Source organism: Serinicoccus sediminis (assembly GCF_004153545.1).
GTDB classification, from domain to species: Bacteria; Actinomycetota; Actinomycetes; order Actinomycetales; family Dermatophilaceae; genus Ornithinicoccus; species Ornithinicoccus sediminis_A.
In genome coordinates this window covers 1-55675 of sequence record NZ_SDVA01000016.1, presented here as the reverse complement: position 1 = coordinate 55675, position 55675 = coordinate 1, and the positions used below count along the sequence as shown (strand labels likewise).

At 73.9% G+C, this 55675-nt stretch carries 54 protein-coding genes and 2 pseudogenes (1 of these 56 cut by a window edge); 46 read left to right on the top strand and 10 right to left on the bottom strand.

Annotation, left to right across the window (positions count from 1 at the left end):
• Positions 1–1409 carry the 5' portion of an ethanolamine permease gene (gene eat, locus EUS26_RS13875; protein ID WP_130014418.1) on the bottom strand. It extends 25 nt beyond the left edge of the window, so the window shows 1409 of its 1434 coding nt (coding positions 1–1409); the start codon lies at positions 1407–1409; its stop codon lies off the left edge, out of view.
• A 109-nt stretch (positions 1410–1518) separates the two neighbouring features.
• Here eat and EUS26_RS13870 point away from each other — a divergent pair, with 109 nt between their 5' ends.
• Positions 1519–2220, top strand: coding sequence for a FadR/GntR family transcriptional regulator (locus EUS26_RS13870; RefSeq protein ID WP_130014417.1), 702 nt, complete (start codon positions 1519–1521; stop codon positions 2218–2220).
• 60 nt (positions 2221–2280) lie between these two features.
• Here the strand turns inward: EUS26_RS13870 and EUS26_RS13865 are convergent, their stop codons facing one another.
• Positions 2281–3162 (bottom strand): FHA domain-containing protein, encoded by an 882-nt coding sequence (locus EUS26_RS13865; protein ID WP_238148993.1) that lies wholly within the window; start codon positions 3160–3162, stop codon positions 2281–2283.
• Between the two features lie 3 nt (positions 3163–3165).
• On the bottom strand, positions 3166–3399 hold the full coding sequence (locus EUS26_RS13860; protein WP_130014416.1) for a hypothetical protein: 234 nt from the start codon (positions 3397–3399) through the stop codon (positions 3166–3168).
• Positions 3400–3616: 217 nt separating this feature from the next.
• Here EUS26_RS13860 and EUS26_RS13855 point away from each other — a divergent pair, with 217 nt between their 5' ends.
• Genes EUS26_RS13855 through EUS26_RS13830 form a run of 6 tightly spaced genes read left to right on the top strand, consistent with a single transcriptional unit; the run spans position 3617 to position 7839 of the window.
• Complete coding sequence (locus tag EUS26_RS13855) at positions 3617–4429, top strand: DUF4397 domain-containing protein (RefSeq protein ID WP_130014415.1); 813 nt, start codon at positions 3617–3619, stop codon at positions 4427–4429.
• Between the two features lie 3 nt (positions 4430–4432).
• Entirely contained in the window at positions 4433–5194 is a 762-nt protein-coding gene (locus EUS26_RS13850) for a class F sortase (protein ID WP_130014414.1), read from the top strand.
• A gap of 50 nt (positions 5195–5244) precedes the next feature.
• Complete coding sequence (locus EUS26_RS13845) at positions 5245–5781, top strand: RNA polymerase sigma factor (protein WP_130014413.1); 537 nt, start codon at positions 5245–5247, stop codon at positions 5779–5781.
• The gene (locus tag EUS26_RS13840; RefSeq protein WP_130014412.1) at positions 5781–6503 is read left to right on the top strand and encodes an anti-sigma factor; all 723 of its coding nucleotides are present in this window, start codon (positions 5781–5783) and stop codon (positions 6501–6503) included. Before EUS26_RS13845 ends, EUS26_RS13840 begins: the two co-directional genes overlap by 1 nt.
• Positions 6500–7036 carry a pyridoxamine 5'-phosphate oxidase family protein gene (locus tag EUS26_RS13835; RefSeq protein WP_130014411.1) on the top strand — a complete coding sequence of 179 codons (537 nt, stop codon included), beginning with the start codon at positions 6500–6502 and terminating at the stop codon, positions 7034–7036. The genes EUS26_RS13840 and EUS26_RS13835 overlap by 4 nt, the downstream gene beginning before the upstream one ends.
• Positions 7033–7839, top strand: coding sequence for a tryptophan-rich sensory protein (locus EUS26_RS13830; RefSeq protein WP_130014410.1), 807 nt, complete (start codon positions 7033–7035; stop codon positions 7837–7839). Before EUS26_RS13835 ends, EUS26_RS13830 begins: the two co-directional genes overlap by 4 nt.
• 126 nt (positions 7840–7965) lie before the next feature.
• Here the strand turns inward: EUS26_RS13830 and EUS26_RS13825 are convergent, their stop codons facing one another.
• A complete protein-coding gene (locus EUS26_RS13825; RefSeq protein ID WP_130014409.1) occupies positions 7966–8277 on the bottom strand; it encodes a hypothetical protein in 312 nt (103 codons plus the stop codon).
• Between the two features lie 242 nt (positions 8278–8519).
• Here EUS26_RS13825 and EUS26_RS13820 point away from each other — a divergent pair, with 242 nt between their 5' ends.
• From EUS26_RS13820 to EUS26_RS13795, 6 genes are all read left to right on the top strand, one after another.
• Positions 8520–9242, top strand: coding sequence for a CPBP family intramembrane glutamic endopeptidase (locus EUS26_RS13820; RefSeq protein WP_130014408.1), 723 nt, complete (start codon positions 8520–8522; stop codon positions 9240–9242).
• A gap of 4 nt (positions 9243–9246) precedes the next feature.
• Positions 9247–10194 (top strand): NAD(P)H-binding protein, encoded by a 948-nt coding sequence (locus EUS26_RS13815; protein ID WP_130014407.1) that lies wholly within the window; start codon positions 9247–9249, stop codon positions 10192–10194.
• A gap of 75 nt (positions 10195–10269) precedes the next feature.
• A complete protein-coding gene (locus tag EUS26_RS13810; protein ID WP_130014406.1) occupies positions 10270–11346 on the top strand; it encodes an ABC transporter ATP-binding protein in 1077 nt (358 codons plus the stop codon).
• Entirely contained in the window at positions 11343–11984 is a 642-nt protein-coding gene (locus tag EUS26_RS13805; protein ID WP_130014405.1) for an ABC transporter permease, read from the top strand. Before EUS26_RS13810 ends, EUS26_RS13805 begins: the two co-directional genes overlap by 4 nt.
• A complete protein-coding gene (locus tag EUS26_RS13800) occupies positions 11981–12670 on the top strand; it encodes an ABC transporter permease subunit (RefSeq protein ID WP_130014404.1) in 690 nt (229 codons plus the stop codon). The genes EUS26_RS13805 and EUS26_RS13800 overlap by 4 nt, the downstream gene beginning before the upstream one ends.
• A 102-nt stretch (positions 12671–12772) precedes the next feature.
• Positions 12773–13696 carry an ABC transporter substrate-binding protein gene (locus EUS26_RS13795; RefSeq protein ID WP_130014403.1) on the top strand — a complete coding sequence of 308 codons (924 nt, stop codon included), beginning with the start codon at positions 12773–12775 and terminating at the stop codon, positions 13694–13696.
• 8 nt (positions 13697–13704) lie between these two features.
• Here EUS26_RS13795 and EUS26_RS13790 read toward each other — a convergent pair whose 3' ends face one another.
• Positions 13705–14583 (bottom strand): MerR family transcriptional regulator, encoded by an 879-nt coding sequence (locus EUS26_RS13790; protein WP_130014402.1) that lies wholly within the window; start codon positions 14581–14583, stop codon positions 13705–13707.
• Between the two features lie 82 nt (positions 14584–14665).
• Positions 14666–16660 (bottom strand): glycogen debranching N-terminal domain-containing protein, encoded by a 1995-nt coding sequence (locus EUS26_RS13785; RefSeq protein WP_165368631.1) that lies wholly within the window; start codon positions 16658–16660, stop codon positions 14666–14668.
• Between the two features lie 146 nt (positions 16661–16806).
• On the opposite strand from EUS26_RS13785, the gene EUS26_RS13780 reads away from it, so the two are divergent.
• The 4 genes from EUS26_RS13780 to EUS26_RS13765 are packed head-to-tail and all read left to right on the top strand — an operon-like array spanning position 16807 to position 21173.
• A complete protein-coding gene (locus EUS26_RS13780; protein ID WP_165368630.1) occupies positions 16807–17883 on the top strand; it encodes a LacI family DNA-binding transcriptional regulator in 1077 nt (358 codons plus the stop codon).
• A gap of 31 nt (positions 17884–17914) precedes the next feature.
• Entirely contained in the window at positions 17915–19168 is a 1254-nt protein-coding gene (locus tag EUS26_RS13775; RefSeq protein WP_130014399.1) for an extracellular solute-binding protein, read from the top strand.
• Entirely contained in the window at positions 19165–20286 is a 1122-nt protein-coding gene (locus EUS26_RS13770) for a carbohydrate ABC transporter permease (protein WP_238148992.1), read from the top strand. Before EUS26_RS13775 ends, EUS26_RS13770 begins: the two co-directional genes overlap by 4 nt.
• Positions 20283–21173, top strand: coding sequence for a carbohydrate ABC transporter permease (locus EUS26_RS13765; RefSeq protein ID WP_130014398.1), 891 nt, complete (start codon positions 20283–20285; stop codon positions 21171–21173). Before EUS26_RS13770 ends, EUS26_RS13765 begins: the two co-directional genes overlap by 4 nt.
• A 91-nt stretch (positions 21174–21264) precedes the next feature.
• On the opposite strand, the gene EUS26_RS13760 is transcribed toward EUS26_RS13765, so the two are convergent.
• Positions 21265–23967, bottom strand: a complete 2703-nt coding sequence (locus tag EUS26_RS13760) for a cell wall-binding repeat-containing protein (protein ID WP_165368629.1) — start codon at positions 23965–23967, stop codon at positions 21265–21267.
• 410 nt (positions 23968–24377) lie between these two features.
• Here EUS26_RS13760 and EUS26_RS17590 point away from each other — a divergent pair, with 410 nt between their 5' ends.
• The 10 genes from EUS26_RS17590 (at position 24378) to EUS26_RS13710 (ending at position 32965) form a co-directional block, all read left to right on the top strand.
• Positions 24378–26192: a peptidoglycan-binding domain-containing protein gene (locus tag EUS26_RS17590; RefSeq protein WP_130014396.1), complete on the top strand. Its 1815-nt coding sequence runs from the start codon at positions 24378–24380 to the stop codon at positions 26190–26192.
• A 119-nt stretch (positions 26193–26311) separates the two neighbouring features.
• Positions 26312–27835, top strand: a complete 1524-nt coding sequence (locus EUS26_RS13750) for a cell wall-binding repeat-containing protein (RefSeq protein ID WP_130014395.1) — start codon at positions 26312–26314, stop codon at positions 27833–27835.
• Between the two features lie 10 nt (positions 27836–27845).
• On the top strand, positions 27846–28568 hold the full coding sequence (locus EUS26_RS13745; protein ID WP_130014394.1) for a hypothetical protein: 723 nt from the start codon (positions 27846–27848) through the stop codon (positions 28566–28568).
• Positions 28565–29137, top strand: a complete 573-nt coding sequence (locus tag EUS26_RS13740) for a MauE/DoxX family redox-associated membrane protein (protein WP_130014393.1) — start codon at positions 28565–28567, stop codon at positions 29135–29137. The genes EUS26_RS13745 and EUS26_RS13740 overlap by 4 nt, the downstream gene beginning before the upstream one ends.
• Positions 29134–29730 carry a hypothetical protein gene (locus EUS26_RS13735; protein WP_130014392.1) on the top strand — a complete coding sequence of 199 codons (597 nt, stop codon included), beginning with the start codon at positions 29134–29136 and terminating at the stop codon, positions 29728–29730. Before EUS26_RS13740 ends, EUS26_RS13735 begins: the two co-directional genes overlap by 4 nt.
• On the top strand, positions 29727–30236 hold the full coding sequence (locus tag EUS26_RS13730) for a hypothetical protein (protein WP_130014391.1): 510 nt from the start codon (positions 29727–29729) through the stop codon (positions 30234–30236). Before EUS26_RS13735 ends, EUS26_RS13730 begins: the two co-directional genes overlap by 4 nt.
• Entirely contained in the window at positions 30224–30445 is a 222-nt protein-coding gene (locus EUS26_RS13725) for a hypothetical protein (protein WP_130014390.1), read from the top strand. The genes EUS26_RS13730 and EUS26_RS13725 overlap by 13 nt, the downstream gene beginning before the upstream one ends.
• A 24-nt stretch (positions 30446–30469) precedes the next feature.
• Complete coding sequence (locus tag EUS26_RS13720; protein WP_130014389.1) at positions 30470–31030, top strand: hypothetical protein; 561 nt, start codon at positions 30470–30472, stop codon at positions 31028–31030.
• A 10-nt stretch (positions 31031–31040) separates the two neighbouring features.
• Positions 31041–32105, top strand: coding sequence for an App1 family protein (locus EUS26_RS13715; RefSeq protein WP_130014388.1), 1065 nt, complete (start codon positions 31041–31043; stop codon positions 32103–32105).
• Positions 32105–32965, top strand: a complete 861-nt coding sequence (locus EUS26_RS13710; protein WP_130014387.1) for an Fpg/Nei family DNA glycosylase — start codon at positions 32105–32107, stop codon at positions 32963–32965. The genes EUS26_RS13715 and EUS26_RS13710 overlap by 1 nt, the downstream gene beginning before the upstream one ends.
• A 150-nt stretch (positions 32966–33115) precedes the next feature.
• On the opposite strand, the gene EUS26_RS13705 is transcribed toward EUS26_RS13710, so the two are convergent.
• Entirely contained in the window at positions 33116–33940 is an 825-nt protein-coding gene (locus EUS26_RS13705; RefSeq protein ID WP_130014386.1) for an HAD family hydrolase, read from the bottom strand.
• 79 nt (positions 33941–34019) lie between these two features.
• Positions 34020–34352 (bottom strand): rhodanese-like domain-containing protein, encoded by a 333-nt coding sequence (locus EUS26_RS13700; RefSeq protein WP_130014385.1) that lies wholly within the window; start codon positions 34350–34352, stop codon positions 34020–34022.
• A gap of 146 nt (positions 34353–34498) precedes the next feature.
• Here EUS26_RS13700 and EUS26_RS13695 point away from each other — a divergent pair, with 146 nt between their 5' ends.
• From EUS26_RS13695 to EUS26_RS13625, 16 genes and pseudogenes are all read left to right on the top strand, one after another.
• Positions 34499–35176, top strand: coding sequence for an SAF domain-containing protein (locus EUS26_RS13695; protein WP_130014384.1), 678 nt, complete (start codon positions 34499–34501; stop codon positions 35174–35176).
• 7 nt (positions 35177–35183) lie between these two features.
• Positions 35184–36113: a CpaE/TadZ family protein gene (locus tag EUS26_RS13690; RefSeq protein ID WP_130014383.1), complete on the top strand. Its 930-nt coding sequence runs from the start codon at positions 35184–35186 to the stop codon at positions 36111–36113.
• Positions 36110–37468 carry a TadA family conjugal transfer-associated ATPase gene (locus tag EUS26_RS13685; RefSeq protein WP_238148991.1) on the top strand — a complete coding sequence of 453 codons (1359 nt, stop codon included), beginning with the start codon at positions 36110–36112 and terminating at the stop codon, positions 37466–37468. Before EUS26_RS13690 ends, EUS26_RS13685 begins: the two co-directional genes overlap by 4 nt.
• A complete protein-coding gene (locus EUS26_RS13680) occupies positions 37468–38409 on the top strand; it encodes a type II secretion system F family protein (protein WP_130014382.1) in 942 nt (313 codons plus the stop codon). Before EUS26_RS13685 ends, EUS26_RS13680 begins: the two co-directional genes overlap by 1 nt.
• Positions 38410–38414: 5 nt before the next feature.
• A complete protein-coding gene (locus tag EUS26_RS13675) occupies positions 38415–39350 on the top strand; it encodes a type II secretion system F family protein (RefSeq protein WP_130014427.1) in 936 nt (311 codons plus the stop codon).
• 102 nt (positions 39351–39452) lie between these two features.
• A complete protein-coding gene (locus tag EUS26_RS13670; RefSeq protein WP_130014381.1) occupies positions 39453–39662 on the top strand; it encodes a hypothetical protein in 210 nt (69 codons plus the stop codon).
• The gene (locus EUS26_RS13665) at positions 39662–40120 is read left to right on the top strand and encodes a TadE/TadG family type IV pilus assembly protein (RefSeq protein WP_130014380.1); all 459 of its coding nucleotides are present in this window, start codon (positions 39662–39664) and stop codon (positions 40118–40120) included. Before EUS26_RS13670 ends, EUS26_RS13665 begins: the two co-directional genes overlap by 1 nt.
• 73 nt (positions 40121–40193) lie before the next feature.
• Positions 40194–40616, top strand: coding sequence for a TadE/TadG family type IV pilus assembly protein (locus tag EUS26_RS17010; protein ID WP_165368628.1), 423 nt, complete (start codon positions 40194–40196; stop codon positions 40614–40616).
• A complete protein-coding gene (locus EUS26_RS17005) occupies positions 40613–41167 on the top strand; it encodes a Tad domain-containing protein (protein ID WP_165368627.1) in 555 nt (184 codons plus the stop codon). Before EUS26_RS17010 ends, EUS26_RS17005 begins: the two co-directional genes overlap by 4 nt.
• Positions 41168–41175: 8 nt before the next feature.
• Entirely contained in the window at positions 41176–41928 is a 753-nt protein-coding gene (locus tag EUS26_RS13650) for a hypothetical protein (RefSeq protein WP_130014378.1), read from the top strand.
• Positions 41922–42884: a hypothetical protein gene (locus EUS26_RS13645; protein ID WP_130014377.1), complete on the top strand. Its 963-nt coding sequence runs from the start codon at positions 41922–41924 to the stop codon at positions 42882–42884. The genes EUS26_RS13650 and EUS26_RS13645 overlap by 7 nt, the downstream gene beginning before the upstream one ends.
• Before the next feature lie 33 nt (positions 42885–42917).
• Positions 42918–45833: a LysM peptidoglycan-binding domain-containing protein gene (locus EUS26_RS13640; RefSeq protein WP_130014376.1), complete on the top strand. Its 2916-nt coding sequence runs from the start codon at positions 42918–42920 to the stop codon at positions 45831–45833.
• Positions 45834–46176: 343 nt separating this feature from the next.
• Positions 46177–48528 (top strand): annotated as a pseudogene (locus tag EUS26_RS17695) (FtsK/SpoIIIE domain-containing protein); the annotation flags it as partial.
• Positions 48529–49002: 474 nt separating this feature from the next.
• Positions 49003–50538 carry an FtsK/SpoIIIE domain-containing protein gene (locus EUS26_RS17690; RefSeq protein ID WP_420330016.1) on the top strand — a complete coding sequence of 512 codons (1536 nt, stop codon included), beginning with the start codon at positions 49003–49005 and terminating at the stop codon, positions 50536–50538.
• 243 nt (positions 50539–50781) lie between these two features.
• A complete protein-coding gene (locus tag EUS26_RS13630) occupies positions 50782–51057 on the top strand; it encodes a WXG100 family type VII secretion target (RefSeq protein ID WP_130014374.1) in 276 nt (91 codons plus the stop codon).
• A 149-nt stretch (positions 51058–51206) separates the two neighbouring features.
• Positions 51207–52415: an ATP-binding protein gene (locus EUS26_RS13625; RefSeq protein WP_130014373.1), complete on the top strand. Its 1209-nt coding sequence runs from the start codon at positions 51207–51209 to the stop codon at positions 52413–52415.
• 144 nt (positions 52416–52559) lie between these two features.
• On the opposite strand, the gene EUS26_RS13620 is transcribed toward EUS26_RS13625, so the two are convergent.
• On the bottom strand, positions 52560–53492 hold the full coding sequence (locus EUS26_RS13620) for an aldo/keto reductase (RefSeq protein WP_202865154.1): 933 nt from the start codon (positions 53490–53492) through the stop codon (positions 52560–52562).
• A 124-nt stretch (positions 53493–53616) separates the two neighbouring features.
• Between EUS26_RS13620 and EUS26_RS13615 the strand changes: the two are divergent.
• From EUS26_RS13615 to EUS26_RS13605, 3 genes and pseudogenes are all read left to right on the top strand, one after another.
• Positions 53617–54258 (top strand): annotated as a pseudogene (locus EUS26_RS13615) (Type 1 glutamine amidotransferase-like domain-containing protein); the annotation flags it as partial.
• 375 nt (positions 54259–54633) lie between these two features.
• Entirely contained in the window at positions 54634–55056 is a 423-nt protein-coding gene (locus EUS26_RS17685; RefSeq protein ID WP_238148995.1) for a DinB family protein, read from the top strand.
• Positions 55057–55227: 171 nt separating this feature from the next.
• On the top strand, positions 55228–55675 hold a 448-nt coding region (locus EUS26_RS13605; protein ID WP_165368626.1), incomplete at its 3' end, for a transglycosylase family protein.

Below are 55675 nucleotides of genomic sequence, written 5' to 3'. Positions count from 1 at the left end.
GTGAGCTGGTCGAACTCCTCCTCCGGGGCGGAGGAGACCAGGTGGTGCCGGCTGTAGAACCAGAAGTAGGCGAGGAACCCGGCGAAGACGACCGCGGTGATGCCGGCGGCCAGGATGTCGACGACGAAGGTGGCGATGACGGCCACGACGCTGAGGACGAGCGCGATGCCGGTCGTGACCGTGCCGCCGGGGGTCCGGTAGCCGCGCTCGAGGTCGGGCTCGCGGCGGCGCAGCACGATGTGCGAGAGGTTGAGCAGCACGTAGGACACGGTCGCCCCGAAGACGGCGATGTTGATGAGCAGCGCACCGTTCTGGGTGATGGCCGCGAGGAGGAAGCCGATGGTGCCGGGCACGAGGAGGGCTACCCACGGCGTCTGGCGCGACCCGGTGATCGACAGGACTCGGGGCAGGTAGCCGGCCCGGGACAGCGCGAAGAGCTGCCGGGAGTAGGCGTAGATGATGGAGAAGAAGCTGGCGATGAGCCCCGCGAGCCCGGCGTAGTTGACGAAGCCGGCGATGGCGGAGTCGTCGCCCAGCGCGGTGCGCAGCGCGAGCGGCAGCGGGTTGTCGGAGTCGCGCACGGTCTCCGCCCCCGCCGAGCCCGGCACCAGCACGAGCATGAAGGCGGCGAAGACGAGCAGGACGCCCATCGCCACGATGATGCCGCGCGGCATGTCGCGCTTGGGGTCCGAGGTCTCCTCCGCGGCCAGCGGCACGCCCTCGACGGCCAGGAAGAACCAGATGCCGTAGACCAGCGCGGCGAGCGCCCCGGCGAACCCGTAGGGCAGGAAGGCGCTGGCGCCCGCGGCGTCGGTGACGGTGATGTCGAAGAGGTTGTCGACGCGGAAGTGGGGCAGCAGGCCCAGCACGGTCGCGACGAGCGCCACGACGGCGATGGCGGTGATGGCGAACATCACCTTGAGCGCCTCGCCGACACCCCACACGTGCAGCCCGATGAAGACCAGGTAGGCGACGAGGTAGATCGGCCAGCCGTTGGTCAGCCCGAAGAGCCCCAGCGCCTCCACGTAACCGCCGATGAACACCGCGATGGCCGCCGGCGCGACGGCATACTCGATGAGCACCGCGACGCCGGTCGCGTAGCCGCCCAGGGGGCCGAGCGCTCGCCGGGCGAAGCCGTAGCCGGCGCCCGCGGTCGGCAGGGTGGAGGACATCTCCGCCAGGCCGAGGACCATGCAGGTGTACATCACCGCCATGAGGACGGTGGCGATGAGCAGACCGCCCCACCCGCCCTCGTCGATGCCGAAGTTCCACCCGGCGAAGTCGCCGGAGATGACGTAGCTGACCCCCAGGCCGGCCAGCAGGATCCAGCCGGCCGCACCCTTCTTCAGCTGCCGGTGCTGGTGGTAGTCGTCCGCGACGTTCTGGTAGTCGACCCTGCGCTTGGCCATGGCGAACCTTCCTGGAGTCAATGGATCAGGGATGGTCCATTGGTCTGCGGGTGAGTCTGGTGTCCCCGGGCGGCCCCGTCAAGGGTTCGCGGCGCCTAGGTTGGGTGCCATGTCGTCGTCGGAGGTGCCGCAGGTCCGCCCCGTGCGCAGCGGGAACGTCTTCGAGGAGACGATGGAGCACCTGCTGCGGCTGCTGCGGCTGGGCACCTTCCCGCCGGGGACCAAGCTGCCGGCCGAGCGCGACCTGGCCGAGTCGCTGCGGGTGTCGCGCACCACCCTGCGGGAGGTGCTGGGGGAGCTGCAGCAGGCCGGCTACGTCACCGTCACCCGTGGGAGGTATGGCGGCACGCACGTCTCGCAGGTCCTGCCGACGCGGCGGGGCGGGGGTGCGCTGGACCCGGCCGAGGTCGAGGACCTGCTCACGCTCAGGTCGATCGTCGAACCGGCGGCGGCCGCGCTCGCCGCCCGTCGGGGGCTGACCGAGCAGGAACGGCAGCGGCTGCGCACGGTGGCCACGGACTGCGCGGGCGCCGGCGTGGAGCAGTACCGGCCCCTGGACGCCCGGCTGCACCTCACCCTGGCCGAGCTGGGTGGATCACCCAGCCTCACCGGGGTCGTGGCCGACGTGCGGGACCGGGTCAACGCGATGCTCGACCGCATCCCGCTGCTGCCCACCAACCTCGTGCACTCGACCGACCAGCACGAGGCCGTGGTGGCAGCGGTGCTGGCCGGCCGCCCGGCGGCCGCCGAGGAGGCCATGCACGAGCACCTGGAGGGCACGGCCGCGCTGCTGCGCGGCTTCCTGTCCTGACCGGGGTGCCTGCCCGGGGACGCCCCGAGGAGACCGCGGCGCGCCGACAGGCGGCCCCGGTCAGCGCTCGTAGCGCTCCGGCCGCCGCTGCGGCCGCTGCCGGCTGAACTCCCCGCCCTCGCGTCCGCCGTAGGGGCGGCCGTGGTCGGCGAACTCCTCGCGGACGTAGACGAAGCGCTGCTCGCCGCAGGTCACGGTGGCGCCGGTGCGGAGCACGACGCCCTCCTCGACCACGGCCCCGGCGACCGAGACGTCTCCGTCGACCGCGTGGACGAGGTACTCGTCGTCCTGCGGGTTGCGGCGCACCTCGGCGTGGTGGGCGGCCAGCTCGGGCACCACCACGTCGTTGCCGGGGTCGGAGCCGATGGTGGTCGTGCCCCGCCGCAGGAACGCGGTCTGCCGGGGGCTGCCGCGCTCCGGTCCGGGTGGGAGGTAGTAGACCAGCCGGGGTTCGCCGCGGCCCAGGGGGTCGTGCGTGGTGGTCACCCGGCGTCGCCGTCGTGGCGGGGCCACGGGCACGAGCGGCCACGGCGTGCCGGGCGGGGTGAGGTCCGCGAGCGACGGGCCCTCACCGTCCGACCGCCGGAGCAGGCGGAGGGCGGCCCGCCGGTCCCGGACCGCGACGTGCCGGGAGCCGGTGACGGCCCGGTCCAGGAACCGGGACCGCACCGCGCCCACGGCGAGCACCGGTCCGTCCGGTCCGGAGACGACCACGGTGAGCCCGGCGTCGGCCAGGACCGTCCCCACGTCGGAGGCGAGGTCGGCCGCCCGGCGTCGGCCCATGCCGACGGGCAGGCCGACGAGGCGGTCGAGGGTGACCTCGATCTCCGCCCCGGTGCCGACGATGCGCGCGGTGAGCTGCTCCTCCTCCGTCCCCGGGCCGGACGCGGGTGTCGAGACCGTCAGCGTCAGGTCGGCGTCCACCCGCAGCTGTTCCGCCATCACTCAGCCCTGGTGCTCGCGGTCCTCGGTGGTGATGCGCAGCGTGCCGTCCAGCTTCCACGTCGCGCGCGGCGCATCGGGACCGGTGTCGCGGGGCACCTCCACGGACATGTCCCGGAAGGTGTAGTTGATGGCGGCGCCCTGGCCGGTGAGGTAGTTCCACATCTCCTTGCCCAGGTCGGTCCAGGAGACGGTCTCACCGGTGGTGCCGGTCATCTGTCCGTGCTGCTCGCTCATGCTCAGCTCCTCACGTCGATGAACACGTCCAATGTGTGTTCAAGGTTTTCCCACTATGGACCGGCTCCCCGGCACGCGCAACCGCACGTCCGGCCCGACGATCCACAGTCTGCGGACAAACTGTGGACAAAGGCTGAATCCGCTCGGCGGGGTACGGCCGTAGTGGTCGGTGAGGGCAGAACAGGTCTGCCCCAGCTGCGATGAAGGAGCACCCCTCATGCGGAAGATCACTGCGACCACCACGGCGGCCCTGCTGGCCGGCGCCGGCGCCACGGCACTCGCCACCCCGGCCATGGCCGACAACCACGAGGCCACCGTCTCCGTGCTGCACGCCGTGCCCGGTCTGACCGTCGACGTCTACGTCAACGGCGAGGAGACCGTCCCCGACTTCGAGCCGGGCACGCTGACCGACCCGCTGATGCTGCCCGAGGGCAGCTACGACGTCGCGGTCTACGCCGACGGCGACGACCCCGAGTCCGCGGAGCCGGCGATCTCGGCCGAGGGCCTGGAGGTGCCGGCCGGTGCCAACATCACCCTCGCCGCACACCTGGCCGAGGACGGCACCCCGATGCTCTCCGCCTTCGTCAACGACACCTCGACGCTGGACGCCGGCCAGGCCCGGCTCACCGTCCGGCACGCCGCCGCCGCCCCGGCGGTCGACGTCCGTGCGGGGGGCAGCCCGGTCATCGAGGGGCTGACCAACCCGAACGAGGAGGTGCTGAACCTGGACGCCGGCACCGTCTCGGCGGACGTGGTGCTCGCGGGCACCGAGGACGTCGTCATCGGCCCGGCCGACCTCGATCTCGCCGAGGGCACCAACACGATCGTCTACGCGTGGGGCTCCGCCGAGGAGGGCACCCTGGACCTCGCGGTCCAGACGATCGACGGCCTGCACGGCGACCCGGGTGGTGTGCCCTCCGGCCTGGGTGGTGCCGCCACCTCGACCGGGGTGCTGACCGTGCTCCTCATGGCCGGCGCTGCGGGCGCGGTGCTCGCCGGCAGCCGCCTGGTCCGTCGCGAGGTCGCCTGACCCTTGCCCCGGACCCAGCCCCGCCGCGGCCGGTTCTCACCGGCCGCGGCGGCGGCCCTGCTCATCAGCCTCGCGGTCCTCGTCTCGGCCCTGTGGGCCCTGCAGCGCGGACCGCTCCCCGCTGCTGCCGACTTCGGGGCGCCTGCCCCTGCGACCCCGACCGGTCCGGCAGCACCCGGCGCCGCGGTGGACCCTGTCCCCACCGCGGCGCTGCCGGGGGAGGGTGGGGCCGAGCCACCCGCGGGGCGCGCCGCCCCGCGGGTGGCGGTGCCCCGTCCGGACGTCCGGGACGCCTCCGTGGAGGCCGTCGGCGAGGAGCGCCAACCCGCCCCGACCCGACTGCTGGCCCCCAGCCTGGGCCTGGACGTGCCGCTGGACGCCGTCGGCGTCACCGGTGACGGGCTGATGCAGATCCCCGAGGACGCCGACCGGGCCGGGTGGTACCGCCACGGTCCGGCGCCCGGGGAGGCCGGGTCGGCCGTGGTCGCGGGCCACGTCGACGACCTCGCCGGCCCCGGAGCCTTCATGGCCCTCAACGACGCCGAGCAGGGCACCCCGGTCACGATCGTCCGGGAGGACGGCTCCCGTCTCGACTACGTCGTCACCGCCCGGCGGACGACCGACAAGAAGGAGCTACCCGTCGATGACCTCTTCGACCGCGAGGGAGAGCCGCGCCTGCAGCTCGTCACCTGCACCGGCGAGTGGTCCGAACGCGCCGGGAGCTACACCGACAACCTCGTCATCACGGCCACGCCGGTCCCCTGACCGCGCCGCACCGTCCCACCCGAGGCTGCCGGGTCGCCTAGGGTTGCGCCATGAGCGTGGAGGTCGGCGATGACGACGAGATCGCCGTGGCGTGGGAGAACGCCGAGCCCGACGCCCTCGAGCGCGCCTACCGCCGGTGGGGCGGTCTGGTCCACGGGCTCGCCCGACGCGCGGTCGGCCCCGACGACGCGGACGACGTCACCCAGGCCGTCTTCGTCTCGGCGTGGCGGGGCCGGACGACCTACGACCGCGGGTCCGCGCCGCTGGGGGCGTGGCTGGTCGGCATCACCCGACGCCGCATCGCCGACCAGCTCCGGGCCCGGCAGCGGCAGGCGCCCGTCGCCCAGGAGCAGGACGACGTCCCCGACGACGCCGCCTGGACGGCGGCCGACAGCACCGACCTGCTCACCGTCTACGAGGAGCTCGAGCGGATCGGCGACCCGCAGCGCCGTATCATCCTGCTCGCCTATGTCGAGGACCTCACCCAGCGAGAGATCGCCGAACGGCTCGACCTGCCGCTGGGCACCGTCAAGACCCATACGAACCGAACCCTGGCACGGCTCCGAACTCTCCTCGGAGGTGCGTGATGAACGAGACTGACCGGTATGCCGAGCGGCCTGCGGGCGACCCCACGCCGGGGCGCGCGGAGGAGCTTCTCCAGCGCGCCGGTGATCTGTCGCCGGCGCCGGAGGGCCCGCTGTGGGAGCGCATCCAGGCCGAGGTGGACGGGGTCGGCCGCGACGAGCTCGAGGCCCGTCGACGGGCCGGGGGCGCCCGGACCCGGCGTCGCGTCGGGCGGTGGCCGTTGCTCGCCGCGGCCGCGGCCGGTGCCCTCGTCGCCTGGGTCGGCACGCAGGTGGTGGGGGCCGGCGCACCACGTGACGAGATCGTCGTGGCCGACGCCGCGCTGAGCGACCTGCCCGAGGCCGGTGCGACCGTGGACGGCACGGCCGAGGTGGTGTCGGTCGACGGGGAGCGGCGTCTGCGCGTCCAGCTCGACGAGCTGCCGGACACCGGGGAGGGATACCTGGAGGTCTGGCTGCTGCGCCCGGACGTCAGCGGCCTGGTGACCGTCGGCGTCATCGCGGACACCACCGCGGAGTTCAGCCTGCCGGCGACCGTCGACCTGCAGGAGTACCCCGTCGTCGACATCTCGCGTGAGCAGCTGGACGGCGACCCCTCGCACGGCGGCACGAGCCTCGTCCGAGGGGAGCTGCACACGGCCGACGCCGGACCCGGCGAGCCCCCGCCAGCCGCCACCGACGACCTCACCAGCACGTCCAGCACCGACCGAGAGGCATACCGATGACCGAGCACCACGACTCCAGCCCGTCCGACCCGGTGACCGTCACCTCCGACCCGGAGGCGGTCGAGAAGGCCCACGAGGTGATGTCCACCATGGACGTCGCCATGCTCACCACCGTCGACGCCAGCTCTGCGGACGGGCGCCTCACCAGCAGGCCGCTGTCCACCCAGGTCCACGAGGAGGACGGCGACGTGCTCTTCCTCGTCCGGGCGAGCAGCGCGGTCGTCACCGACGTGCGGGCCCACCCCAACGTCAACGTCGCCTACTCCTCGGCGAAGGCGTGGGTGTCCCTCGCGGGCGTGGCCACCGTCATCGAGGACCGTGACCTGGTGGAGGAGCTGTGGTCCACGGGCGCCGACGCCTTCATGGAGGGCGGGCCGGACAACCCGGACAACGTCGTGCTCAAGGTCAACGGCGACACGGTCATGTACTGGGGCGGGGGATCCCTGATCGGGACGGCCGTCGACACGCTCAAGATGATCACCGGGAAGGGCGACCAGGAGGACGCCGGCCCGACCGTCGTCGAGCTGCCGTGAGCACCCGTGCCCAGCAGGTCCTGGTGACCCTGGCCGCTGTCCTCTGGGTCGGCGGCACGCTGGTGGGCACCGGTCTCGTCGCGGGGGGAGGTGTGGAGACCCAGGGGGGCGGCCTCTTCTCCGACAGCGCCACCCTCATCGCTCCCCAGGGGCCGGCCTTCTCGATCTGGTCGGTCATCTACCTCGGGCTCGCCGGGTATGTCGTGTGGCAGTGGCTCCCGGCGGCGGCCGGGTCCCGCTGGGCTCGCGTCACCCGGCTCCCGGCGGCGGCCGCCATCGCGCTGAACGGCCTGTGGCTGCTCGTGGTCTTCGCCGGGTGGATCTTCGTCTCGGTCCTGGTGATGCTGGGCATCGTCGTCTCGCTGGGACTGGTCCTGCGCGCCACCGCCGGTCTGCCGCGGCAGGGGGTGGGCGCGGACGTGTGGGTGTCCGCGACCTTCGGGCTCTACCTGGGCTGGATCTGCGTGGCCACCTGCGCCAACATCGCGTCCTGGCTGGTCGGGCTGGGCGTCCCGGCGGACACCACCCTGTCCACGTGGATCACGGTCGCCGTGCTCGCCGCCGTGGTCGCCATCGCGACCCTCCTGCTGCGCCGGACCGACCAGCGGCTCTTCCAGCTCGGGCTCGCGGCCGCCGTCGTCTGGGGGACCTCGTGGGTGGCCTCGGGGCGCCTGGGCGGGGAGCCGGAGTCCGTCGTCGTCGGTGTCGCGGCGGGGCTCACCGCGCTCCTGGTCGCTGCTGCGGGGGTGTGGGCGGTCACCACGACCCGGAGCCGTGACGCCGAGCAGCCCCTGGCCGCCTGACCTCACGAGGTCGACCCTCGGTCGTCCCGACCGCACGAGGGCTGTGCCGGTGACGGCGGCCGGTACGGGTGCTTCCCGCCACGCGTACCGACCGCGGTCCCCGGCACAGCCCTCCGGGTGCTCAGCTCATCCGCACCAGGGATAGACGAACAGGCTGTCGTCCCCCGCGCGGTGGTCGGCGAGCACGGTCGACAGCGGGATCGGGTCGGGCACCCCGGAGAGGTCAGCCCCGTCGCGGACGGTGACGCCGACCGAGACGGCGGTCTCGATGGCCAGGCCGTCCTTGGCGACCGCCGGGAGCAACCCGGCCTCGCGCAGGACCGACAGGCCGGCCTTCTGGCACTCGACGTCGGGGCGTGGGGGCGCGGCCGCGGCGGGTCCGGCGGCCAGGGCGGCCAGCGACAGAGCGGCGAGAGCGGCGGTGGCGGGCTTGATCATGACGGTCTCCTCGGTGAGTCCGGTGGCGTCGCCGAGCGGCTCGGCTGCTCTGGATCATGGCGCGGGAGCATGGTCTGCGTCAAGGGTCTGTCCAAGGTCGTGTCTGGCGTCCTGCCGGTGCTGCTGGGCGTCCATGCGCCCCGGGTTGCAGCAGGAGGGGGTGACTTGCACAATCCTTGTCGTAGGTGTGGCGACAGGCTTCGGGAGGCGGTCCGGTGACGGGTGCGGCAGGGTGGGGTGCTGTGAACCCCGTCACCGAGCTCCGCGCCTTCCTCCGCGCGGCCCTGGTGACCAAGGTGCCGCGGGACCACCGCGAGCCGCCCGCCGTCCGGCTGCGCCGGCAGGTGGTGGCCGGCCTCACCCTCGTCGTCGGGACGGGGCTCCTGTGGTGGTCGCTGCGCCTCGAGCCCGGCAACCCGCTCTTCTACCTGGGCAGCACGGCGCTGGCCGCGACCTGGGTCCTCGGGGCCTTCGCCTCCGGGCGTCTCTACCTCGGGCGCGGCAACACCCGCCGGGGCAAGTCCTACGCCCGCCCCGTCGTGCAGTCGCTCGCCCTCGGCGTGCTGCTGCTGGCCGTCTTCACCGCCGGGGCGCTGCTCATCGCCCAGGTCCCCTTCCTGCTGGGCCCGGTCAACGAGCTGCTCGACCACGTCCGCTTCGCCTCCGTGCCGCTCGTCCTCGCGATCACCGTCATGAACGGGATCGCCGAGGAGATCTTCTTCCGCGGGGCGCTCTACGCCGCCATCCCCGAGCGGTGGACCGTCATCGCGTCCACGGTGCTCTACGCCCTGACCACGGTCGTGGCCGGGGTGCCGCTGCTCGTCTTCGCCGCCGTGTGCCTCGGGCTGGTGTGCGGGCTGCAGCGCCGGGTCACCGGGGGGATCCTCGGTCCGGCCATCACCCACATCACCTGGTCCTCCGGCATGCTCCTCATCCTGCCCCCCCTCCTGTCGATCGTGAGCTGACACCATGACCACCACCTCCCCCTCCGACGCCCCCACCCCCGACGGCGACACCCGGACGGCGCTGGTGACCGGCGCCACCGGCTACGTCGGCGGTCTCCTCGTCCCGCGCCTGCTGGACGCCGGGTATGCCGTCCGCGCCCTCACCCGGTCGGCGGACAAGCTGCCGGGGGAGTGGGCCGACCGCGTCGAGGTGACCGAGGGCAACGCCGACGAGCCGGCCGACCTCCAGCGGGCACTGGCCGGCGCCGACCTGGCGTACTACTTCATCCACTCCATGGACGGCTCCGGCGACTTCGTCGAGCGGGACCGTCGGCTGGCTCGCGAGTTCGGTCGCGCGGCCCGCGAGGCAGGGGTGGGGCGGATCGTGTACCTGTCGGGGCTGCACCCCCAGGGCAAGCTCTCCAAGCACCTCGCCTCCCGGGTCGAGGTGGGAGAGATCCTCATGGCCTGCGGGGTGCCGACCGCGGTGCTGCAGGCCGCGACGGTCATCGGGTCCGGCTCGGTCAGCTTCGAGATGCTGCGGCACCTCACCAAGCGGCTGCCGGTGATGGTCGCCCCGAAGTGGCTCAAGAACCGCATCCAGCCGGTGGGCATCGACGACGTGCTGCACTACCTCGTCGCGGCTGCGGACCTGCCCCCGGAGGTGAACCGCACCTTCGACATCGGCGGCCCGGACGTGCTCACCTACAAGGCCATGATGCAGGGCTTCGCCGAGGAGACCGGGCTGCGGCACCGGATGATCGTCACCCTGCCGGTGCTCACCCCGTGGCTCGCCGGCCACTGGGTCGGCCTGGTCACCCCCGTCGACGCGGGGGTGGCCAAACCGCTGGTCGGCTCGCTCGTCCACGAGGTCGTGTGCCAGGAGGACGACCTGCGCGAGATGGTCGGCGCGCCCCCCGGAGGGCCCACGCCCTACCGCGACGCGGTGCGGGCCGCCGTCGGGATCCGCTGACCGTTCGCGCCCTGCCGGTGCCGGCCGGGACCGCTTGGGGTGACGGTCGCGGGCCCACCCCGTAGGGTCTGGGTGATGATCCGCTTCGAGAGCGTGACCAAGAGGTATCCCGACGGCACCACGGCCGTGGACGACCTCAGTCTGGAGGTCCCCCGGGGCGGTATCACCGTCTTCGTCGGCCCCTCCGGCTGCGGCAAGACGACGAGTCTGCGGATGATCAACCGCATGGTCGAGCCCACCGAGGGGCGGATCCTCATCAACGACGAGGACGTCGCCGACCGCAAGCCGGCCCGGCTGCGCCGCTCGATCGGCTACGTCATCCAGCACGCCGGGCTCTTCCCGCACCGCACCGTGCTGGCCAACGTCATGACGGTCCCCACCCTCATCGGGTGGGACAAGGGACGGGCCCGCACCGCCGCCATGGAGGCGATCGAGAAGGTCGGGCTCACCGCCGACCAGGCCTCGCGCTACCCGGCCCAGCTCTCCGGCGGTCAGCAGCAGCGGGTGGGCGTCGCCCGGGCCCTGGCCAGCGACCCCGAGGTCGTGCTGATGGACGAGCCCTTCAGCGCCGTCGACCCGCTGGTGCGGACCGATCTCCAGAACGAGGTGCGCCGCCTCCAGCGCGAGCTCGGCATCACCGTGGTGCTCGTCACCCACGACATCGACGAGGCCATCAGCCTCGGCGACCACGTCGCGGTCATGCGCCAGGGCGGCCACCTGGCCCAGCTCGCCAGCCCCGGCGAGCTGCTCACCGAGCCCGCCGACGACTTCGTCGCCAGCTTCGTCGGCAAGGACCGCGGCTACCGCAAGCTCGGGTTCACCGAGACCCAGGTGGAGGCCGACCCGGAGCGGACCGTCTCGCTCGGCGAGGACGTCCCCGCCGGGCGCGGCTGGGTCCTCGTCGCGGACGAGCAGGAGCAGCCGCTCGGCTGGGTGGACCGGCAGGGCTCCGGAGGCCCCGTGCAGGAGGAGGAGCTGCACCGTATGGGCTCGCTCGCCGAGGTCGGTGACTCCGCCCGCGTCTTCCTCGACGCCGCGCTTTCCGCCCCGTCGGGGCGTGGCGTCGTGGTCCAGGACGGCCGGGTGGTGGGCACGGTCACGCCCGAGCGGGTCCTGGAGGCGATCCGGGCCCAGGGCGGGAGCGACGGGTGATCGGGGGCGTCGCCTGGTCCACCGTGGGGGACCTCCTGCTGCGCCACATCTACCTCGCCGGGGTGCCCCTCCTGCTGGGGCTGCTCATCAGCCTGCCGCTCGGCTGGCTGGCGACCCGGTACCGCTGGCTGGCCCCGCCGATGATCGCCGGCACCGGGCTGCTCTACACCATCCCCTCCCTCGCGCTCTTCATCCTGCTCCCGCTGCTGCTGGGCACCCGGGTGCTCGACGACGCCAACGTCCTCGTGGCCATGACGCTCTACTCCGTGGCGCTGCTCACCCGCACCGTGGCCGACGGCCTCGGGTCGGTGCCCGGTGCCACCCGGCAGGCGGCCACGGCCATGGGCTACGGCGAGCTGCGCCGCACCTTCGTCGTGGACCTCCCGCTGGCCGTCCCCGTCATCACCGCCGGGCTCCGGGTCGCCGCGGTGAGCAACGTGTCCATCGTGTCGGTGGCCGCCCTCATCGGGGTCAGCCAGCTCGGGCAGCTGTTCACCGAGGGCTTCAACCGCAACGACATGGGCCCGATCTTCGTGGGGATCGGAGCCTGCGTGGTGCTGGCGCTGGTCCTGGACGCCGGCATCGCGCTGCTCTCCCGGGTGCTGACGCCCTGGCTGCGGGCGGGGGTGGCCCGATGATCTCCCTCACCTGGCAGTGGCTCGTCGACCCCGCCACGTGGACCGGTCCCGGCGGCATCATCTCCCAGAGCATCACGCACCTGCGGATCTCGCTGGTCGCCCTGCTGCTGGCCGCGCTCGTCGCGGTCCCGGTCGGGCTCTTCATCGGCCACACCGGTCGCGGCCGCTGGCTGGCGATCAACCTGGCCGGCGCCTTCCGCGCCATCCCCTCGCTCGGTGTCCTCTTCGTCGCGACGCTGCTGCTCCTCCCGCGGCTCAGCGGCAACCTCGCCTTCGAGCTGCCCGTCGTCCTCGTGCTCGTGCTGCTCGCGGTCCCGCCGGTGCTGTCCGGCACGTACGCCGGAGTGGAGGCGGTCGACCCGGCCGCCCGGGACGCCGCACGCGGGGTCGGCATGACCGAGGCGCAGATCCTCTGGCAGGTGGAGCTCCCGGCCGCGCTGCCGCTCCTGCTCTCCGGGCTGCGTTCGGCCATGCTCCAGATCATCGCCACGGCCACCATCGCCGCCATCGTGGGCATCGGGGGCCTGGGCCGCTACCTCATCGACGGTCAGGCCTCGCGGCAGTACGAGGTGATGGCCGGTGGCGCCATCGTCGTCGCCCTCCTGGCCCTGCTGGTCGACCTGGTCATGGCCGGCCTGCAGCGGCTGGTGGTCTCGCCCGGCCTCGTCGTCGCCAAGGAGCACTGAGCGCCACCCACTCGTGACCACATCGTGACCCAGCGCACGGCATACCCCACCCGGACCCGACGTTCGACCAGACAACCCAACCCCATCGGGAGGACACCCCTCATGCGACGCACCGCTGTCATCACCCTTGCCCTGAGCGCGACCCTCGGCCTGGCCGCCTGCGGCGGCGGGGAGGACCCCATGGACACCGGAGGCGACTCCGACGCCGGTGCCAGCGGCGGGGACGACGCCGGCAGCATCACCATCGGCTCGGCGAACTTCCCGGAGAACGAGCTGCTCGCCGAGATCTACGCCGCGGCGCTCTCCGACGCCGGGGTCGACGTCGACACCCAGCTCAACATCGGCAGCCGGGAGGCCTACATCGCGGGCATCCAGGACGGGTCCATCGACGCCCTGCCGGAGTACACCGGCGGCCTGGCGACCTACCTCAACCCGGAGATCACCGCCACGTCGTCCGAGGACGTCCTCGCCGACCTGCAGGAGAACCTCCCCGACGACCTCGAGGTCCTCGAGATCAGCGACGCCGAGGACAAGGACTCGCTGGTCGTCACCAGCGAGACGGCCGAGGAGCTGGACCTCACCACGATCGGCGACCTCGAGGAGCACGCGGGCGACCTGACCCTCGGCGGGCCCCCGGAGTTCGAGACCCGGCCCAACGGCGTCGACGGGCTGCAGGAGGTGTACGGCCTGGAGTTCGCCGGCTTCCGCTCGCTCGCGGCCGGGGCCAACCTCACCGTGCAGTCCCTGGCCAACGGCCAGGTCGACGTGGCCAACATCTTCACCACCAACCCGGCCATCGAGGAGAACGACTTCGTCGTCCTGGAGGACCCCGAGTCGCTCTTCGCCGCGCAGAACGTCGTGCCGCTCATCCGCGCCGACGCGGTCAACCCGACCATCGAGGAGACCCTCAACGAGGTCTCCGCGGCCCTGAACACCGAGAACCTCACCTCAATGATGGTGCAGGTGCAGACCGAGGGCCAGGACCCGGCCGAGGTCGCCCGGGAGTTCGTTGACGAGAACCTCTGAGCCGGCGGCTACCGCCGCAGGAGGTCGCGCGACACGGTGCGCGCGGCCTCCACGGCGGAGGGCGGCAGGGCGAGCTCCTCGGTCCGGGACGAGGTCCCGTGGCCGCCGACCCACACCCGGACGGCGGGGTGGGTCGCGGTGAGCAGGGCGACGAGCTCGGCGGCCGGTGACGCGTCCTGGGGCATCGGGACCGAGACCACCACGCCGGCCGGCCGCAGCGTCCGCACCGAGTGGTCCCAGCTCTCCAGCGGGACGTCGGCCCCGAGGAAGCGCACGTCGATGCCCTGGCGACGCAGGCACACGGAGAAGGCCAGCGCGCCCAGCTGGTGCAGCGCCCCGGGGGGCAGGCCCACGAGCACGACGGGAGCACCCTCGTTGAGCCCGGCCGCGTCGAAGGCCGCCGACAGCCGGCGGTGGACCGCGGCGGAGACGAAGTGCTCGCTGGCGACGTCGACCTCCCCGCGCTCCCACGCCCGGCCGAGCTCGGTGAGGGCCGGCATGAGCCATTCTTCGAGCGCGTGCTCGAAGGACGTCCCGGCCATGGCGCGGTCGAGCACACCGGTGAGCAGCGACTGGTCGTAGCGCTGTGCGGCCAGGATGAGGTCGCCGACCGGTGGTCCGTCGGCGCTGCGGACCTCGACCGTCCCCTCCTGCTCCGCGGCCTCGCCCCGCACCTGGGTCGCCGCCAGCGAGGCCGGGCTGCCGCCGCGGACGAGCTGCGCCATCCGGCTGAGCCGGCGCACGTCCGTGTCGTCGTACAACCGGTAGCGCGAGCTGCTGCGCTGCGGCTCCACGACGGCGTACCGCCGTTCCCAGGCGCGCAGGGTGGCCGGCGCGACCCCGGTGAGGTCAGCCACCTGCTTGACCGTGTAGCGCGCCTGCCCCATGGCCGCCGCCTCTCCAAGTAGGACAAAAGTGTGACGAGCGTTGGACAGCTCCCGGCGACTCTACCGCGTGCGGCGCTGCGGGTCAGGTTCCTGGAGCAGAATCGTCACCCAGGGGCAGCTCCGTGCCGGCGACCTGCACCCCGCGCAGGCTCCACCCCGCGGGCAGTGTCCGGGACGGAACGGACCGGACGACGCCCGCCGGCACGTCGACCTGGAGGCCGACCGCCGCGGTCATGAGCACCGCGGCGGTGGCCGCCGACCAGGCCTGCGGCCGGCACGACGCCGGGTAGGGCACCGCGGTCGACCCCAGGGGCTCCCCGGAGGTGAGCTCGGGGAAGCGGCCGTCGACGGACTGGGCGAGGTGCAGCAGGGACTCGATGACCCGGTCCGCCTCGGCCCGGTGGCCGGTCGCGACGAGCCCCCGCAGGGCGATGGCGGTGTCGTGGGTCCAGACCGACCCGGTGTGGTAACCGAGCGGGTTGTAGGCGGGGTTGCGCGACGACAGCGTGGCCACCCCGAACGGGGTGAGCAGGTCCGGTCGGACGAGCCGACGCACCACCCGGTCGGTCTCGTCCTCGGTGAGCAGGCCGGTCTCCAGGACGTGACCCATGTTGGACCCGACGCCGTCGACCGGGCGTCCGTCACCGTCCAGGGCCATCGCCAGGTGGGCGTCCTCGCCCGACCCCACCCAGAAGCGCTCGCGGACCCGGGAGGACAGCCCGTCCGCCCACTCCCGCCACGACTCCGCCCCGGGCTCGCCGAGCGCCTCCAGCAGGCGCGCGGCCCCCCGGGCCGCCTCCACGGCATACCCCTGCGCCTCGAGGAGGGCGATGGGGGCGGGCGCGACGGTGCCGTCGGCGCGGCGCATGGCGTCGCCGGAGTCCTTCCAGCCCTGGTTGGTCAGCCCGTGCCCCGAGGAGTCGAGGTAGCGTAGGAGGCCGTCGCCCCGGGCGGCACTGCGCTCCATCCAGCCGAGCGCCGCACGCAGGGAGGGCAGGAAGGGCCGGAGGTCCTCGGTGGGCAGGCCGAAGCGCCAGGTGTCGTGCAGCAGGCACACCCACAACGGGGTGGCGTCGACGGTCCCGTAGTAGATGGGTGGGAGGGTGATCTCGCCCTCGCCGAAGGTGCCGCGGCGCACCTCGTGCAGGATCTTCCCCGGCTCGGCGCCGGTGGCCGGGTCGTCCGTCGTGGCCTGGCGGCGGGCCAGGGTCCGCAGGGTGCCCAGCGCCAGACCGGGGGCGAAGGGCAGCAGGAACCGGGCGGCCCAGAGCGCGTCCCGGCCGAAGAGCGTGAGGTACCACGGCGTGCCCGCCGCCAGGAAGACGTCCTCCGGGGCGGCCGGGTCGGTCTGCGCCAGGTGGGCCACGTCGGCCAGGTTGGTGCGGGTCGCGAGGTCCCAGCGCGGGTCCGCGCTGAGCCGCACCGACCCCAGGTCGAGCCGGCCGGGGCGGGTGTCGAAGGGGCTGCTCGAGCGCCGTCGCGCGGCGACGGTGACGCGCAGCGTCGTGGCCGCGTGCGGGGCCAGGTGCACCGGCCAGCCCAGCCGCACCCCCTCGGGGGTCGCGTCGACGTCGGTGGGGGCGGGATCGGCGGTGACCGTGGTCCGGTGGTGCTCGTCGTCCCACCCGGCGCCGGCCGCGTCGACGCCGACCGGGAGCACGGGCAGGGCGTCGGCGAGACCGCCCTTGACCGCTGCGAGCGCCGCCCCGTCGCCGCCGCAGCCGAGCGTGACGGTCGTCGAGACCGGCTCGGCCGACCGGGAGACCACGGTGATGGTCTCGGTCAGCACGGCGTCCTCGAGCCGGCGCTCGCGATGCACCTGCACGACCGGGTCCGGCGTGGGTCCGGACAGCTGGCGGGCCACCGCCCACACCTGGGTGCGCGGGCCGGCGGAGTCCGCGGCGACCGCGGTGAGGGGCGTGTCGTCCAGCCGCAGGTCGAGCCGGGAGAGGAGCCGGCGGTCGTCGAGGAACCAGCCGGTGCCGGGCGCACCCATCTGACCGTCGTGGGCGCTCAACGCGGTCGAGGGGCCGTCCACGGCGATCTCGAACTCGTGCAGCCAGGGCTGCTGGGGCATCGGTGTGCCTTCTCTCCTCGGGCGGACCGGTGACCCCTTGACAGGCCCGGCGTGGTGGACCATGCTCGCAGCAACGCCTTTTGAACGTTCATATGAACGATCCAAGCCAACACCGCCGACCCACCGGCCGTCAAGGGAGACGACAGTTGAGCCACCGGAGCCACGCCACCCGGGCGACCATCAACGACGTCGCGCGCGCCGCCGACGTCTCCCGGCAGACCGTGTCCAACGCGCTCAACAAGCCGCACCTGGTCCGGCCCGCCACCCTGGAGCGGGTCCGCGCCGAGATCGACCGCCTCGGCTACCTCCCCAGCCAGGCGGCGCAGGGCATGCGCAGCCAGCGCGCCGGGGCCATCGGCGTCGAGCTCAACGCGGTCCACCGCGGCGCCTCCGACGTCGCCCAGCCCTTCCTCACCGACCTGACCGTCGCCGCCCCGCGCCACGACGTGCACCTCGTCCCGTTCGCCCACGGCACGCGGTTCCCCGCCGTCGACGGCTACCGCGACATGGTCCGCCGGCGGCTGGTCGACGCCTTCGTGCTCTCCGACACCCACCTCGGCGACCCGCGGCCGGAGTGGCTGCTCGAGGCCGGCATCCCGTTCGCCGCCTTCGGGCGCATCTACGACCACCCCGAGCTGGGGTGGTGGGCCGACGTCGACGGCGCCGCGGGCACGGCGCAGGCCGTCGACCACCTGCACGACCGTGGGTACCGCACCGCCGCCTACCTCGGGTGGCCGCCGCACAAGGACGACTCCGAGGTGGCCGACGCCCGTCGCGAGGGATGGCTGACCCGGGCGGGAGAGCTGGGCACCGCCGGTCCCGAGCTGGCCTGCGAGCAGGACCTCGCCGACGCGACGCTGGCCGCCCGCACCCTGCTCGACCAGCTGGAGCCGGGCGACGCCGTCGTCTGCGCCTCCGACCTCATCGCGCTCGGCGTCATGTATGCCGCGGCCGCACGGGGGTGGCGCATCGGCCCGGACCTGGGGGTGGTCGGGTTCGACGGCTCGCTCACCGCGTCCCGGCACGGTCTCACCTCGCTCCTGCAGCCGCTGCCGGACATCGCCGATGCCCTGCTCGGTCTGCTCACCGACCAGCTGGCCGGAGGCGCCGACGACCCCGGCGGCCGGCTGCTGACCCCGACGCTGACCACCGGGCCGTCCACGGACCGGACCACGGCGGCGACGGCATACACCCCCCTCCCCGCACCGGGGAAGCGCCGGTGACCACCGGCGCTCGAGAAGGAAGGCACCTGTCATGAAGCGCACCCCCCGTCTGTTCGCGATCGCCGCGATCGGGTCCCTCACCCTCACCGCCTGCGGCGGCAGCGGGTTCGAGGACTCCGGCGGCGGTGAGGCCGGCGACTCCGAGGCCCCCGCCTCCGCCGAGGGTCCCGCCGAGCTCACGATGCTCATCGCGTCCTCCGGCGACGCCGAGACCGAGGCGGTCGAGGAGGCCGCGGCGGAGTGGGCGGAGGAGTCCGGCAACCAGGTCGAGGTCCGCGTCGCCGCCGACATGAACCAGGAGCTCGCGCAGGGCTTCGCCGGCGGCAACCCGCCGGACATCTTCTACCTGGACGCCGCCCAGCTGGCCCAGCAGGCCAGCACGGGCAACCTCTACGCCTACGAGGCCACCGACAACGACGACTTCTACCCGTCCCTGCGGGAGACCTTCACGTGGGACGACACGCAGTGGTGCGCCCCGAAGGACTTCTCCACCCTCGCGCTCCAGATCAACACCGCCGCGTGGGAAGAGGCGGGGCTGACCGACGAGGACATCCCCACGACGTACGACGAGCTCTCCAGCGTGGCCGAGCAGCTCACCGAGGGTGACCAGGTGGGTCTGGTGCTCTCCCCCGGGATCGACCGGGCCGGCGTGTTCGTCGTCGGCAACGGCGGCTGGTGGCTGAACGACGAGGGCACCGAGCCGACCGGGACGAGCGAGGAGGTGCTGGCCGGTCTGCAGTACCTGCAGGACAACATGGCCGAGGGACACGTCGCCTACGCCGGCTCGGTGGACGCCGGCTGGGGCGGGGAGGCCTTCGGCACCGGGCGCGCGGCCATGACGATCGAGGGCAACTGGATCCGTGGCGCGATGAGCAACGACTACCCGGACGTGGACTACACCGTCGTCGAGGTCCCCGAGGGTCCGGCAGGGCCGGGCACCCTGCTCTTCTCGCAGTGCTGGGGGGTCGCCGCGGCGTCCGACGCCCAGGCCCAGGCGGTGGAGCTCATCAACCACCTCACCGACCCCGAGCAGCAGATGGAGTTCGCCGACGCCTTCGGGGTCATGCCCAGCCGGCAGTCGGTGGCCGGGGAGTACGAGGAGGCCTACCCCGAGGACGCCCCCTTCATCGCCGGCGGGGACTACGGGCACGGCCCGGTCAACGCTCCCGGCATGACCCCGGTCGTCGAGGACCTCAACTCCCAGCTGGAGGGCATCACGAACGCCGACCTCCAGCAGGTGATGGAGTCCTTCGACACCAACGCCTCGTCCGCCCTGGACCAGTGAGCGCCGGGGACCCCCGTCGCCAGCAGGGTGCCGGGTGGCTGTTCGTCACCCCGGCCATCGTCATCCTGGGGTTGTTCCTCGTCCTGCCCATCGGCATGGCGCTGTGGGTCTCCCTCAGCGACTGGGCGGGGCGGGGCAGCCCGTTCTCCGGTGACGTCGCCTTCGTCGGGCTGGACAACTACAGCGCCCTCCTCGCGGAGCCGGGTCTGGCCCGGCAGGACCTCATGCTGTCCTTCCGCAACACGTTCTACTACGTGGTCGGGGTCGTCCCGTTGCAGACCGTGCTGGCCCTCAGTCTGGCGGTGCTGCTCAACAACCAGTTCCTGAAGGGGCGCACGTTCTTCCGGACCGCGTTCTACTTCCCGTCCGTGGTGTCCTCGGTCGCCATCTCGTTGCTGTTCCTCTTCCTCTTCGCGGGCGGCGGCGCGATCAACAACGTCCTGGGGTGGTTCGGGCTCAACGGGCCGAACTGGTTCCAGGACCCCCGCGGCCTCATCCACCTCCTCGGCGACGGTCTGGGGGTATGGAGCACGTCCTCACCGCCGGGGTGGCTCACCGACCCCACGGTCCTGGGGCTGTCGCCGTGGGAGTGGGTGGCGGGACCCTCGGTGGCCCTCTCGGCGATCATGCTGCAGGTCATCTGGACCACCGCCGGCACCTTCATGCTCATGTTCCTCGCGGCGCTGCAGGACCTGCCGACGGAGGTGGAGGAGGCCGCGTTCGTCGACGGGGCCAACAAGTGGCAGCGGTTCCGCAACGTCACCGTCCCGCACCTGCGCCCGACGATCCTGCTCGTCGTGACCCTGGGCTTCATCGGCACCTGGCAGGTCTTCGACCAGATGTACGTCATGACCCAGGGCGGGCCGGCCAAGACCACCCTCACCCCGGCATACCTCTCGTACCAGACCGCCTTCGACACCGGCCGGTGGGGTCAGGGGGCGGCGATCGCCTTCATCCTCTTCGCGCTCATCTTCGCGCTGACGACGCTGCAGCGGTGGATCCTGCGCGACAAGGACGAGCCGCGCACGAGCCGGTTCTCCCGGCGCAGGAGGCGTCGTCGCACCACGGTGCAGGACGAGACCCAGACCCAAGCCCAGACCTCGGGGAGGCTGTCATGAGCACGACCACGCGATCCCGGTCGGCGACATCGCCGTCGACCTCCGGCCCGGTCGGCACCCGTCGGCGCCGAGGCGGGCAGGCGGTGTTCTACGTGCTGCTCGTCTTCTTCGCCCTGCTCTACACCTACCCCTTCGTCATCCAGCTGGTCACCGCGTTCAAGACCAACCCCGATGCGACGAACAACGCACTCTCGCTCGTGCCCGACCCGGTCACGACGGACGCATGGGTCAGGCTCTTCGACTCGGACTACCCGACGTGGTTCCTCAACAGCACGATCGTGACCCTGTGCGTGACGGCGGGGCGGGTGTTCTTCTGCTCCCTCGCCGGCTACGCGCTGGCGCGGCTGAGGTTCACCGGACGGGGGGCGCTGTTCACCGGGTTGCTGGCGATCCTCGCGGTCCCGGGGATCGTGCTGCTCATCCCGAAGTTCCTCGTGCTCAACTACCTGGGCATCTACAACACCTACCCGGCGCTGTTCGTGCCCCTCATGGTGGATGCCGCCGGCATCTTCATCATGAAGCAGTTCTTCGAGACGATCCCGGTCTCGGTCGAGGAGGCGGCCCGGATCGACGGGGCCAGCGTGTTCCGGACGTTCTGGTCGGTGGTCCTGCCGATGGCGCGGCCGGCGCTCATCACCATCACGATCCTCTCGTTCCAGGGCTCGTGGAACGAGCTGGGCCACTTCATCATCGCCACGAACGACCCCGGGCTGTACACCCTCACCCGAGGCGTGGCGGGGTTCACGACGGGCGGGTTGGGGTCCGGTAACCAGTACCCCATCAGCATGGCTGCCGCCCTGCTCATGACCATCCCGACGGCTCTGGTGTTCATCGTGTTCCAGCGCTACTTCACACAAGGGGCCAACGCGGGCGCCGAGAAGGGCTGACCTCCCGCCCGGACGGCCGAGGGCCGCCACCCCGTGCGGGTGGCGGCCCTCGGTGCGTCCCGCGCCGTCAGGCGCCGCGGGACCGTGCGGCTCACAGACCGTCGACGCGGCTCTCCGGGGCGGTGAGGCCGGGGTTGTCCTGGAGGTAGTCGACCAGGTTGGCCAGGTCCTCCGGGCCACCAACCAGGTTGGTGCCCTCGGTGAAGGCGGTGAAGCTGTCACCGCCCTGCTGCAGGAAGTTCAGGGTGGAGACCCGGTAGGTCTCGCCCATCTCGAGCGCGACGCCGTCCAGCGCCATGTCGCTCACCTTGCTGCCCTCGGGCTGGCTGTCGTCCCAGGTGTAGGTGAAGCCCTCCGAGACGCCCAGGGCGAGGTACTGCCGACCGCGGTCCGGCACGTACTGCTGCTCCAGGACGGCCTTGATCTGCTCACCCGTCATGTCGATCGACACGAGGATGTTGCCGAACGGCATGACGTTGTAGGCCTCCTGGTAGGTGACCTCGCCCGCCTCCTCGTCGTTGCTGATCTGGTCGACGAGCAGGCTCGCGCGCACCCCGCCGACGTTCATGAAGGAGATCTGCGCACCGCCCTCGTCGGCGCCGTCGGTGCCGGCGAGGATGGAGTCGGCGACCAGGTCGGCCATCGGCGTCTCGATGCCGCGGTCGCCACCGGCGTCACCGGTGATGTCCTCGGCGACGGTGCCGACGACCTCGCCGGCGAGCACCTCGGCCCGGGCCACCCACTTGTCCACGACGGTGGTCATCTCCGGGTCGTCCGCGATGGACTGGAGCACCAGGTGGTTGTCGGCGTAGGCCCGGTCGCGGGTCACGTCACCGGAGGTGCGGGAGATGGTCAGCGCGGTCTCGGTGACCACGCGGCCGTACTGGTTGGCGCTGGTCACCAGCCGGTCGGCGCCGGCCGGGTCCGGGATCGAGCACACGTAGGGCTGGTGGGTGTGGCCGGTGACGACGGCGTCGATGGCCGGGTCGAGGTTCTCGGCGATCTCGACGACCGGACCGGAGATGCCCTCGCACTGGTCGTACGTGCCGGTCTGGTAGCCGCCCTCGTGCAGCAGCACGACGATCGACTCGACGCCCTGGCCGCGCAGCTCGGCCGCCTGGGCGTTGGCGGTCTCGACCTCGTCAAGGAAGTCGACGCTGGCCACACCACCGGGGCTGACCAGGGTCGGGGTCTCCTCGAGGGTCATCCCGATGAAGCCCACGTCCACGCCGTCGACGGTGCGCACCTCGGTGGCCGGCAGGATGGACTCGCCGGACTCCTTGTCCACGACGTTGGCGGCGAGCCACTGGAAGTCCGCGCCGTCGTAGGGCTCGTCGCCGAAGCACCCGCGCACGGGGTGGCAGCCGCCGTCCTGCATGCGCAGCAGCTCCTCGACGCCCTCGTCGAACTCGTGGTTGCCGACACCGGAGATGTCCAGGCCCGCGACCTCGAGGGTCTCCACGGAGGGCTCGTCCTGGAAGAGGCCGGAGACGAAGGTCGACCCGCCGATGAGGTCACCGGCGGCCACCGTCAGCGTCTGGTCCTCGAAGGACCGGGTCCGCAGGGCGTCCAGCGTCGAGCTGAGGTTGACCGCGCCGCCGACGAGGTTCTGGTCCGGGTCCTGCTCCTCGTCGAGCGTGCCGTCCTCCTCCTCGATGTGGCCGTGGTAGTCGTTGAAGGAGAGCATCTGCACGACGAGCTCGTCGACCCACACCGGCAGCCAGCTGTCGAGCGGCTCGGCGACCTTCGTCTGCGAGAGGGCCCCGTCGCCGCCGAACAGCACGAGTCCCTGCGGCGAGAGCCGGTCGAGCTCGGCGACCGTCGGCTCCGGCACCCCGTCGACCCGGCTGAGCAGCAGGGGTCCGCCGTGGTAGGCCGCGAGCGAGCCTCCGGCGAGCGCGTCCGGGTAGTCCTGGCCGCTCGCGAGGTAGGACACCGAGTCGTACTCGTAGGACTCGGCCAGGGCGGCGGCGGTCTCGTAGCGGTTCGTGCCGAAGACTCGGGTGGTGTCGGGCACCAGCTCGGTGACGGCGCCGACGACGTCCTCGGAGACGGCACCGGACCCCCCGAGGACGACGACCGACTGCGGCTGCAGCGCGGCGATGACCTCGGCGGTGCTGGGGCGCAGCTCGTCCGGGTCGGTGAGCAGCAGGGGCGCGCCCTCGCGGCCCGCCCGGGCACCACCGGTCAGGGCGTCCGGGAAGTCGGTGCCGGTCGCCAGGTAGAGCACCGGGAGGCCGGTCGGGAAGAGCGCGGAGATCGCGGCGGAGGTCTCGTACCGGTCGTCACCCGCGACCCGCACCACCTCGGCCCCGAAGCCCTGCAGCTGGGTCTCGACCGTGCCGGAGATGGCCCCGGGGCCGCCCACGACGAGGATCTGGCTCGGGGCCAGGTCGGTGAGCGCCTCGGCGGTGGCGCTGGGCAGCGCGTCCTGCTTGGTGAGCAGCATCGGCACCGGCAGACCGGCGGCCTCGGTGTTGTCCGGGGCGGACAGCCCGGGCGCCGCGCCCGCGGAGCCCGCCGGCATCTGGGCGCTCAGGGCGTCCGGGAAGGACTGCCCGGACGCGATGACGACGGTGTCCGTCGCCTCGGCGGGGAAGGCCCGGGCGATCTCGGCGGCGGTCTCGTAGCGGTCGGTGCCCGCGATGCGGTGCACCTCGGTCGGGTCCTCGATCTCGGGAGCCGTGGGCAGGCTGGGCGCGCTCGTCGCGGCGGCGGCACCGCCACCGACGAGGGCGACCGCCGCGCCGACGGCCACGAGGCCTCGACGTGCGGAGGGGGTTCGTGGGGACATGCGTGGTGTTCTCCTCATGAGGGTGTCCGTCGCAGGTTCCTCGGCGAACCCGCCGGGAGCAACGTAGCCCATCGTGGACGTGCCCCACCTGACGAGAAGGTCACGGTCCGGTGAACCCCGGTGGTCGCGGCGGGATGAGCGGTGAGGCGCACGTGGTTCAGGTGGTTCATGTGACGTATGTGGTGCGACGGATGACGAGTTGGTAAAGAAGGTCGGGCGAGGGGTTCCGCGGTCCGGACCCGCGTCGTAGTCTTGTCACCAGCGCCGAGCCGTCCCACCGTGGTGGCGGTCGGCGCTCGTCATGTACACCTCAGGTCGCTGCGGCGCCCACGAGACAGGTCAGGGGTCAGCGGTCGATGGCAGGCACAGGGGGACGACGTCGGGGCGGGGCTCGCCTGCTCGCGACGTCGATGTTGACGGGGGCGCTCGCGCTGTCGTCGTCGCTGGCGTTCGCGGACGAGGAGACCACGCCGGCCGCTCCGGTGGCCGGTGGCGCTCAGGACGCGCCCGCCCCCGCCGGTGACGGCACGGACGCGCCCGCTCCCGCCGGTGACGGCACCGGCCCGTCCGCGCCCGCCGGGCAGGACCCCGCGGGCGGTGGCGCAGGCGACGGTGCCCCTGTCGCACCGCCCCCCGGTGGCGGAGGCTTCTGGCACAGCGGCTCGCCCGCCGGGGCGGCGACCTTCACCCAGCTGCCGCAGGACCCGGCCTACCCCGTCCCTGCGCCCCCGGAGAACGAGGACCTGCCGGTCGAGGTCGACGCCGACACGGCATACCAGAACCAGCTCTCGTGCGACCCCGAGGACCGGCCCGGCGTCACCGCCTTCGCGCTGCTGATCACCGAGCACTACGGCCGTGAGGGCTGGTCCGGCGCCCGCCCGTGCGTCGACTACATGAGCCAGCACCACGACGGCCGGGCCATGGACTGGGCCATCGACGCCTCCGACCCGCACGAGCGCCGCATCGGGGACGCCGCGGTCGCCTGGCTGACCGAGGACGACGGCGAGATGATGCGCCGCTTCGGCATCGAGTACATCATCTGGAACGGCCTCGTCTTCATGAAGGACGACAACGAGTGGCGGCACTACGTCGGCCCGAGCCCGCACACCGACCACGTGCACTTCTCCTTCACCTGGGACGGCGCGATGATGCGGACGTCGTGGTGGACGGGCGTGGCCGTGACCCGGCCCGACCTGGGGCCGTGCGAGGCCGTGGCGCGGGAGTACGCCGCGCTGCACACCTTCCCGCGCTTCGAGCCGTGCGCCGACCCGGCCGTGCCCGCGCCCGCCTCCGGGTTCGCCCGGGTGCGCCCCGGTGAGGCCGGTGAGGGGGTCGCGATGCTGCAGGGCGTCCTCGGGGTCGAGGCCACCGGCGTCCTGGACGGGCCCACCCGGCTCGCGCTCCTCGAGTGGCAGGACGAGCACGAGCTGCCGGCCACCGGGGTCGCGGACGCCCTGACCTACGCCGCGGCGCAGGGCCAGGAGCTGGGCGAGATCCCCGCCTCGGCGCAGGCCGTCACCCCCCAGAAGTGGCAGGTCTCCCCGTTCACCCCCTACAAGCGCACCACCCTCACCCAGGGCGACCAGGGTGCTGCGGTCACCCTGCTGCAGGAGGCGCTGGGCGCCGAGCCGGACGGCGACTTCGGGCCGAAGACGGCGCAGGCCCTGTCCGAGTGGGAGCAGACCGTCCCGGTGCTCGCCGAGCAGGCGCGCCGACGGGGCGAGGACGAGCCCGCCGTCGTGACCCCGCTGACCTGGCTCGAGCTCGAGCGGGCCGCGCACCCGACCATGGTGCTGCGCGACGTCGAGCTCGCCGAGGGCAGCCGCGACATCGGCGCGGACCCGGAGGGCGAGCTCGCCGCGCGGGCCGCCCTGGAGGGCAGCGAGGAGAGCCCCTACGCCGGGGGTGCGGTCGCGGTCCTGCAGGAGCTGCTGGGCGTCGAGGCCGACGGCAGCTTCGGCCCCCTCACCGCGAAGGCCGTCCTGACGGTCCAGCAGGAGGCCGGGCTCGAGGCGACCGGTGAGGTCGACGGACCCACCTGGGTGGCGGTCGAGGAGGCCGCGGTGGACGCCGGGCGCGTCGCCGGGGCTCCGGGGCTGGAGGCCCAGCGGGCGCGCGAGGAGGCGGCCCGGGAGAAGAAGGAGCAGCAGGAGCGCGAGGCGGAGCAGGAGCGCCAGCGGGCCCAGGAGGCGCACGACGCGGCCGTCGAGGACGCCGGGCGCTGACCGCGGCCGGCGCTGACCACGACGGCCGTGACCGACCGTCGACCCGCGCGGCGGGGCGACGGCGCGGGACGCCCGCCACGGCATACCGTGAGCGGGTCGGGCCGCGGGAAAGGGGAGCGATGAGCCACCGTCGACGACGTCACGGACGTGCCACGCTGGCCTCGGCGCTGCTCCTGGCGGTCCTGACGGCGGGTGGCCTGGCCGCCACGTCCGCCGCCGACCCCGGGGCCGAGGGGGACCCGGGCTGGGGTGAGACCGACGCGGCCACCCCGGGGGCGGTCGAGTGGTCCGGCCTGGGCCAGGCGCCCTGCCCGGAGGGCATGACGCGCCGGGTCAGCGTCGGTGGCTACGGCATGGACTCGGCGGTCCCGCAGTCGCGCTTCAACGACGGCTGGGGCCTGGTGTCGTCGCGGGACGGCTCGGCCGCCCGGTCGGTGGTCTCCTCCGCGGACCCCGGCGACCACTTCTTCCTGCCCTACGTGACCGTGTCGGTCGACCGCCGCACGATGCTCGCCCTGTCCACCCGGGGGACCCAGGGCAACTCCGCCTACACCCGCGCGCAGGTCAACTCGGTCGACCTGCGGGTCTACGCCGGGGACTCCTGGGACGGCCGGGTCTACGACGTCACGGCCGCGACGGACGACGAGGGCGGGGACCTCGGCACCTGGTTCGAGCACACCAGCCGGCGCGGCGTCACCGCCCGCTGGGACGTCGACAACGTCCAGCTCTACACGTGCCGTGACGCCCCGGTCACCCGCCTCGCCGGGACGGACCGCTACGCCTCCGCCGCCCGGGTCGCGGCGACCTACCCCGCCGGCGTGCCGGTGGCCTACCTCGCCACGGGGGAGAACTTCCCGGACGCCGTCGGTGCCTCGGCCCTGGCGGCCCAGCGCGACGCGCCGGTCCTGCTCACCCGTTCGACCAGCCTGCCCGGCGCCACCCGTGCCCAGCTGGACCGGCTCGCCCCGCAGCGCCTCGTGGTCCTCGGCGGGACCGGGGCGGTGAGCTCGACGGTCGCCCGGGAGGCGGGGGCCTACGCCGGCACGACGAGCCGGGTGACCGGCAGCACCCGCTACGACGTCTCGGCGGCGCTGGCCGCGGCCTACTCCCCGGGACGCCCGGTCCTCTACGTCGCCAGCGGCGCCAACTTCCCCGACGCCCTGGCCATCGGTGCCCTCGCGGGCGACCAGGGCGCCCCGGTGCTGCTCACCCCTCCGGGCGGGCTGCACCCGGCGGTGGAGGAGCAGGTCGCCCGTCTCGACCCGGGGCGGATCGTCGTCGTCGGTGGTCCGGGCGCCGTCTCCGACACCGTGCTCGGGCAGCTGCGCCGGCACACCTCGGGCTCGGTCTCCCGCATCACCGGCACCAACCGGTATGCCGTGGCCTCGGCCGTCGCGCGCCAGTTCGACACCGAGCCGGCGCGGGTCTACGTCGCCACCGGCACCTCCTTCCCGGACGCCCTCGTCGGTGCCGCCCGGGCGGGGAGCCAGGGGGTCCCGGTGGTGCTGACCCGTCAGGACCAGCTGGTGGACGACGCGCGGACCGCTCTCCAGGCCCTGGACGCGCGCCGCGGGGTGCTGCTCGGTGGGCAGGGGGCGCTCAGCTCGGTGGTCATGGACCAGGTCGGCGCGCAGGTCGGATGAGGAGGGACCCGTGCAGACCACCCACCGCCTGCTGAACGGCGACGGCGTGCGCGTCGACGTCCCGGACGCCACCGCCCTGCCAGGGGGCACCGCCCTGGCCGTCCTGGCCCTGGACGGTGCCGGCCAGCTCGAGGTCACCTCCGGCACCGAGCCCGATCTGGCCTTCTACCTCCAGGTCACCGGGACGGCCCTCGACCGGGAGGTCGCGCTGCGCGCCGGCCGGGTGCTGCGCTACGGCCGCCTCGGCGGCGACCCGCAGCAGGGCCTCGGCTGGTCGGTCGAGGTGAGCGGGCACCACGTCTACGGCTCGACCGTGCCGACGATGGACGTCGAGGCGCTGACCGGCTACCTCGCCGACGTGGACGTCCAGGCCGACCCGCTCGGGCCGGTGCTGACCCCGGCCGGGAGGACGAGCTGGTCGCCCTACCGCACGCAGACCCTGGCGCAGGTGGTCGAGCTGGCCGGGGCGGAGCCGAGCGAGGACCCGGGGACGGGCCGGCCGGGCTACCTCCTCGACATCCGGCGCGCCCGCACCGGCCAGCTGCAGCCCGGGAGGTCCTCCGGGGCCCCGGTGCGCGGTGGGCTGCTGTCCCGGGCCTCGGGCGAGGAGCGCCACCCCTACGCCGTGCTCGAGAGCGGCGACTTCGTGACCTACGGCATGCCGGGCAGCGAGGACGTCCTCGACGCGGTCGTCACCTCCATGGCACAGGTCGCCGTGGAGCTGGTCCGGTGAACGTGCTCGCGGCGGCCGGCGCGTGGGGGGTCGGCCTCGTGCTGCTCGTCTCCGGCCTGGCCCACACCCGGGCACCGGCCGCGACCCGGGCCGCGCTGCGGGCGCACCGGGTCCTGCCGGGCCGCTGGCACCGGTGGGTGGTGCCCGTGCTCGGCCCGGTGGAGCTCCTGCTGGCGGCCGGGCTGCTCCTGGGCGGGCTCGGTGTGCTCGACCGGGGCCCGACCCGCGCGGCTGCCCTCGGGGCCGTCGTGCTCTGCGGCGGCTTCGCGGCCTACCTGCGCGTCGTGCGTCGGGTCACCGCGGGGCAGGAGGTGCCCTGCGGCTGCGGGCTCGGCGCCACCCCGGTCACCCGCTGGAGCGCCGTCCGTGCCGGCCTGCTGGGTGCCCTCGCCCTCGCGCCGCTGCTCCTGCCGACCGGGCCGTGGGAAGCGGTCCCCGGTGCGCCGGTCTGGGCGCAGCTCGTCGTGGCGGTCTGCGGCGGGCTGGCGCTCGCCGCCGGCGCCGCGGCGCTGCCCGCCGCCCGCGCCGTCCCCGCCGGGCTCACCACGCTCTCCGGGGTGGCCCGATGACCTTCACCGCGTCCGCCCTGGTGCTCGCCTTCGTCGCCATCGCCCTGCTGGCCCTCGGCCTCGCGGGCCTGCTGCGGCAGGTCACCCTGCTCACCCGGCAGCTCGAGGGGGGCGGGCCGGGACCCCGCGGGGGCACGACCGGCGCGCGGACCACGCGGGAGCTGGTGGGTTTCCGGCTGCCCGACGACCTCGCCGCCGAGCTCGTCGACCCGGCGGCGCGGCAGACCCTCCTGGCCTTCGTCTCACCCGGCTGCAGCTCCTGCTCCCTCACCCTGGGCGCGCTCGCCGCCGACCCCCAGGTCCGCGACGGCTCGACCGCGCTGACCCTCGTCTCGGTCGGGTCGTGCGAGCCCGGGCTGGCGGATGCCGAGGGGGCCGCCCGGCTGCGCTGCCTGGACCGGGGCCGCGCCGTCATGGACCGGCTGGCGGTCCCGGCCACGCCCTACCTCGCGCTCCTCGACGGGTCGGGCACCCTCCGGGCGGCCCTGCTGCCCGAGGAGGACACCGACCTCGGCGGGTGGCTGCGCGCGAGCGGTCTGCCGCTGCGCCCGACCGGGGCGTCGTCGTCGACCAGGGAGGCCGACCCGTCATGATGCGCTTCGAGGACCTCCCGGAGGCCGACACCGGCCGGCTGCGGGACCGGCTGCGGCAGCGGCCGAGCCGGCGCGGCTTCCTGGCCCGGGTCCTGGGGGCCGGCACCGCCGTCGGGGTCGGGTCGTTGGCGCTGGTCAACCGGGGCGGCAGCCAGGTGGCGCAGGCCGCCTACTTCCTGGACTACACCGACACCTCGACCGGGCCGTGCGCGACCTACGCCCGCGACCACACCGAGAACGGCATCCAGTGCGGGCCCTCGCCGATGTGCCGCGACGGGTCCTGCTGCTGGAAGTACCGCTCCGGTGCCGGCAACGTCGTGGGCTGGCACAAGAACGGTCCCGGGGCCGACCGGTACTACACGCACCGTCCGGACGACTGCTGGGGTGGCGTCTACGACTCCTGGCACTGGAAGTTCAGCGACGGCCGCACCTACCGCTGCTCCGACGGCTGGACCTGCTCCGGGTCCGGCTCCTGCGTCGCGACGATCTGCCCGTGGGCGGTCTAGAGGACCCGGACCTGCCGGTCGTGGCCGACGCCGCGACCGGCATACCCCTGCGCCGCCGGTGGGCCGCCGACCCGCTGCCGCTGCTGCTCCTGCTCGCCGCGGGCGGTCTCGCCTGCCTGGTGCTGCTCCCCGTCACCGGTGCGCTGTGGGTCGTCCCCGCGCTCTTCGCCGTCACCGTGTCCGGGGTGGCGCTGTCCGGCTCCACCTGAGGCGTCAACAGCGCGTGGGCGCTGGTGGCCTCGGTCCGGGGCCGACATCGACAGCTCTCCCTCTGGGGAGCCTTCGCCACCGGGACGACCCTGGGCGGCGCCGCCACCGGGGCCGCCCTCGGTGTGCTGGCGGGGCTGGTCAGCCCGGTCCCGCCGCAGGTGCGGCTCGTGCTGCTCGCCCTGCTCGTCGCCGCGCTGGTCGCGCTCGACGTGCTCTCGGCGCGGCTGCCCCTGCCGCAACGCTCGACGCTCATCCCGCAGGAGGTGTTCCACCGCGGTATGGCGCGGGGCGGTCTGCGGTTCGGGCTCGAGTACGGCTGCGGCTGGCGCACCCTCGTCCCGTCCGCCACGGCCTACCTGGCCGCCGTCTTCGTGCTGCTCGTCGTGCCCCCGTGGTGGGTGGCCGTGGTCCTGGGGGCCGCCTTCGGACTGTCCCGGTCGTGGGCGGTGCTGCTGTGGATCGTCCTCGGGGCGCCCGGGTGGCAGGCCTTCCTCGCGGGGCACTCGCGCCTGCTCGAGCGGGCGGGCAGCGTGCTGGCCGGCGTGCTGCTGCTCGCGGCCGCCTGGGCGCGGCTGGGCGGATAGGGTGGTCGGCATGGCGCGTCCCCACATCGCCGCCCAGCTCGAGGACACGGTCCGACGGCGTCTGGGCGCCAGTCTGCGCCGGCGCGGCTGGCACGAGCGGCTCTTCGGCTACACCGGATACGGCACGCCCGACCGCGCGCGCGTCTTCAGCAGGGTCCTGCTGTCCCGGCACGAGCCGGACGAGTCCCGCACGGCGCAGACCCACGCGCAGGACTCGCTGCTCGACATCGCCCAGCGCGGCTGGCGGCTGTTCCTCACCGCACCGGCGGTGGGGGTGAGGGTGCACGTCCGGCTCGGGCAGGCGCAGGCCACGGCGCGCACCGACCGCGGTGGCTACCTCGACGTCGAGCTGCACGGGCACGGCCTGGGGCCGGGCTGGCAGGAGGCCCACCTCGACCTCGGCAACGGTGACTCGCTCACCGTGTCGGTGCTCGTCGTTGACCCGGCCGTGGAGGTGGGGCTCGTGAGCGACATCGACGACACGGTGATGGTGACGCATCTGCCGCGCATGTTCATCGCGGGGTGGAACACCTTCGTCCGATCCGAGCAGGTGCGCCAGGCGGTGCCGGGCATGAGCTCGATGTACCGCGCCCTGCTCTCCGAGGACCGCAGGATGCCGGTGTTCTACCTCTCCACCGGGGCCTGGAACACCGCGCCTGCCCTCACCCGCTTCCTACGGCGCCACGACTTCCCGGTGGGGCCGATGCTGCTCACCGACTGGGGCCCGACCAACACCGGGTGGTTCCGGTCCGGCCAGGAGCACAAGGAGGCCGAGCTGCGGCGGCTGCGCGAGGACTTCCCCGGGATGCGGTGGATCCTCGTGGGCGACGACGGCCAGCACGACCCGGTGATCTACGGCGAGTTCGCCCAGGAGCACCCGGAGGCGGTCGAGGCGATCTGCCTGCGCGAGCTGACCCCGGCCGAGCAGGTGCTCTCCAGCGGTCTCCCAGTCGCCACCGACGAGCTGTTCGGCAAGCGGGTCCAGGTGCCGATGCTCAAGGCGTCCAACGGGTTCGGCCTGCACCAGCTGCTGGTCGGGGCGCGCGCCCGGGTGCGGTCGGGGGAGCAGGGCTGATGCCCGAGCTGCCCGAGGTGCAGGCGCTGACGGACTTCCTGTCCGAGCGCGTCACCGGCCGGGTGGTCACCGACGTGGAGCTCGGCTCCATCGCGGTGCTCAAGACCTTCGACCCGCCGCCGGGTGCGCTGGTCGGGGCGCCGGTCGACGCCGTCCGGCGCCACGGCAAGTTCGTCGACCTCGACGTCGACGGGACCCACCTGGTCTTCCACCTGGCCCGGGCGGGGTGGCTGCGCTGGTACGACGAGGTCCCGCGCACCCAGGTCAGGCCCGGGCGCAGCCCGATCGCGCTGCGGGTGCGGCTCGACGACGGGGCCGGCTTCGACCTCACCGAGGCCGGGACCAAGAAGGGCCTGGCGGCGTACGTCGTCACCGATCCGGCCAAGGTGCCCGGGGTGGCCTCGCTGGGCCCGGACCCCCTGGCCGACGACTTCGACGAGGAGGCGTTGGCGGCGCTGCTGCAGGGGCGGCGGACCCAGGTCAAGGGTGTGCTGCGGGACCAGTCCATCATCGCCGGGGTGGGCAACGCCTACTCCGACGAGATCCTGCACGCGGCCCGGCTCTCCCCCTTCGCCCTGGCGGCCGGCCTCACCCCCGAGCAGGTCAGCACCCTCTACCAGGCGCTGCGCACGACCCTCCAGGCCGCGGTGATGGCGGCCGAGGGCAAGCCGGCGACCGCCCTCAAGGACGCCAAGCGGGCGGGGATGAACGTCCACGGCCGCGCCGGGGAGGCGTGCCCGGTGTGCGGGGACACCGTCCGGGAGGTCTCCTTCGCCGACTCCTCCCTGCAGTACTGCCCCACCTGCCAGACCGGCGGCAAGCCGCTCGCCGACCGTCGCATGTCCCGCCTCCTGCGCTGACGTCTCCGGTCCCGAAGGGCGCGACTGCACCGGGTATGTCGTGGGGTCGCCCTGCCGGGCGACACCTCCGCTGCAGTCGCGCACCACCACCCGACACGGATCAGGCCGCGCCGAGGCGAGGCGCACCGGACGTGCCGTCGTGGGGAGGGGTCAGCGGGGCAGGGTGAACAGCTGGCCGCGCCAGCCGAACTCACGGGCCGCGTCCACGTGGTCGGCGCGGTCGTCGGTGAAGGCGACCTCCGCCCGCCCCACCGGGCGGCCGAGGCGCCGCTCGATCTCCGCGTGCGCCGCGGCATACGCCTCGGGCTCGGGCTTGGCGACGCCCAGGTCGTGGGTGTTGAGCAGCAGCGGCACGAGGTGCCCGAGGCCGATCTGCCCGAGCTCGGCCGGGACCTGGTCGGTGCCGTTGGTGAAGACGAAGGTGGGCGTCCCCGCGGCGGTGAGCTCGTCCACCAGGTCGACGGTGCACCGGACCGGCGTGCCGCGGTCGGCGTGCCAGCGCTCGATCGCGAGGTCGACGAGCGGCGGCGGGTGGCCCAGGTCGAGGAGGCGGGTGCGCAGGGCCGCGACCCACGCGGCGTACGTGCTCCTGCCCCGCACCATCGCCTGTGCCTCGGGCAGCTCGGAGGCGATCCCCATGAGCCCCGAGGGCCCGAGGCCCAGCTCGCGCTCCACGCGGGTGCGGGCACCCCCGACGTCGAACTCCCGCACCACTCCGTCGAGGTCGAGCACGGCCACCTCGGCGCGTCGGAGGAACGCGGCGACCCGCCAGGGGCGCTGGGGCACCGGCTTGGCGGCGACGACGTCGGCCGGCAGGATCCGCACGTCGCCGTGCCGCCCGCGGACGACCAGCTCGTCCGGCGTCGAGGTGAGGAGCTCGCCGACGGTGTCGGTCGCCCGCTCGCCGCCCTCGATGAGGTGCCGCACGACCACGCGCACCCCCACCCGCAGCGAGCCGGGATGCGCCTCACCCATCGCGCTGCCCGACCTTCGCGAGGAGAGTATCCGTGACTCTTGACTCAGGACAAGACATGCCGAGAGAGCGTCAGAGGGCTCAGGCGACCGTCGGCTCCTGGCCGTCCGGCCCGCCGACCATGCTCTTGCCGGCCCGGTTCCAGGCCTGCATCCCGCCCTCGACGTTGACGACGTCGAAACCCTGCTGGACCAGCCACTCCACGGCCCGACCGGACCGACCGCCGCTGCGGCAGACGACGGGCAACGACGCGTCCGTCTCCGGCAGCTCGTCGATGCGGGCGGGGAGGTCGCCCAGGGGGAGGTGGACGGCGCCGGGTGCGTGCCCGGCCGCCCACTCCTCGGGCTCACGGACGTCCACGACGACCGCGTCGTCCGGGAGGTCGGTCACGGCGATGCTGGGGATGTCGCTCATCCCCTCACTATGTCACCGTGGACGCCCCGCGTCGCTAGGGGAAGGCCCTGGCCAGGGATAGAGTGAGCGCGGCTGAGCACCGCACAGGGGTGATCGCCGCACCATCGCCACGATGCTCCGGCTGGGCCGGGAGGGGACGACACCGTATGACCACCGCCACCTCTGGCGCGACCGCGTCACGTCTGCCCGCGCGCAGCCGGGACAAGCGGCCCGCCCTCGCGCTGCTCGCGCTGCTGCTCGTCCTGGTCGGGGCCCTGGGCAGCGCGCTCCTCGTCTACCGCACCGGCGACCGCGTGCAGGTCCTGGTCGCGGCCCAGACCATCCAGCAGGGGGCCGAGGTGACCGAGGAGGACTTCACCGTCGCCGAGATCGCCTTCGAGGACGGCGCCCAGGTGGTGAGCGCCGCGTCGCTCCCGCAGTTCGTCGGCTCGCAGGCGGTGAGCACCATCCCGCAGGGCAGCCTCGTCTCCGGCCAGATGTTCACCCCCTCGGAGCTGGCCGAGCCCGGCGTGCAGCAGGTCGGGGTGGTCGTGGCGTCTCCCGGCCGGCCCGCGGACGCGATGGAGGCCGGCGACATCGTCCGCGTCTTCGCGACCGCCCCCGAGTCCGCGGTGGCCTCCGTCGAGGACGCCCAGCAGCTCGTCGAGGCCGCCAAGGTCGTCGCCGTCGCACCCGTCGTCGACACCAGCGACACCATCCACGTCACGCTGCTGCTGCCCGAGGACGCCGCGCCGGCGGTCGTCGCGGCCAGCGCGACCGGCACCGTGGCGCTGTCGCTGCTGCCGGGCGACACCGCGCCGGTGGTCGACTGGCGCACGGACTGAGCGCACGATGGCCCTCATCTCCTTCTTCAGCGCCAAGGGTGCCCCCGGGGTGACGAGCACCGCCATGCTGGTGGCCGCGCTCTGGCCGCGCCCGACGCTGCTCGTCGACGCCGACGGCAACGGCGGGGACCTGCTCATGCGGCTGCCCGCGGACTCGGGTATGCCGCTCACCCAGCACCCCGGGCTGCTCACCCTCCTGCCGCTCGCCCGGCACGGGCTCTCCTCGGGCGTCGTCATGGACCACTCGCAGGTCGCCGCGGGTGGCCAGCAGGTCCTCGTGGGCCTGGAGACCTCGGAGCAGGCCGAGGCCTCGGCCGCGTTGTGGCCGACGCTGGCCCGCGCCTTCCGCGAGGTGCCGGGCACCGACGTCGTCGTCGACGCCGGTCAGCTCGCCGCGCGCTCCGGCCAGCTCTCGCTGGTCCAGCGCAGCGACCTCGTGGTCGGCGTCGTGCGGGCCGAGCCGGCCAGCGTCATGCACCTGCGCCAGCGGCTGACCGTGCTGACGCAGACCTTCGCCGCCCTCGGCGCCGACGCCCCGCGGATCGGGCTGGTCGCCCTGTCCGGCGTGCACCGGCAGGACGAGGCCACCTCGGCCATCGCCACGGTGCGGGCGGACGTCCCGGACGTGCTCGACCTGGGGCAGGTCGCCCTCGACCCGCGCCCGGAGCGGATGTTCCACGGCGACCCGGTGTCGCGTCCCGAGCGCACCATGCTGGTGCGCTCGGGCCGCTCCCTCGTCGAGCGGCTCGTCGCGGTGCTCGGCCCCGACCTGGTCCCCGCCCCGCCGCCGGTGGGCGACCAGCAGGAGCCGGCGGACGGCATACCCGAGGACGCGCAGACCGCGGACCCCGGGACGCCGGCCGGGCAGGACGGCCCCGACGACGACACCCCGCAGCGCCGTGAGCGGCCCAGGAGGAAGAGGTGGAGCCGGCGATGAGCACGCACCCGAGCCCGCTGCTGGCGGGCGCGAGCCCCGAGCAGCAGGCCGAGATGAACCAGCTGGTCCGCACCCTGCGCTCGCAGGTGGCCGACCGGCTCAACCAGCAGCGACGCCGCGACGAGGTCGCCGGGCGCTCGCCGATGAGCAGCGAGGACGAGCGTCACTTCGCCCGCTCCCTCATCGTCCAGGTCCTCGAGGACCACGCGACCCTCATGATCACCGAGGGCAGGGTGCCCCCGACCGCCGAGGAGGAGGAGCGGGTCGCAGGGGCGATCCACGCCGCGCTGTTCGGCGTCGGCCGGCTGCAGCCGCTGCTGGAGGACCGCGAGGTCGAGAACATCGACATCAACGGCTACGACCGGGTCTTCGTGGGGTATGCCGACGGTCACGAGGAGACGGCGCCCCCGGTCGCGGACAGCGACGAGGAGCTCATCGAGCTCATCCAGATCCTCGCGGCCAACGTCGGCCTCACCTCGCGCCCCTTCGACTCGGCCAACCCCCAGCTGGACCTGCGGCTGCCCGACGGGTCGCGGCTCTCGGCCGTCATGGGGGTGTGCCGGCGACCCTCGCTGTCCATCCGCCGGGCCCGCCTGGGCCAGGTCAGCCTGGAGGACCTCCTCGCGACCAACACCTTCAGCGAGGACGTCATGCGCTTCCTCAAGGCGGCGGTCGCGGCCCGCAAGAACATCATGATCGCCGGGGCCACCAACTCGGGCAAGACGACCATGCTGCGGGCGATGGCGGCGGAGATCCCGCCCGAGGAGCGGCTCATCACCGTCGAGCGGGCGCTGGAGCTGGGGCTCGACGCGTTCGAGGACCAGCACCCCAACGTCGTCGCCTTCGAGGAGCGGCTGCCCAACTCCGAGGGCGTCGGCATGGTGACGATGGCCGAGCTGGTCCGCCGCAGCCTGCGGATGAACCCCTCCCGGGTCATCGTGGGCGAGGTGCTGGGCGACGAGATCGTCACGATGCTCAACGCCATGAGCCAGGGCAACGACGGCTCGCTGTCGACGATCCACGCCAACTCCTCGATGGAGGTCTTCAACCGCATCGCGACGTATGCGCTGCAGGCGGAGGAGAACCTCCCGGTCGAGGCGACCCACATGCTCATCGCGGGGTCGATCAACTTCGTCGTCTTCATGCGGAAGAAGAACGAGCACGCCGTCGGCGGCGGCCTGATGCGCGGGGTGCAGTCCATCCGGGAGGTCACCGGCGTGGACGGCCGGGTGCTCTCCTCGGAGGTCTTCGCCGCCGGGCCGGACGGCGTGGCCCGGGCCAAGGCGCCCATCGAGTGCATCGACGACCTGGTGCCGTTCGGCTACACGCCGACGCCCGTCACCCGGTGGGACTGATGGGCCAGCTCTACACGCTGCTCATGCCCATGGCGACCGGCGCGGTCGTGGGGCTGGGGCTCTACGTCGCCGTCCTGGCCGTGGTCGGGCTGCCCGAGCGGGACCCGTCCACCCCGCGCCGCTTCCAGCACCTCACGCCGGGCGGGGTCAGCCGCCGCCTCGTCGTCGGCGTCGCGGTCGGTCTGCTCGTGCTGCTCCTGACCCGCTGGGTGGTGGCCGCGGTCGGGGTGGGGCTGCTCGCCGGGCTGTGGGACCAGCTCACCGGTGACGCCCGGGCCGAGACCGCCGGCATCAACAAGCTGGAGGCGCTGGCGACGTGGACCGAGTCGCTGCGCGACACCATCGCCGGGGCGGTCGGGCTCGAGCAGGCGATCCCCGCGACCGCGGTCAACGCCGGCCCCTCGATCCGCTCCTCGCTCAACCTGCTCGTCGACCGGTTGCGCATCCGGGAGCCGTTGTCGGAGGCCCTCATCGACTTCGCCGAGGACCTCGACGACCCCTCCGCCGACGTGATCTGCTCCGCGCTGGTGCTCAACGCGCGGCTCCGCGGCCCGGGCCTGCGCGACGTGCTGGGGGCGCTCGCGGTGTCCACCCGCGAGGAGCTCGACATGCGCCGACGGATCTCCGCCAGCCGGCGGTCCATCCGCCGCTCGGTGAAGATCATCGTCGTCATCGTGCTCTCCGTCATGGGGGGCCTGGCGCTGTTCAACCGGGTCTACGTGGAGCCCTACGGCAGCCTCGCCGGCCAGGGCGTGCTGCTCGTGGTGGCCGCCCTCTTCGCCGGTGGCCTGCTGTGGATGCGCCGGCTGTCCGAGCCGCAGAAGCTGAGCCGGTTCCTCGTGGTCAACAGGCAGGCCCGGGCCCGCGACATGGAGCAGCTGCTCGACGACGTCCGGGAGGGTGCCCGGACGGGGGGGACCGGAAGGGGAGGCCGACGGTGAGCGCCATGGTCTGGCCGATGCTGGCCGGCGGTCTCGTCGGCCTGGGGGTCTACCTCTTCATCCGCACGCTGCTGCGCCCTCGGCCGGGCGTGGCCACCCTGGTCGCGCGCATCGACGCCGGCTCGCGCTCCATGCAGACGCACACCCTGTCGGACTACGACACGTCCTTCGCCGACATGAGCCGCCGTGGCCGGTCGGTCATGACCGGCCTCGCCGACCGCTTCGAGGTGCTGGCCGCCCAGCGGGGCTGGCAGCTGAGCCGCCACCGCGCCGACCTCACCATCCTCAACCGCAGCGTCGGGGCCATGCTGGCGCTCAAGGTGGTGAGCGGCACCGTCCTGCTGCTCGTCGGACCGCTCGTCTGGGGGGCGCTGCGCCTCGGCGGCCTCGACGTCGGCCCCTCCATGCCGCTCGGCCTCGGGCTCCTGCTGGGGCTGCTCGGCTTCTTCCTGCCCGACCTCTCGTTGCGGGCCGAGGCCGAGCGGCGGCGGCGTGAGTTCCGCCGGACGGTGGGGATCTTCCTCGACCTGGTCGCGATGAACCTCGCCGGCGGCCGCGGGCTGCCCGAGGCGCTCCTCGCGGCCTCCTCGGTGAGCGACCACTGGTCCGTGGTCCGCATCCGGCAGACCCTGGCCAACGCCCGGCTCTTCGGCACCACCCCCTGGGAGGCGCTCGGGCGGCTCGGCAAGGACATCGGTCTGGAGGAGCTGGAGAGCCTGTCGGGGGCGCTCGTCCTGGCCGCCGACGACGGGGCCAAGATCCGGCAGTCCCTCACCGCGCGGGCCACGACCATGCGTCGCAAGGCGCTCTCCGAGGCCGAGGGTGACGAGGGCGAGCGCTCGCAGTCCATGCTCATCGCCCAGATGCTGCTCGTGGTCGCCTTCCTGGTCTACCTCGCCTACCCGGCGCTCGTCGCGCTCATGAGCGAGCAGGCCATCTGAGGGAACCTCTCCCGCGCTGGCGCCGTCCAGCGAGGTGTGCAACTATCCTGAGCTGCAGCCCTGCGGTGTTCCCGGGGCCATGACCATGACAGAGGGGCGTCCATGAAGTCGATGAGAGCGTATGCGCTGCGGGTCCGCCGCGACCTGCTCACCCACCGGGACCGAGGGGCGTCCGCACTGGAGTGGGCGCTCATCGCGGCGGTCGTCGTCGTGGCGGCGGCGCTCATCGGCGCCGCGGTCTACAACGTCATCTCCACCCGGGCGGCGCAGGTCGAGTCGTGCGGCAACCTGGGGCCGGGCGAAACCTGCTGATGCCCCGCCCCCGTCGCCCGCGGACGCGGCGGGAGGCCGGGCGGCCCGCCGAGCGCGGCACCTCGGCCCTGGAGCTGGCGATCGTGGCACCCGTCCTGCTCTCGCTGATCTTCTTCAGCCTGCAGGCGGCGTTCTTCTTCTACGGTCGGGCGGCCGCCACCCACGCGGCCCGGGAGGGGGTGTCGATGCTCCGGCTCGCCGAGGACCGCTCCGACTACGCCGCGCTGCAGCCGGACGCCCTCGCCCGGACCGAGCGCTTCGCCTCCGGCGTCGGCGGCCCCGGGCTGACGGCACCCGAGGTCGGCAGCACCTACGTCGAGGAGGGGGACGGCACCGCCCGGGTGACGGTGACCGTGAGCGGGCGGGTCATCACCCTCGTGCCGGGGCTGCGGCTGACCGCCTCCGCCGACGCCTCCGGGACCGTCGAGCGCTTCCTCGAGCCAGGGCAGGCCCCCTGACCGACCACCTGAGCAGACCACCACCCCAGCACCCGCGCCGAGCGGCCCGCGGGCACACCGAGACGAGGACGACATGGGACGGCATACCGCCACCCGCGAGCGCGGGTCCATCGCGCTCGAGTTCGCCTTCGCCGCGCCCATCGTGCTCCTCATGCTCGCCCTGGCCTGGACCTTCGGGCGGGTCGCCTGGGCCAACGGCCACCTCGAGGCCGGCACCCGGGACGCCGCCCGGGTCGCCACCCAGGCGCGGTCGATGCCGGAGGCGCGCAGCAGCGCGATGACGGTGCTGCAGGAGAACACCCGGGCGATCGAGGGGTGCCCCGCCAGCCTGACGGTGCAGATCTCCGGCGACTTCGAGCCCGGCTCGACCCTGACCGTCCAGGCGAGCTGCAGCTACGCGCTGTCCGACATCGGTCTGCCGGGCGCCCCCGGCCGCGTCTCGCCCTCCTCCTCCTTCGCCTCGGTCGTCGACCAGTACCGCGGGGTGGACCCGTGAGCCGGCTGCTCCGGACGCTGGGCGCCGCGCGGGAACGGGGGTCGATCCTGCCGGTCATCCCGGTGGTCGCGCTGTCGCTGCTGCTCATCGCCGGGCTCGTCATCGACGCCTCCCGCCAGCTCAACGCCCGCAGCCAGGCGGTCGCGTACGCCGAGGAGGCCGCGCGGGCGGGGGCGCAGGCCGTCGAGCCCCAGCCGCCGGCCACGCTCGACCCGCAGCAGGCGCGGCGCAACGTCGGCGACTACTGCGCGCAGGTGCTGCAGCGCACCGCCGTGACCAGCTGCGGTGTCACCGACATCGAGCCGGCCGACGACAGCCCCCGGCCCTACACGATGGTGGTGCGGGTGGAGACGCAGATCCCCACCACCCTGCTGGGCATGGTGGGGGTGCGCAGCCTCAGCGCCTCCGGTGTCGGACGTGCCGAGCCGGTCGCCGGCGAGCTGCTGCCGCCCGACCCCGATCCAGGCCCAGGACCAGGTCCCGACCCAGGACCAGGTCCCGACCCAGGCCCAGGCCCCGACCCCGATCCGGACCCTCTCCCTGACCCATGAGGACGACGATGACGAGCACCCCCACTGCGGCGCCCGCGCCGCGTCGGCACCGCCCGCTGCTGACCCTCGCCGCGGCCCTGCCGGTGCTGCTCGGCGCCTGCGGCGGGTCGGCGGACGTGCCGCAGAGCTCCCCGACCCCGCTCGCCTCCGACGACGCGGGCCGGTCGACCGGCGGACCGAGCACCGAGCAGCCGGCACCCACCTCGGCGGACACCGAGGAGGCCACGGGGGAGCAGCCCCCCGCGGACGCGGGGCCGGAGGAAGGCACCGGGGACGAGCCGGGGACGTGGGCCACCTTCACCGCCGAGCCACCACCGCTGGCCGTCGACGAGGAGGCGCTCCAGGACGACCCGCGCGTCCTGGCGGTCGCGCGCTTCAACGAGGCCTTCGCGCGGGCCGCCACGGCCGACGACCCGCGCGACGAGGAGTGGCTGGCGACCCTGGACGAGGCCGGCCACGCGGGTCTGGTCGAGGTCTTCGCGGAGGAGTTCGGTCGCGCCTACCCGGGCCCGCTGCCCTACACGCCGTTGCAGGTCACCGAGCTGGAGGACGGGACATGGTCGGTCCAGGGCTGTATGGTGACGGACGGGTTCTCGGCGGACCCCACGCGCTCGGACGACGGCATGACGGGCCTGGAGGTGTCCTCGATCGAGTACTCGCTCGTGGACGACCCGGGCGCGGAGGGGGACTATCTCGTCGAGGCGCTGTACTCCGGGACCATCAACTGCTCGACCACCGAGGTGGAGACACGATCATGGTAGGCACGACCACCCTGCGCACCCGCGGTGCCGCGACGACCCTCGCGGGGGCCCTGCTCCTCTCGGTCCTGCCGCTGGCCGCCCACGCCGGGGTCGACACCGAGCCGCGCGAGGGTCAGCCGGTGGTCTGGCCGGCGGAGAACCGCACCCGCATCAAGACCTACCAGACCGGTGGAGGGGCGTGCTCGCTCATCGCCTCGCCCAACTCGGTGGGGGGCGTGTGCGTCTCGGCCAACGCCTCCGACGGCCCGAGCATCCGCGAGGTGCTGAAGGGTGATGACCTGCCGGACTGCTGGCACGAGCGGCTCACCGAGGACGAGCTGCGCGACACCGAGCTGCAGGCGCCCCCGGAGGGGACGTTCTACTACTGGCACCGGTGCCTGCGCGGCATCGACCGCAAGACCTTCGCCATCGAGCCCGGCGGGCTCTTCTTCGCGGTGGGCATCTGGATCTACGAGCCCGACGACCCCGAGCTCACCGAGCTCACCCCGAACCAGCAGGCCTTCATCGCCCGCTTCGTGCGGCGTGGCAACGTGCCCGACCCGGTCATGCTCTCCTCGCCCAGCGCCGTCCCGTGGGTCAACGACGACGTGGCCTTCTACAACGCGGGCGAGGACGAGCTGCACGTCGACCTGTCCATCCCGGGCGTGGAGATGCGCGGCCGCATCACCGAGCTGCTCGTCTACCCCGAGGGCCGGGGCGGACCCGTGGTGCGCTGCCCCGGCGGCGGACGTGAGGTCGACGAGGACGACACGCCGCAGTCCGTCCCCGACGCCTGCTGGCACGCCTACGAGCAGGCCAGCCAGACCCAGCCGGACGACGCCTACCAGGGTGAGATCCACGCCCAGTGGCAGATCGACGCGCGCATCCGGGGCGAGTGGCAGCCCTTCCACTCCTTCGTCAAGAGCGGCGAGGGACTCATGCAGGTCAACGAGGTCCAGGCTCTGGTCCGCCCGTGACCTGAGCCGACAGCGATCCGGGGAGGATCACCGATGAGCACCACCACACCCAGGCGCCCGAGGTCAGGTCGCGGCGCCCCGGCCGGCTTCTCGCCGCGGACCGCGGCCGACCACCTGCCCCGCCCCGAGCGGACCGAGCGGTCGGTCCCCCGCGGCCTCGCCGCCCTCCTGGGGCTGCTGGTCCTCGTGGTCGGCGTCCCGGTGGGGCTGGTGCTGCTCGTCGGCAACCCGCTGCCCGGTGCGGCGCCCAGCCTCGACTGGCTCACCGCCCCGGTGACCGCCGGGGCGCTCATCGACATCGTGGCGGCCCTCGTCTGGGTGGTGTGGGCGCACTTCGTGGTCTGCCTCGTCGCCGAGTGGCGCGCGGTGCGCGCCGGACGCCTGCCCGGCATGGTGCCCGCGGGAGCCGGGTCCCAGCTGGTGGCCCGCAGGCTCATCGCCGGCGTCCTGCTCCTCGCCGGTTCGGCCACGATGACCGGGCAGGCGCCCGGCCAGTCCGGTGCGCCGGTGGCGTCCGTGGTCAGCACGGCGCCGGCCGGTGCGGCTGCCGAGCAGGGGGCCAGGGGCGGGGTCGGGGTGGGGGAGCCCGGGACGGCAGAGGCTGTGGACGACGTGTCCGCCGGACCGGTCGACGAGGGCACCGCCCCGGCGCCCACCGCGACCGTCACCAAGTTCTACGAGGTCAAGCCGCCCTCGGGCCGCCACCACGACACCCTCTGGGACATCGCCGACCGCACCCTGGGTGACCCCTACCGCTACAAGGAGCTCTACCAGCTCAACGAGGGCCGGATGCAGCCCGACGGCCGTCGGCTGCAGGAGGCCGACCTCATCCAGCCGGGCTGGCAGCTGGTCATGCCGGCCGACGCCACCGGCCCCGAGATCACCTCGGTGCGCACCCAGGCGCCGTCCCCCGCGCCCGCTCCCGCTCCGGACGCGGGTCAGGAGTCCCTCGACGAGCTCGGCAGGCGCACCGCGGACACCGTCTCCCGGGCCACGGCAGGAGCCGGTGCCGGTGCCGTCGAGCGGGTGGCCGACGTGGCCGTGCCCGCTGGTGACCAGGCCCCCGGGGAGGTCGCCGCGGGCACCGCCACGGACCGTGCCGTCGACGGGGAGCAGGTCCCCCTCGGCGACCTCGTCCTCGGTGGCGGCATGGTGCTGGCCGGGCTCGCCCTGGCGCTGTCCTCCCGCCGGGGACCCTACGGTGCGCCGGGTGCCCCGGAGCAGGCGCTCCGGCTGGCGGCCGACGGTGGCCGGGCCGAGCTGCTCGACCGGGGGCTGCGGGTGCTGGCCGCCGGCTGCGCCGCCCAGGGGACGAGCCTGCCGGACGCCGCCGCCGTCTACGTCGGCGACGAGCAGGTCGTCGTCCACCTCGCGGGCGGCACCGGCCACCCAGCACCACCGGCGCCGTGGCAGCAGACCGAGGAGGGCGGGGTCTGGGTCCTGCGGGCCGGCGACCTCGACGGCTACCCGGTGTCCGGACCGGCGCCCTGGCCCGCCCTCGTCAACGTCGCGACCTCGCACGGCTTCGACCTGCTCGTCGACCTGGAGTACGCCCCGGGCCTCGTCAGCATCGGCGGCGACCCCGAGGTCGCCCGTGAGGTCGCGCTGTCCACGGTCGTCGACCTCGTCACCCACCCCTGGTCCGACGGCGCGCGCGCGACCCTCGTCGGTTTCGCCGGACGCGGCACCGAGGCGATGGTCGACCTCGCCCCTGGCCGGATCCACCAGGTGCGCTCGATCGAGGAGGCGCTGCAGGTCGGCCGACGCGACGCCGAGGCCCACCGGGCACGGCTGCGCGGGCTCGGTGTCGAGGGTGTCCTGGCGGGCCGTGCGGCAGGTGCGAGCAGGGACCTGCAGCCACACGTGATCGTCCTGTCCGGCAGCCCCGGGCCGCAGGAGGCCCAGCAGCTGGGCGAGCTGCTCGCGGCCGGGCGCACCGGGCTGGCCGTGCTGTGCGTCGGGCCGTCCGTCTCGGCGCGCTGGCGCTTCACGGTGGACGGCTCCGGCCAGTTCGACCTCGGGGTGCTCGGGCTGTCCGGCACCGCCCGTCGGCTGCGGCACGGCGACCTCGAACGCATCGCCGGGTGGGTGCGCGACGCCGATGAGGACGGCGTGCAGGCCGCGGCCCGCACCGCCGCGCTCGGCCCGGTCGACGCCGTCGCCACCCTGCCCGACCAGGGACGCGGCCACCTCGACGCAGCGGCCTCCCTGCCGGAGCGACGGTCCGCCCCCGTCCACGTCGGGCTGCTGGGTCCGGTCACGGTGCACGCCCCGGGCCAGGTGAAGCCGGCCCGGGAGGAGCTGCTGACCGAGCTCGTCACCCTGGTCGCCCTCCACCCGGAGGGGGTGCACGACGCGGTGCTGCGCATCTCGCTGTGGCCCCGTGGGGTGGAGGACGACGTGGTGGAGGCGACCCTGGCCTCGGCCACCCAGTGGCTCGGCACCGGCGACGACGGCACCCCGCTGCTGGACCGCGACGAGGCCGGTCGGTGGCGGCTGGGCCGCGAGGTCCACGTCGACTGGCTCGAGCTGGCTGTCCTGGCCGGCCGGCCCGGGACCGAGCCCCACCGCCTGGCGGAGGTCCTGGGACAGGCCCGGGGTCCCGCCTTCTCCGGCACGCCCGGCACGCGCTACAGCTGGCTGGCCTTCCACCAGGCGGCGCGGGACGCCCGGGTCGTCGCCACCGCCGTGGCCCGGCACACCGCCTCGGCGCTGGCCGGCGCGGGGGACCGGGCGGCCGCCGAGCAGGTGCTGCGCGACGGGCTCACGCTGGTGCCGCAGGCGCAGGCGCTGTGGCGTGACCTGCTGCGGCTCATCGGCGGGTCCGACCCCGACCACGCCGCCGGGGTGGTGGGGGAGATGAGGACCTCGCTCGGGGACACGTCCCTGGAGCCGGAGACCGTCTCGCTGGTCCAGCACCTGTCCCCGGACCTGCGCGAGCTCGGGTGAGCCGGTGCGGCTGCTGATCACGGCCATCGCGGCGGGAGCGGCTGCCGGCGACGGGTCCTCCCCGCCGCTCGACCTCGTGGTGGACACCGAGGACGACGCCACCGTCGGCGACCTGGCCTCGGCGCTCGCCCGGCGGGTGGCCACGGCGACCCCGCGCCACCCCGCGCGCGCCGCCGCGGGCGTGGGGGCAGGGGCCGAGAGCCAGGTGCCGCAGCTGCGGGTGGTGCGCGGGGACGACGAGGCGCGGTCCTCGGCCCCGGTCGCGCTGGCCGACCCCGACGGGCGCCCGCAGGCCGGGGACGCACCCGCGCTCTACGTCGGTGACCGGCGGCTGGACCCGGGGATGCCGCTCGCCGCGAGCCCGGTGCGCCACGGCTCGCTCGTCGGCGTGGGGGGATCGGTGGGCGACCCCCTGGCCGAGCCCCAGGGGGTGGTGGAGGTCCGGATCTCCTCCGGGCCGGGGGCCGGCACCGTGGCCCGGCTCAGCACCGGGGAGCACGTCGTCGGCAGCTCGGTGCACGCCGGCGTCGCCCTGCCGCCCGTGGGCCTGCCCGAGGTCTGCCTCACCGTCCTGGTACGCCCGGACGGCACGGTCGCGCTGGACCCGGACCTGGACGTGCTGGGGGTGCTGCAGCAGCCGGTGTGGCGCAGCCGGCCGCTGCCCGGACCCATCGTGCTGGACGCCGAGGCAGAGATCCGGCAGCGGCGGGCCGGGGAGAGCACCTACAGCGAGCTGCCCCCGGGGACGCGGGTCGTCAGCGCCGACGCCCCCGTCCCCCTGGTGCACCTCGACCGGGAGGAGGTCCGTCCCGGCCAGGTGTGGGAGCCCGGGCAGGCGCTCGTCGTCGGCCCCTGCCTCCTGGAGCTCACCGTCCCGACCTCGCCGGACGCCTCGCTCTCGCCCAGCCCGCAGGGTGCCACGCTCGACTACAACCGCCCGCCGCGGCTGCTCCCCGCCGCACGCCAGACCGAGTTCACCCTTCCCAACGAGCCCCGTCGACCGCTGGGCCAGCAGATCCCCTGGGCGTTCATCTTCCTGCCGGCCTTCGCGGGGCTGGCGATGTACCTCATCACCGGGCGCCTCTACACCCTCATCTTCATCGCGCTGACCCCGCTCATGGCGATCTCCAACTGGGTGAGTGGGCGCTCGCAGGAGCGCAAGCGGTACCGCAACGACTTCGCCGAGTACACCACCCGCATGCACAAGGTGCAGCAGAGCGCCCTGGACGGTCTGGCCGACGAGCGGGCCGCCCGGCGACGCGACTTCGCGGACCCCGGGGAGGTGCTCATGACCGCCATCGGCCCGCGACGACGCCTGTGGGAGCGACGTCGCAGCGACCCGGACTGGCTGGTCGCGCGCTTCGGGACGGCCGACCAGGTGTCGTCGGTCACGGTGAAGTCCAACGCCCGGGAGGAGCACGAGGGCGACCTGGCCTGGACGGCGCCCGACGTGCCGGTCACGGTCGGGCTGCTCGAGGCGGGCGTCACCGGTCTGGCCGGCCCGGCCCGTCGTGCGGTGGGCCGGTGGGTGGTGGCCCAGCTGGCCGTCCTGCACTCACCGGTGGACCTCGACATGACCCTGCTCACCTCGCCCGAGGGCGAGGCCGACTGGCACTGGGCCCGCTGGCTGCCGCACCTGCGCGCCGACGAGGGCGACCCCGAGCTGGCCCAGGTCGGGGTGGACGACGAGACCACCGCCCGGCGCATCGCCGAGCTGGCGGGCGAGCTGGAGCGGCGCCTGGAGGTCGCCGACTCCGGGTCGTTCTCGAGCAAGGGTGTGGTGTTTCCCCCGCTGCTCGTCGTGCTCGACGGCTCTCGGCGGCTGCGCCTGCTGCCCGGCATGGTCACGCTGCTGCAGCGCGGCCCGTCGGTGGGCATCACCTTCCTGTGCCTGGACGAGGACGAGCGGCTGCTGCCCGAGGAGTGCCGGGCGGTGGTCCAGGCCGACGAGCCGCTCATGCGGGTCACGGTCAGCGAGCAGTGGGTCGTCGAGGGGGTGCGCCCCGACCTGGTCAACCCCGCCTGGGGCGAGCGGGTCGCCCGCGCCGTGGCCCCGGTGCGCGACGTCTCGGCCGAGGACGCCGCGGCGTCCATCCCGACGTCCAGCCGCCTGCTCGACGTGCTGCGGCTGGACCCGCCCACCGGCGCTGCCGTGCAGGAGCGGTGGGGGTCGGTCGGCCGGACCACCCGGGCCGTCATCGGGGAGGGCACCGAGGGTGCCTTCGCCGTCGACCTCGTCACGGACGGCCCGCACGGCCTGGTGGCCGGCACCACGGGCTCGGGCAAGTCCGAGCTGCTGCAGACCGTCATCGCCTCGCTGGCGGTGCACAACCGCCCCGACGAGATGACCTTCGTCCTCGTCGACTACAAGGGCGGCGCGGCCTTCAAGGACTGCCACCGGCTGCCCCACACCGTCGGCATGGTGACCGACCTGGACGGCCACCTCACCGGACGGGCGCTGGAGTCGCTGGGGGCCGAGCTGCGCCGTCGGGAGCACCAGCTGGCAGCGGCCGACGCCAAGGACATCGAGGACTACCTCGCCACCCGCGGGCCCGGTGACGAGCCGATGCCCCGGCTGCTCATCGTCATCGACGAGTTCGCGGCCCTGGTCGCCGAGCTGCCCGACTTCGTCACCGGGCTTGTCGACATCGCCCGGCGCGGACGGTCCCTGGGGGTCCACCTCATCCTGGCGACGCAGCGGCCGGCGGGGGTCGTGAGCGCCGAGATCAAGTCCAACACCAACCTGCGCATCGCGCTGCGGGTGACCGACGCCAGCGACTCCCAGGACGTCGTCGAGGCCCGCGACGCCGCCGAGATCTCCGCGGCGACCCCCGGCCGTGCCTACGCCCGGCTCGGCCACTCCAGCCTCATCCCCTTCCAGTCCTCCCGGGTCGGCGGTCGGCCGCGGGGGGAGGGGCGCGCGGCCCAGGTGGAGCTGCGGGGTATGCCGTTCGCCGAGCTCGGGGTCGCGCCGCCGCGGGCGCAGGCCGCCGAGGAGGACGTCTCGGTCCCGACCGACCTGGCCGCCCTCGTGCAGGCCTGCCGGGAGGCGAGCGAGGAGTCGGGGGTGCACGCACCCTCCAGCCCCTGGCTGCCCGCGCTGGACGACCGGGTGACCCTCGAGCAGCTCCTCGAGCAGTTCCCGGACGCGGCGCCCGAACCCGGTCGGATGCGGCTCCCGCTGGGGGTGGTCGACCTGCCCGCGGAGCAGCGCCGCGACGTCGCGGCCTACAGCCTCGCCACCGGGTCCCACCTCGCGATCGTCGGGGCGGCCCGCACCGGGCGGTCGAGCGCCCTGCGGCTGCTCGCCGGGGCGGTCGCCCGCGACCTGTCGCCGGAGGACGTGCACGTCTACGGCATCGACTGCGGCAACAACGCCCTGCTGCCGCTGCAGGCCCTCCCGCACGTCGGCGCGGTCGTCCTGCGGGACCAGACCGATCGCATGGAGCGCCTCGTCGGGCGGCTGCGGGGGCTCATCGGCGAACGCCAGCAGCAGCTGGCGCAGGCCGGCTACGCCGACGTCGCCGAGCAGCGGGCGGCCGTCCCCCAGGAGGAGCGGCTGCCCTACGTGCTCGTCCTCCTCGACCGCTGGGAGGGCTTCTTCGGCGTCTACGACGCGCTCGACGGAGGCACGCTGGTCACCGCCGTCCAGCAGATCCTGCAGGAGGGCGCCGCCGTCGGCGTGCGGGTGGTCGTGACCGGGGACCGGTCGGTGGTCATGGGCCGCATGGGCACGCTGCTGGACGACCGCATCATGCTGCGGATGACCGACCCCAGCGACTTCTCGACCATCGGCATGTCGGCCAGGAAGGTCCCGGAGCACATGCCGGAGGGCCGTGGCTTCCGTGCCGAGGGGCTGCGGGAGACCCAGCTCGCGCTGCTGGACGCCGACCCGGCCGGCACCGCCCAGGTGCGGGCGCTCCAGGCCCTCGGCCGGGCCGCCACCCAGCGCTTCGCCCAGCTGCCGCGCTCGCGTCGACCCTTCCACGTGGACCTGCTGCCGGTGCGGTTCACGGCGCAGGAGGCGCAGCAGCTGCGCGAGGAGGAGCAGGCGCAGGGGCTGGCCGTGCCCGAGACCGCGCTCGCCGTCGCGGTGGGGGGCGACACCCTCGGCCTGCGACATCTCGACCCCGTCGAGCACGGGCCGGCGGTGCTGGTCACCGGTCCTCGCCGCAGCGGGCGCTCGACGGTCCTGCGCCGGCTGGCCGACGAGGCCCTGCGGGCCGGTGCGCAGGTCGCTCTCGTCACGCCGCGCAAGAGCCCGCTGCGCGACCTCGCCGGCACGCCCGGGGTGCACGGCCCGTGGGACCTCGGCAGCGACCAGGGCGAGGTCACCGGGCAGCTGACCGCCCTGGTGGGTGACGAGGACCCCGTGGTCGTCCTCGTCGACGACACCGAGCTGGTCGGCTCGGACGGGTGGCTGGCCGACGCCCTCGTGAAGGCCGTCGAGCAGATGCGCGACTCCAGCAGCATGCTCGTCGGTGCCGGCACGGCCTCCGACATGCAGAGCCACTACCGCGGCCCCTCGGCGGTGCTCAAGAAGGCCGGCACCGGGATCCTGCTCAACCCGCAGTCCAGCGCCGACGCGGACCTCGTCGGGGCCCGGCTCAACCGGTCCGCCTACGGCCAGTCCCTGCCCCCGGGCGGTGGCTACCTCGTGGTGGCCGGGCAGGCGGAGCGGGTGCAGGTCGTCTGGCCCGGCTGAGGTCGGACGCGGCAGGGACGGAGGGGGGTCGCCGTCCGCGTCACGCCAGGTGCGGGGCGGGTCAGAGCGGCCGGTCCAGCAGCAATGGCAGGCACCTGCCAGCTCGCCGTGCTGGCCGCAACATGACCTTGATGGGGTGGACACCGCAGCGGGGCCTGCCTAGGGTGGACGGAGATCGCACCGCCGAGGGTGTGGGGGATGCGGTCGGGACCATCTCTACAGACCCTCGGAAGGGGACTCATCATGGCCGTTGGTGGCGAACTCGCGACGCTGCGGGACCTGCACAAGACGCTCGACACCTCTGCGCTGGACATCCAGCGGGTGTCCGAGGACATCGACAAGTCGCTCAACAGCACCGTGTGGACCGGTGCCAACTCGGAGAAGTTCAAGGACGCCTGGCAGACCTTCCGGCCGACGCTGACGCCGAAGCTCATGGACGCGCTCAACGAGGCCAAGGAAGACATCAAGACCCAGCACAACAACCTGGCTGCGGCCACGGGGGAGTCCGACCGCATCTGAGGTCGTCCGTCCGGCAGGGGCCGGGGTGCGCGCGGCGCACCCCGGCCCCTGGCGTCTGTCCGGCCGCGGGGCGCCGGGGCCCCACCTCGACCATCGCCGTGTCTGCGTGTCTCTGACGGATCCGCTAGAGAACCGCATACGGTGCCATCGTGGACCCCATCCGTAACCCTTACGCCCCCGGCGCGGGCCAGCGCCCACCCGAGCTCGCCGGCCGCGACGAGCAGCTGGACCGCTTCCGGGTCGTCCTTGAGCGCATCCAGCGCGGCCGCCCCGAACGCTCCATGGTCCTCACCGGGCTGCGCGGCGTCGGCAAGACGGTGCTGCTCAACGCGCTGCGCGGCGCGGCCGTGCGCTCCCGGTGGGGGACGGGCAAGTACGAGGCGCGTCCGGAGCAGGGGATGCGCCGACCGATGGCGGCGGCGCTGCACGTGGCGGTGCGCGAGCTCGGGCACCCCCAGGGCGAGGAGGTGGACCACGTCCTCGGCGTCATCAAGGCGTTCGCGCAGAAGGACCAGCCGGGTGCCAAGCTGCGCGACCGGTGGAACCCCGGCATCGACGCGGCCGCGGTCACCGGCCGCGCCGACTCCGGCGACATCGAGATCGACCTCGTCGAGCTGCTGTCCGACGTGGGCGGGCTCGCCGCCGACGTGGGCAAGGGGGTGGCGGTCTTCATCGACGAGATGCAGGACCTGCAGCCCGACGACGTGTCGGCGATCTGCGCCGCGTGCCACGAGCTGAGCCAGTCGGCGCTCCCGGTCATCGTGGTCGGGGCCGGGCTGCCCCACCTGCCGGCGGTCCTGTCGGCGAGCAAGTCCTACTCGGAGCGGCTCTTCCGCTACACCCGGATCGACCGGCTCTCGCGGGAGCAGGCCGAGCGGGCGCTCCAGCTGCCGGCGGAGGACGAGGACGCGACGTGGTCGCCGGAGGCGCTGTCGGCGATGTATGCCGCGACCGGCGGCTACCCCTACTTCCTCCAGGCCTACGGCAAGGAGGTGTGGGACCTCGCCCCCGAGTCGCCGATCACCGCCGAGGACGTGCGGGTCGCCGGGCCGGAGGCGGAGGCCGAGCTGGCGGTCGGCTTCTTCGGCAGCCGCTACGAGCGGGCCACCCCGGGGGAGCGGGAGTACCTCCGGGCGATGGCCGACCTCGCCGCCCAGCAGGCCGAGTCGGGGCAGGAGGTCGACGAGATCGAGTCGGTCGCGACGGCCGACATCGCCGGCCACCTCGGCCGCAAGCCGCAGTCGCTCTCACCGGCCCGCGACGCGCTGCTCAAGAAGGGGCTCATCTACTCCGGTGAGCGGGGCCGGATCGCCTTCACGGTGCCGCACTTCGGCCGCTACCTGCGCGAGAACACCTGAGGGACCGGCGGGTGCCGCCGACGCGCCGATGCAGAACGGCTCAGGTACGCACGTGCGTACCTGAGCCGTTCCGGACGGGCGTGTCGGCAGCACACGGCGTCGGCGCGGTGGCCCGGGCCAGGCCCCGACCCCCGGCCGGCATCCTCACCGGGCGCGGGTGGGACGCAGGCGTGAGCGCAGCGCGCCCCGCGCCAGGGCCAGCAGGGAGCGCACGTCCCGGTGGCCGCCGTAGATGGTCAGCGCCCGGTGGTCGCCGTAGTCCGTGAGCGGCTCGACGCCACGGAGCAGGTCCATGTCCTCGTCGCTGATGGTGAAGTCGACCTCCGCGTTCTCCCGGAGGTGGTCCGGGTCGGCGCTCTTGGGCAGGGGCACCAGGCCGAGCTGCAGGCAGTAGCGGACGCACAGCTGCGGGACGCTCACGGCATACCGCTCCGCGACCCGCGCGACCTGCTGGTTCCCGAGCAGCTCGTCGTGCGCGACCGGGGAGTAGGCCTCGACGAGGATCCCGCGGTCCTGGCAGGACCGGATGAGCTCGTGCGGGGTGTTGCCGATGTGCGCGAGCACCTGGTTGACCATGGGCGCGACGGAGCAGCCCCCGAGGATGTTGTCGACATCGGCGACCTCGAAGTTCGACAGGCCGGTGGCCCGCACCTTGCCGGCGGCGAGCGCCTCCTCCAGCGCCCGCCACACCTCCTGGTTCTCCTCGAGGTAGCGCTCCGTGCCGCCGAACGCGCGCCACGGCGTCGGGCTGTGGACGAGGACCAGGTCGAGGTGGTCCAGCCCTGTCTGGCGCAACGACGCGTCGATGCCGTCCCTGGCCGCGCCGTGGGTCTTCGCGCCGGCGTCGACCTTGCTCGTGACGAAGACCTCCTCGCGCGGCAGCCCGCTGTCGCGCACCGCCCGGCCCACGCCCCGCTCGTTGCGGTAGGCCGGGGCCGTGTCCACGTGCCGGTAGCCCAGGCGTAGCGCCTCGCGGACGGCCGGGACGACGTCCTTGTCGTCGATGAACCAGGTCCCGAGCCCCAGCCGGGGGATGGTGACCCCGTTGGCCAGGGTGGCCGTCTCCTGCAGCATCATGCGTCCTCGCCTCCTTGCGCCGCTGCGCGGCTGTCGCGGACGGGTCTACTCTTCCTCATGCCGACCCGCGCCGTCGGTCGGACCGACGGCCTCCTACGGCGACCGCGACGGCGAAGGGACCGGTATGAAGCTCTTGCTCACCTCGGGCGGGGTCACCAACCCCAGCATCGAGAGGGCCCTCGTCTCCCTCCTCGGCAAGCCCGTCGCGGCGTCGACGGCGCTGGCCGTCCCGACGGCGACCTACGGCCACACCATGTGCGACCCCGGGAACGCCTGGCGCTTCCTCACCGGTGAGTCCGGCGCGATGTGCGGCCTGGGGTGGGCCTCGCTGGGCGTCCTCGAGCTCACCGCGCTGCCCAGCCTGCCCCGAGAGCGTTGGGTGCCCTGGGTCGAGCAGGCGGACGCGCTGCTGGTGGACGGCGGGGACGCGGCCTACCTCGCCCACTGGATGCGCGCGTCCGGGCTGGCCGACCTGCTGCCCGCCCTCACCGACACCGTGTGGGTCGGCCTGAGCGCCGGCAGCATGGTGCTGACCCCGCGGATCGGCGAGCCCTTCGTCACCTGGCGGCCGGAGGGCTGGACCGACGAGACACTCGGCGTCGTCGACTTCTCGATCTACCCGCACGTCGGGATGAACCCCATGGAGGGCGCCGACCGGTGGGTCGAGCCGCTGGGGGTGGCGGCCTACGCCGTGGACGACCAGACCGCGATCCAGGTGGTCGACGGCGAGGTGACCGTCGTCTCCGAAGGGGTCTGGCGGCACCTGCCCGCCGCGGACCGCGCGACCTTGGAGCCACCACCGTCTCACGACGGACCGGAGGCTGAGGGCGAGCAGCCACCCGCCCCGCGCGAGTTCCGCGGCGAGGACCTGTCCGGTGCCCGTTTCGTCGGCTGCTCGCTGTCCGGTGCGGTCCTGCGGTCCGTCGACGTCGACGGTGCCGAGATCGACGCCCCGTGGCTGCTGGAGGGGGACGGCACGCTGCTCGTCAACGGGGTGGACGTCGCGCCGCTCGTCGACGCCGAGCTCGACCGACGCTTCCCCGGACGGGCGCTGCGCCGGGCCGACGACCCCGAGGGGCTGCGGGAGGCCTGGGCCGCGCTGGAGACGACCTGGGCCGGTGCGGTGCAGCGCGCCGAGGGTATGCCGCCGGGCACGGTCGACGCCTCCGTCGCCGGGGAGTGGAGCTTCGCGCAGACGCTGCGGCACCTCGTCATGGCGACCGACACCTGGCTGGGCCGGGCCGTCCTCGACCTGCCCGACCCCTACCACCCCGTGGGCCAGCCCAACGCCGAGTACGCCCTCGACGGCCACGACCCCTCGGTCTTCCACGAGGACGACCCGAGCTGGGAGCGGGTGCTGCAGGTCCGGGCCGAGCGGGTGGCCATGGTCCGCGAGCACCTCGCCTCCGTCACCGCGGACGACCTCGAGGTGCCACGGCACAACCCGTGGGCACCGGCCTGCACCGAGTCGACGCTCTCCTGCCTGCGCACCATCCTGGAGGAGGAGTGGGAGCACCTGCGCTACGCCGTGCGCGACCTGGACGTCCTGGAGCAGGGGACGTGAGCAGTCTCACGTCGTGAGGCGTCGGCGCTGCTCAGCGCGCCGCGGCGCGCGTTCCTGACCGGAGTCTGACCGTGGCCAGGTTGCGACGTCCAGGTTGTCCCGTCACGGTGGATGGAGGCCGCGGGCGAGTCCTGCGGCCTCCCCCCTGTACTCGACCCCTGAGGTTCCTCCATGAAGCACCGTGCCATCCGCAAGCCCCGTCTCGGGGCGCTCGCCCTCGCCACCGGCCTCACCGGCCTGACCGGCGTCGTCTCGGCCGGGTCCGCCCAGGCCGCCAGCGGCGAGACCTGGGACGCCGTCGCCCAGTGCGAGTCCGGCGGCAACTGGAGCATCAACACCGGCAACGGCTACTACGGCGGCCTGCAGTTCGTCCAGAGCACCTGGGAGGGCTTCGGCGGCACCCAGTACGCGCCGCGCGCCGACCTGGCGACGCGGGCGCAGCAGATCGCCATCGCCGAGAACGTCCTGGCCGTCCAGGGCCCCGGCGCCTGGCCCGTGTGCTCCGTCGAGGCCGGCCTGACCGCCGGTGGCCCCGCCCCGGCCGAGCCTGCCCCGGCCGAGCCCGCCCAGCCCGCCCAGCCGGCCCCGGCCGAGCCCGCGCAGCCCGCCGAGCCGGCCC

Coding starts and splice junctions, on each gene's coding strand:
- EUS26_RS13775 (WP_130014399.1), top strand. CDS start 17,915: ATGAAGCGCACCCCCCGTCTGTTCGCGATCGCCGCGATCGGGTCCCTC.
- EUS26_RS13680 (WP_130014382.1), top strand. CDS start 37,468: ATGGGCCAGCTCTACACGCTGCTCATGCCCATGGCGACCGGCGCGGTC.
- EUS26_RS13765 (WP_130014398.1), top strand. CDS start 20,283: ATGAGCACGACCACGCGATCCCGGTCGGCGACATCGCCGTCGACCTCC.
- EUS26_RS17690 (WP_420330016.1), top strand. CDS start 49,003: ATGCGGCTCCCGCTGGGGGTGGTCGACCTGCCCGCGGAGCAGCGCCGC.
- EUS26_RS13735 (WP_130014392.1), top strand. CDS start 29,134: ATGACCTTCACCGCGTCCGCCCTGGTGCTCGCCTTCGTCGCCATCGCC.
- EUS26_RS13705 (WP_130014386.1), bottom strand. CDS start 33,940: ATGGGTGAGGCGCATCCCGGCTCGCTGCGGGTGGGGGTGCGCGTGGTC.
- EUS26_RS13845 (WP_130014413.1), top strand. CDS start 5,245: ATGAGCGTGGAGGTCGGCGATGACGACGAGATCGCCGTGGCGTGGGAG.
- EUS26_RS13620 (WP_202865154.1), bottom strand. CDS start 53,492: ATGATGCTGCAGGAGACGGCCACCCTGGCCAACGGGGTCACCATCCCC.
- EUS26_RS13710 (WP_130014387.1), top strand. CDS start 32,105: ATGCCCGAGCTGCCCGAGGTGCAGGCGCTGACGGACTTCCTGTCCGAG.
- EUS26_RS13865 (WP_238148993.1), bottom strand. CDS start 3,162: ATGGCGGAACAGCTGCGGGTGGACGCCGACCTGACGCTGACGGTCTCG.
- EUS26_RS13675 (WP_130014427.1), top strand. CDS start 38,415: ATGGTCTGGCCGATGCTGGCCGGCGGTCTCGTCGGCCTGGGGGTCTAC.
- EUS26_RS13690 (WP_130014383.1), top strand. CDS start 35,184: ATGGCCCTCATCTCCTTCTTCAGCGCCAAGGGTGCCCCCGGGGTGACG.
- EUS26_RS13870 (WP_130014417.1), top strand. CDS start 1,519: ATGTCGTCGTCGGAGGTGCCGCAGGTCCGCCCCGTGCGCAGCGGGAAC.
- EUS26_RS13715 (WP_130014388.1), top strand. CDS start 31,041: ATGGCGCGTCCCCACATCGCCGCCCAGCTCGAGGACACGGTCCGACGG.
- EUS26_RS13665 (WP_130014380.1), top strand. CDS start 39,662: ATGCCCCGCCCCCGTCGCCCGCGGACGCGGCGGGAGGCCGGGCGGCCC.
- EUS26_RS17010 (WP_165368628.1), top strand. CDS start 40,194: ATGGGACGGCATACCGCCACCCGCGAGCGCGGGTCCATCGCGCTCGAG.
- EUS26_RS13810 (WP_130014406.1), top strand. CDS start 10,270: ATGATCCGCTTCGAGAGCGTGACCAAGAGGTATCCCGACGGCACCACG.
- EUS26_RS13800 (WP_130014404.1), top strand. CDS start 11,981: ATGATCTCCCTCACCTGGCAGTGGCTCGTCGACCCCGCCACGTGGACC.
- EUS26_RS13860 (WP_130014416.1), bottom strand. CDS start 3,399: ATGAGCGAGCAGCACGGACAGATGACCGGCACCACCGGTGAGACCGTC.
- EUS26_RS13670 (WP_130014381.1), top strand. CDS start 39,453: ATGAAGTCGATGAGAGCGTATGCGCTGCGGGTCCGCCGCGACCTGCTC.
- EUS26_RS13645 (WP_130014377.1), top strand. CDS start 41,922: ATGGTAGGCACGACCACCCTGCGCACCCGCGGTGCCGCGACGACCCTC.
- EUS26_RS13650 (WP_130014378.1), top strand. CDS start 41,176: ATGACGAGCACCCCCACTGCGGCGCCCGCGCCGCGTCGGCACCGCCCG.
- EUS26_RS13640 (WP_130014376.1), top strand. CDS start 42,918: ATGAGCACCACCACACCCAGGCGCCCGAGGTCAGGTCGCGGCGCCCCG.
- EUS26_RS17590 (WP_130014396.1), top strand. CDS start 24,378: ATGTTGACGGGGGCGCTCGCGCTGTCGTCGTCGCTGGCGTTCGCGGAC.
- EUS26_RS13855 (WP_130014415.1), top strand. CDS start 3,617: ATGCGGAAGATCACTGCGACCACCACGGCGGCCCTGCTGGCCGGCGCC.
- EUS26_RS13785 (WP_165368631.1), bottom strand. CDS start 16,660: ATGCCCCAGCAGCCCTGGCTGCACGAGTTCGAGATCGCCGTGGACGGC.
- EUS26_RS17685 (WP_238148995.1), top strand. CDS start 54,634: ATGCCGCCGGGCACGGTCGACGCCTCCGTCGCCGGGGAGTGGAGCTTC.
- EUS26_RS13630 (WP_130014374.1), top strand. CDS start 50,782: ATGGCCGTTGGTGGCGAACTCGCGACGCTGCGGGACCTGCACAAGACG.
- EUS26_RS13695 (WP_130014384.1), top strand. CDS start 34,499: ATGACCACCGCCACCTCTGGCGCGACCGCGTCACGTCTGCCCGCGCGC.
- EUS26_RS13815 (WP_130014407.1), top strand. CDS start 9,247: ATGACCACCACCTCCCCCTCCGACGCCCCCACCCCCGACGGCGACACC.
- EUS26_RS13760 (WP_165368629.1), bottom strand. CDS start 23,967: ATGTCCCCACGAACCCCCTCCGCACGTCGAGGCCTCGTGGCCGTCGGC.
- EUS26_RS13840 (WP_130014412.1), top strand. CDS start 5,781: ATGAACGAGACTGACCGGTATGCCGAGCGGCCTGCGGGCGACCCCACG.
- EUS26_RS13825 (WP_130014409.1), bottom strand. CDS start 8,277: ATGATCAAGCCCGCCACCGCCGCTCTCGCCGCTCTGTCGCTGGCCGCC.
- EUS26_RS13795 (WP_130014403.1), top strand. CDS start 12,773: ATGCGACGCACCGCTGTCATCACCCTTGCCCTGAGCGCGACCCTCGGC.
- EUS26_RS13835 (WP_130014411.1), top strand. CDS start 6,500: ATGACCGAGCACCACGACTCCAGCCCGTCCGACCCGGTGACCGTCACC.
- EUS26_RS13750 (WP_130014395.1), top strand. CDS start 26,312: ATGAGCCACCGTCGACGACGTCACGGACGTGCCACGCTGGCCTCGGCG.
- EUS26_RS13685 (WP_238148991.1), top strand. CDS start 36,110: ATGAGCACGCACCCGAGCCCGCTGCTGGCGGGCGCGAGCCCCGAGCAG.
- EUS26_RS13700 (WP_130014385.1), bottom strand. CDS start 34,352: ATGAGCGACATCCCCAGCATCGCCGTGACCGACCTCCCGGACGACGCG.
- EUS26_RS13790 (WP_130014402.1), bottom strand. CDS start 14,583: ATGGGGCAGGCGCGCTACACGGTCAAGCAGGTGGCTGACCTCACCGGG.
- EUS26_RS13730 (WP_130014391.1), top strand. CDS start 29,727: ATGATGCGCTTCGAGGACCTCCCGGAGGCCGACACCGGCCGGCTGCGG.